Below are 57,671 nucleotides of genomic sequence, written 5' to 3'. Positions count from 1 at the left end.
GCTCACCTCCGCGACCCGGAGAACTTCATCGCGCTCAACTACAAGACCGGGGATGCCGCCTTCCTGGGCCGGGACAAGCTGGTCATCTCGCCCTTCCTCGATGACAGGCTGGTCGGCCGGCTTCAGGACCGCTGGACGGAGAACCTTTACGTCTACTCGCGGGGCGACCAGCTGGATCTCTTGGACGAGAAAACTGTGGCCGATACCCGGACATCCTTCAAGGCCTTTGACGAGCTCGGGATCCCCGGGTCGGCGGACTCAGGTCTGAGCGATAAGGACGAATCAGGAATCCAGCGCGTCGCCGACGACCTGACGGGCCTGCATGCCAAGGCCTACTTCTGCGACTACGACCACTTCACCTATGCCCTTCTCGGTTCCGCCAACGCCACCGATGCTGGGTTCACCAAGAATGTGGAGTTCCTGCTGGAAATGCGGGGAGCCAAAAAGCGCCTTGGGGTTCAGCGCATCAGGGAGAGTCTGAAGGACGTTCCCTTCGCGGTCTATGACGGCACCGGCGGCCAAACCCGAACCGAAGAGGACGAGGCTGCCTTCCGGCTGGAGAACGCCCTGCGGGACGCTGCAGCGCACGGGTTCCTCCTCGACGCCGTCCCCGATGACGGAGCCAAGAACACGTTCACGGTGACCGTCTCACACGACTGGTCACCGAAGCCCGAGTTCACCGCGAAGCTGCGGCTCCTCTCGCTCCCCCAGCCGAGCGCCGTCGTCGAACCTTCCGGCGGTCAGCACGAACATGCCTTTCATGGCATACCGCTCGCAGACGTGACCCCGTACCTGGTGCTGTCGCTGGAGGACCCGGAAGCCGGGCTGTCCAAGAGCACTGTGATCCAGGGCAGCCTGCGCACCGACCCTGCGGGGCGGCTGGACGAGATCATCGCCCGCCAGCTGGATGACCCGCAGAAGCTCCGCCAGTTCCTTCTGTTGTTCCTCACTCCGGAAGACGCGCTGCCGGGGTCCGGAACCGGCACTGGCTGGTTCGCCGGTTCCGGGTTCGGAGACGGGTCCGCCGCCGGACTGTTTGAAGCGATGGTGGGCGCCATGGCCGGTCCGGACGCTATGTCCGTGTTTCCGGACCTGAAGGTCGTGATGGACCGTCTGCTCGCCCTTCGCGGCGATGATCCGGAGATTCAGCAGCTGCACGCACTGTGGACGGCAGCCACCGAGGCATTAGACATGGGGGTACTTCATGGTGTTTGACGCAACGCCCGCGCTGGACGGGCTCCGGGGCTTTCAGCGCCGGACCGTGGAACACGTCTTCAAGCGCCTGTATCTGGATGACCAGCCGGCGGACCGCTTCCTGGTGGCGGATGAAACCGGCCTGGGCAAGAGCATGGTGGCCCGCGGCGTCATTTCCAAAGCGATTGAGCGGCTCGACCAGCGGGACTCCGGCGCGGACCGCATCGACGTCATCTATGTCTGCTCCAATGCCGACCTGGCCAAGCAGAACCTCGGCCGGCTGAACGTCACCGGCCAGAGGGACATCATCGAGTCCGGGCGGCTGACACTGCTGCCCACCGAGCTGGCGAAACTCAACGCACCGGCCGCGCCGGGGACCCGGAAGCGGGTCAACTTCATCTCACTGACTCCGGGCACGTCGTTCAACGTCGGCGGGGCCACGGGCCAGGCCAAGGAACGGGCCGTGCTCTTCCGGATCCTGACGCAGCTTTGCGTCATCGACGACGACCAGCATCCCACCGCCGTGGAGCTTCTCCGTGCGGGCGCCTCCGCCCAGCGTTTCGGGCGCCGCGTCCAGTACATGCATGAGCAGTTCCCAAACGGCTTCGCCGTCCCAGTGCGGAACCGCTTCCGCACGCTGGCCCACCAAAGCGGCAACCTGCCGGCGTTCCGCAAGGCTCTGCGCGAGGCGACGCGCGACGGGGCGGACACGGTCCGTCCGCGCATGAGCGAAATCATCGGCGGGCTCCGGGGCGACCTCGCCCAGGCCGGACTGGATTGCCTGGAACCTGACCTGATCATCCTGGATGAGTTCCAGCGCTTCCGCGACCTGCTCTACTCCCCCGGCACCGCCCCCGACGACGAGGATCCAGCGGCAGAGCTCGCCCGGCAGTTCCTGAACTACAAGGGCGCCAAGCTCATCCTGCTGTCGGCCACGCCGTACAAGGCGCACACGGGAGCGAACGAGGCCGACGGCGACGACCACGCCGCAGACTTCCGGCAGCTGTTGCGTTTCCTCAGCAGTGAGCGTCCGGGGTACATGGAAGGCCTTGAATCGGATCTGGATGACCGGCGGACACAGCTGCTAAAGCAGATTCCCGACGATGCGCTGACGCATCGCATCGAGGACGGCCTAAAGATGTTTATGTGCCGGACGGAGCGGCCGCAGCTCGGCAAGGACGACATGCTGTCCGTCATCGAGATGGCACCCACCGATGTTCGGGCCGGGGACCTCTCCAGCTACAAATCCCTGTCCGCGCTGTTCCGCGCGGCGCGCACCGGCAGCCCGATGGAGTACTGGAAGTCCGTGCCGATGTTCGCGCACTTCCTGACTGACTACAAGGTCGGCAGGATGCTGGACGGTCGGATCCACTGTGACCGCGAGGCTGTTGACCCGGTGCTGCCGGCCCTTGCCACGATCGATCCGGATACCTATCGCCGCTATGGCGCTGTGGAGACCGACAACGCCAAGTTCAGGGCCGTCCGCGACCACACCGTCGGCCAGGGCTGGTGGAAGCTGCTGTGGATGCCGCCGTCGCTCCCCTACGTTGAGCCTTCCGGCGCGTTCGCCGAAGTGGGGCCCGATGTCACCAAGCAGCTGGTCTTCTCCGCGTGGAACGCCGCCCCGACGGCGATCACTACGATGCTCTCCTACGAGGCCGAGCGGCAGATTCTTGAAGGCTCGCCGCGGCACGGGGAGAACACGGCCGAGGCTCGCCGTAAATTCGCAGGGCGTCTACGCTACAACGTCCGTGACGGCGAGCCTCAGACCATGTCAGCTCTTGCGCTTTTCATCCCTCATGCTTCACTGGCACTTGCGGGTGATCCACTGGAACGTGCTTCGATGAAGGGTTCCGCCGTGGAGGGCAACTCTGTGCGGGAAGCTGCCGCGGAAGCCGGTAAGTCCATGGTGGGCGGCGCCGTAGTCGACCCCGCCAGCCGCCTCGGTGTTTGGGCTTCCTACTTCTCCGTTCCCGGCACCCTGCCGGCAGAGTGGAAAAACGATGCCCGGCTGGCCACCAAAGAGCTGCGGAATCTGGACGAGTACACCCAGCAGCTCTCCAAAACGTCAGACGCAGGCGGCGCAGACCAAGACTCCGGCTCAGAAGCCGGACTGTATCTGGCCCACATTGACCGGATGGCGCAAACATCCGTCGGTGATCCGGCAGGATGGGACGACGGCGTCGAAGACCTGGCCGTCAACTCCCCCGCCAACTGCATATACCGCGCCCTGGGTCGAGTCGTTCCGGACGAATTCGACGGTGCTGAGCTGTGGAAGGCTGCCGTCTTCGCTGCCACCGGCCTGCGTGCACTCTTCAACCGCCTCGACGTCTCAGAGCTGCTGGACAAGCTTTACCCCGAAGCCGCCTACTGGCAAAAGGTCCTGCGCTACTGCGAGGCCGGAAACCTCCAGGCGGTGCTGGACGAGTACGTCTTCCAGCTCCGCAGTCAGCAGGCTCCCGGGGAGATCACCAACGAGCAACTGTGGGCGCTGGCCGATGACATCCGGCGTTCCCTGTCCCTCAAGCCGGCGCAGATGCTCGCCAAGTATCCCGATGGATCCCACGAAGATCTCCGCATGGGCGTCCGTTTCGCCGTCCGGTACAGCAACGCCAAAACGGACGACGGCGACAGCAACCGCATGCCCGACGTTCGGCGGGCCTTCAATAGCCCGTTCTGGCCTTTCGTTCTGGCGTCGACGTCCGTGGGCCAGGAAGGCATCGACTTCCACTGGTGGGCGCATTCCGTCATCCACTGGAACGTGCCTGGCAACCCCGTTGATTTCGAACAGCGCGAAGGCCGCGTGCACCGGTACCTGGGGCATGCAGTGCGGAAGAACGTTGCCAGCCGGCATGGTCGCGACATTCTGAAGCCGGGCGTCATTGATCCGTGGCAATCCCTCTTCACGGTGGCCACAGACTCGGTCGCCGCACTGACAGAGAATGACAACAATGAGTTCGCTCCACACTGGATTTACCGGGGAGAGCACAAGATCGAGCGGCGGCTGTTGGACCACCCTCTCAGCCGTGACGTGCCACGCACAAAGCACATGCTGGCCTGCCTCGCGAAGTACCGGCTGACGTTGGGCCAGGCCAGGCAGGATGATCTGCTGGGCCTGATCAAGGATGGTGCGGAGATCAAGCCGCTGAATTTGCGGCCGTAGGACGTCACAAAGCAGCCGATACGCGGCCGGCTGGACCGATGAAAGGTGTCATGCCGCCACCTTGACTGGACAAGAATTTAGCCCGCGCCGCGAAGAAACTTCGGGGCTAATGGGAAGGGCCGACAAGTTATGGCGGAGTGGGATGTAACCCCCGAAAACATTCGATGCAACTCCTCCATCTGGCTGACAGTCAAAGGACCGCAAGCGCCGAAACACGGCGGATTCCGAACTCGTTTAGCCCAAATTCAACTACGACCCGTCACGCGTCTGATCCTGTCCCGTATTTCTGGACCCGGAAGGACGGTTTCATCTGGCGCCACAGCCTAACTCTCGTGAAGGTCGAAACTGAGGCGAACGGACAAATATTGGTTATGACGACAGGACGCCAGCCGCTGCCGCCGTGGGGCTGTTCCTCGATGACAGCCGCGTGTGGGCAGACGGCTCGTGGGGGTCCGCTGGCCATGGCCGACGCGGGGCTCACGAACTCCGCCCCATGTAGTCTCGTTCCATTACCGTAATTCCAGGGAGGCATGTGTGGTTCGAGCGGAGAACGGGACACTTGCGGGTGTTCTGGAAGGCAAGAAGCAGTACCAGGTTCCGCTCTACCAACGCGTGTACTCGTGGGGCAAGAAGCAGCTCGGGCAACTGTGGTCGGACGTCGTCGAGTTGGAGCGCACTCTTGGTGACGACCCGAAGGCATCGCACTTCATCGGCTCTCTCGTGCTGGCGAGCAGTCCTGACTTCGGCGCCATCGGCGTCAACAAGTTCCTTGTTGTCGACGGCCAGCAGCGACTGACCACGCTGACTCTCCTTCTGGCTGCGCTCCGCGATCATTTGATCGAGACCGGGAAAACCGATAGGGCGAGCGGCATTGACGCCCAGTACCTAATCAACGTCTTTGACAGCGGCAAGCCGCTTAAAGTCATGCCGACCCAGACAGATCGGCCTGCCTACATGGCGGTGCTCAATCGTGCGCCGCACGCTGGCGGGGAGGACGCTGTCGGCGATGCGTACCGGTTCTTCCGCTCGAAGATCGCCGCGGCCGACGACCCGGATGATCCGCATGACCTGGAACTGCTCGAAGCCGCCGTCGTACGCGGTCTCGCGCTCGTCGTCGTCACGGCGGAGCCGTCAGACAACGCACACCGCATCTTTGAGTCGCTAAACAACACTGGCCTCCGGCTGACGCAAAGTGACCTGCTCAAGAACTATTTGTTCATGCGGCTCGGTGATCGCGCAGAGATGGTTTACGAGAACGTTTGGCTTCCGCTGGAAAGGAAACTCGACTCTGAGAATCTCGAGCTGTTGTTCTGGCTCGACCTCGCTCAGCGCGACGAACGAGCGAAGCAGTCGGACACCTACGTCGGACAGCAACATCGGCTCGAGAGACTAAAGACGATCGAGGAAGTCGAGGCCGAGGTGATCCGTATCGCCAAGCTGGGTGACGTGCTTGCGACGATTCTCGCGCCTACGGGGGAGAAGCACGCCGAGGTTCGCCGTCGCCTCACCAGGATCAGAGCTTGGGGCTCGACGACTGCATATCCGGTGGTTATGCAGATCCTCGCCCGACGTGCTGCCGGCACCGCGGCTGACGATGAAGTTGTGCGCGCGCTGACGTACCTGGAGTCGTATTTCGTACGGCGCATCGTGATTGGGCGCGCCACCGCAAATCTGAACCGAACGCTACTCCAGGCTGTCGGTGCGATCAGTGATGCGGACCAGATCGACGTCGCGCTGCGCGAATTCCTGTCCCGCGGCCGCAAACACTTCGCGACCGACCTCCAGGTTCGCGAGGCTGCCACGGCGATCGCGTTCTACTGGCAGGGCCGCGGAACGCAAAAAAAGCTCATCCTGCAGTGGCTCGAGGAGGCATACCGCCCGAAGGAGATCGTCGACCTCGACCCTAGGCATCTGACGATCGAGCATGTATTGCCACAGACGATGACTGATTCCGTGCGCGAGACGTTCGCGGCGGGTTTCAGCGCCGATGCGGACATCGACTACGAACACGAGCGGGTCGTGCATACGCTCGGCAACCTCACTCTGAGCGGGTACAACAGTGAACTCAGCAACAAGCCGTTCGAAGAGAAGCGCGAGATGCTGGCCAAGAGCGGCGTATCGATGAACCAGGCAATCGCTGTGCACGCCACGTGGGGCGTCGACGAGATCAGCGCCCGTAGCGCTGAATTAGCAGAGAAGATCATTGAGATGTGGCCTGGCCCGGACGAGAGCATCATCGCAGTCGGCGACGAGCCGTCTGCGCTGCGCAGCCAAGTTGCTGCGATCGTCGTCGAGATCCCGGCAGGGCGCTGGACTTCGTACGGCGACGTCGCGATCGTGGCCGGCACCTGGGCCCAGCCATTGGCTGCAATTATCGCGAACTTCCCAATTGCCAACGCTTGGCGAGTCTTGCAGAGCGGCGGGACGATCTCGCCCGGTTTCCGTTGGACGGAGCCCGACCGCGACGACGACCCCCGCGTGGCGCTTGAGGAGGAGGGGCTCCGGTTCGATGCACAAGGCCACGCGGATCCCGAGCAGTTCATGGGCGCAGAAGAACTCGCGGAAGCCGCCGGTCTCGACGTGGACGAGGAGGCGATCGCTGCACGCCGCAAGAAGAACAAGCCTCAAGCCAGGACCATAAGGGAGGTCTCCGTGAAGGACGCCCAGCTTGAATTCTTCGAGCGGGTTCGTGACCACGGCCTTATAAACGCGACGAACATCGATACTTGGCGCAAGCCCTTTCCGCAAAACTGGTACGACGTCAGCATCGGAGACTCCCGTGGGCAAATCTCGCTCCAAGTGAACTCCCAGAAGAAACTGGTCACCACGCTTTTCTGGATCAGCAACGACAAGGACCTCTATGCGAAGTTGCTGGACCAACGCGACGCCATCGAAGCAGACCTCGGTTTCGTCCTCGAGTGGGACGACAAGCCCGACCGCAAGGCATCCAAGCTCGTCATCAGCCGCCCCGGCGACTTCTTAGACCAGGCTCAGTCGCCACAACTCGTCGAGTGGCTTGTGACCACGGGAGACACGTTCGCGCGGGTCTTGCCGAAGTACTTGTGACGCTCCTGCTACTTCTTAATGCCACTTAATGCCACGGTTCCGTCCACAGTGACAAGAACCGCTCCGGAGGGAACTCTTGGCAGCCTTTCCTCAAAGTGCGCTGTCGACGGTTCCTCTCATCAAGTCGATCAGCCATGAATAAGTTACTCAGCAGTTGCTATCGCCCATATATGAACAGGTCCCCCGCCTAGTTATTGCGCCACTGCAGCCGCTGTCGCGTAGACATCAGCTGGCATCGGGCGGTGCAGCTTCCAGGTAATCGCGATCGGCTTCTCGCCGGCGTGCTGCACGTAGTCCACTTGCCCGAGACACGTGTAAGGAACCGTCAGGCCGGTGTCGTCGTCCGCAGTATCCCTGGTGAAGATCAGGATCGTCGAGCCGTGTGAAGCCCGGTCCAGGTACCGTTTACCGGTCGGGCTCCCGGGCGAGGTCGCGTTCTGCGACTCCCAGTGGAACAGCTCCGGGCTGATGGCATAGTCCTTGTACATCGTGGTGGCCGAGTGCTTTTTGTCGTCCTTGTTGAGCGTCACGAAGAAGGCGTCGGTGGAGGTCGCCGGGCACCAGGCAACGCCCTCGCGGTGCTGCACGTTCTTGCCCAGCTCCAACGAACCGTACTGCAGGGCCGCCAGGACCTCTTCGCGCCGGTAGGTCGCGTGCGAAAGCAGTGGAACGTGCTGCAGCCCCGCTCCGAGCCCCTTGGCGGCGTGCTTGGACGCTGCGACTCCGAGTCTCACGAGCTGGCGGATCTCGCTGCAAACAAACTGGTAGCCGCGCAGATAGTCGAGTCCGGCGTCGTACGTCTGAAAACCGCCGCCGTCGTCCCAAAGCGTGTAGAACAGCATCCGGGCGAACGTCTGCTCTCGCAATCCTAGCTCCGCGTAGCGCGGCGCATCGGGGCTGACCAGCATCGAGTAGGCCTCGGCACGTTCCGGATCGTCCACGTGGATGAGGGCGGCCATGCGGCCCAGGAGCCTCTTCTCATCGGCATCCGTGAGCTCCTGGATCCTCCCGCTGAGGACTGCCTCCAACCGCGAGAACCCCTCGATCAGCCCCGCCTGGCGGAGGTAGCCGGTCCACGAGTCCCTGGTCGAACGGTAGATCGACTTCACGTCGCTCCCGGACCGCTCCAGGTAGGCCTCCAGCTCGGTCTCCGCATACGAAGCAATATCCCGGACCAGCTGCGCCCGGTTGAACCGCAGCTGAGCCTTGATGTTGTCCAGCACTACTTTCTGCGCCACACGGTCCAGCACGATCTGCGAGCCCGACGGCAGATACGGGAACTCGTCCTCGACGGCCTTTTCCAGCTCCTTGCGCCCATACCCCGTCAAAGCCCGGTAGCGCAGATCAAAGCGGAACTCACGCCGTTGCTGTCCGATAAAGTCCATGACCGTCAGCACCGCCTTGCCTTCAGCACGGCGCAACCCCCGCCCCAGCTGCTGTAGGAAGATCGTGGCGCTCTGCGTGGGCCGGAGCATCAGGATGGTATCCACCTGCGGGAGGTCCAGGCCTTCGTTGAAAAGGTCGACGGCGAAGATGCAGTTGATCTCCCGTCGGCGGAGGCGTTCCAGCGCCGCTGCACGGTCGGCGTCGTCGGTGCTGCCGTCGACCGCAACGGAAGCGATTCCGGCACGGTTGAAAACCTCGGCCATATAGTGGGCGTGCTGGACCGAGACGCAGAAGCCGATGGCCCGCATCCGGTCCGTGCTGGTGACTTTGTCGCGGAGTTCGCGGATCACCTTCGCGGCACGGGCGTCGTTGCCGGTGTAGAGGTTGTTCAGCTGCGTGACGTCGTAATTGCCGCGCTTCCATTCCAGCTGGCTCAGGTCGACGTCGTCCGAGACGCCGAAGTAGTGGAACGGCACCAGCAGGTCAGCGTCCAGGGCATCCCACAGCCTTAGTTCGCTGGCGGTGCGGCCGTCGAAGAACTGTTTGGCGACGTCGACGCCGTCGCCGCGTTCCGGCGTCGCTGTCAGTCCGAGGAGCTGTTGCGGCTGGAGGTGGTCCAGCAGCCGGCGGTAGGTGGGCGCCATGGCGTGGTGAAATTCATCGATCACGACCACGTCGAAGAAGTCCGGTTCCAGCTGTTCGATGCCGAGGGACGACAGGGACTGCACCGACGCGAAGATCTGCTTCCAATCCTTCGGTTTATGGTCCCCCACGTAGAGCTCGCCGAACGCACCGTCCTGCATGACGTCCCGGCAGGTGCGCATGGCCTGTTTGAGGATTTCCTGCCGGTGGGCGACGAAGAGCAGCTTCAGATCACGGCCGGCCGCTTCGCACAGACGCTTGTAGTCCAGGGCCGCGATCACGGTTTTCCCGGTTCCGGTGGCCGCGACCACGAGGTTGTGGCTGAAGCCCTTGAGCCGCTCGGCTTCCAGGTCCTCGAGCATCTCCTCCTGGTGGAGGAACGGCTGGACTTCAAGGCCTGTGGCAGCATCAGGGGCTGCGGTTCGCCGACCGCCGTTGCGCTCCAGTGCGGCGTCGAGTTTTTCGCCGTCACGCTCAGGGTCATAGCTCTGGAAGGCCCGCTGCTCCCAGTAGCTGTCGAAGGTGACCTCGAACTTTTGAAGCAGCGTGGGCGTGCCGACGGAGCTGAGCCTGACGTTCCACTCGAGTCCGTCCAGGAGGGCTGCCTGGCTGAGGTTTGAGCTGCCGACGTAGGCCGTGTCGAAGCCGGAGTCCCTGCGGAACAGCCAGGCCTTGGCGTGCAGACGGGTGGCCTGGGTTTCGTAGTTGATCTTCACGTCGGCGCCGTAACGCGTGACTAGCTCGTCGATGGCGCGGCGTTCCGTGGCACCCATGTAGGTGGTTGTGATGACTCGGAGTTTGACGTCGCGCTCCTTGAGCTGCTCCAACGCCGGCTGGAGCAGGCGCAGTCCCGTCCAGCGAACGAAGGCACAGAGCAGGTCCACGGTGTTGGCGGACTCGATCTCGGTTCGGAGCTCGGCCGCGAGGTTCGGATCGTCCTTGCTGTTGGTCAGGAGGGCCGACTCGCTCAGCTTGGTGGTGGGACGGCGGAGTTGGCGGCGTTTGAGTGCATCCGGACGGTGGAGGGAGTGGAGTTGCGTGGGGCCCGCGGCGATGCGGTCTGAGGTGCTGAGTTCCTCAAGGATGCGGTTGGCCAGACCGACCCTGTCACTTGGCTTGGCTGCGGCGAGAGCCTGGCGGACGGCGTCGGCCACATGGCGGGAGAGGATGTCCGGGGTGTCTTCGTCCTCGACATTTGCGAAGACCGGATGGAGTTCTGGAGTGGTATTCAGCAAATTGCCGAGCGCATCCGTGTTGAGGAGTTCGTACAATCCTTCGTGCAGCTTCTCCGCCGCTCTTCCCCCGCTGAAATTAGTCACTGCGCCAGGCTACTAGCGATCACCGACAACAAGGGGGATTCCTCGTGTCAGCTCGCTCAGGAACTAGCTGGACAAGCCGACACAAGGAATCCACGGTGAGGCCATTCTCAGAGAGACACAGCCTCGCCCTCGATCGCGGAGACGAGCACCGAGAGCGCGCGCCGGTCAAACTCAAAATGATCGCTCATTGAAAGTCGGTACCCCGGCAACTCGTGTTTCGCTTCGGCAACGGCTTTTTCCCGCCGTATGTCTGTGCTCCCGGTTGCGCTTCTGAACCAAAGGGGATGGCCCACAACGACTCCGACTTTCTGATCTGGCATAAGCACGACCGGGACTCCCAAGGACCCTACCGCCACGACCTCACAGCCAGGATCGATAGACTGCGCTGCCGACTGAAGATCCTGCTTGCGATCGAACCATCTGGCGAGTTTCAGCGCGTCTCCCGCACACAAATCCAGCATGTCGAGCGCCAATCTCCAGTCGAGAACGCCATGGAGGCGTTGGTTGTCCCACGACCTCAGGCAGTCGGGGCAAGACGTAGAACACCCCACGTGGCCTTCTGCTTCGTACATGACCCGCAATGTCTCACGGGTGGAGCGCAGCAGGGCTTTGAAATTTTCCGGTTTGGCTATCTCCACGGCGTAGCCCGCCCCGTTATCCAGACTGTCGGCCAGGAACACTCTGGCTGTCGGCTCACCAGCAGAGGTCAGATGCTGCAGGCCTGCCTGCATCTCCTGCGGATCGATGTCTAGCTGCGCCTTCACCCCTGCGCGCATGACCTCTGCTAGCGACCAGAGAGCAGACATTCCTGCTGGCAGTACTCCTGCGGAGGTCGGGAGGCCACCTGTTGGCGTCTCCAGGCGTGTGAATGCTACCGTCACCGCGTCCGTGGTGCGGATTTCTCCGATTGCGCTCTTACCGATGTCGATCCCCGATGTGGGCATATCCTTCCAACCCCGCGTATAGATCGTCTTGTCGACGGCGACCACAGAACCGTCGCCCTGCCGCTTAAGATCAAAGAGATGTCCTTTGTTGTCGTTATACTGCAGCAACTTGCCCTGCTCATATAGACGGACATCGACACCCAGGACCTCTTCGAGCGACGTCTCCTTTTGGGCGGAAACGAATGTAGGCAGGCTTTTGGACTGTGCTCGCGAGCCGTCGATACGGTAGGGACGCGGCTTGTAAGTCGTTCTGAACCCTCGCGGTTCAAACATGGAGAACCGCACCACTTGAGAGCCACAGTTCTCGCAAGAGTCGTCGACTTTCCGGTCAATGAATGTCGTTGCGCAATCCGGACATGACACAACTTCGTGGGAAGCCCCCAGCGGGTCGGCCGGCGACCATGATCTGCCTGTCTTCTCGTAGTGGGCAAACCCTGCTGCCGTGTGAACGAGTCCGTCTCTGACAACTTCGGCGCCTGGGGCATAGTTCGTTACAGCCAGCGCAAGCGGACGGTCGGCAACAACGTTGTTGTCCAGCACTCTCCCCATGACTTCACCGTCGTAAAGATTGCGTACCCTTGTGGGAAATCCGAAGAGGGGGAGGAGACCGCCGAGCGCCAAGACCAGACTAAGCTCCTCGTCGCTTCGTTCTGGCAGCGCAATTATGCGGTCGATTTCAGCGACAAGCTCAATTCGCGCCCAACGCTCGATCTCCAGGACGTGCGTCTCTGTGAGCCTCGTGTAGCGGCTCAGCTGTCGAACGACGTGGCCTACGTCTGGATGCGTACTCAGCCAGTCAGCGACTCCGGACCGGTATTCGGGCCAGGATTCAACGTTTCCGAAAGATCCATGCAAGCTGTCGGGAGACCATCCTGGCCCCCCCGCCACCGATGAGAAGGCCCGTTTGAGGAGCTCAGATGCTGCGACGCGCTGAACGATGCGGGGACGCCCCAAGTCGAGGAACGGCTGGGGAGGAAGATCTCCTGTCATGCGGTAAGCATTGTTGAAGTAGTACTCATCGTGGGCCGAGTCGCGGCAGGATGTGATGGCGAATGAAAATGCCTGCCCGGCGCGGCCGGCGCGGCCGGCGCGGCCGACTCGCTGCTGGTAATTGAACCGCTGAGGCGGCATGTTGGCCATCAGAGTTGCGTTGAGCGCACCGATATCGACGCCGACTTCCATGGTCGTAGTCACACTGAGAACATCAAGCTGGCAGGTGCGTGGGTTCTCTTGAGGCGCCGGCAGCTGGATACCTTTAAACCAGCGCTGTCGCTTGCGCTGTTCGCTGGCAGGCTTGGTCTGTGCGGTCAGCTCGGCAACGGCGATTCTCCGCAGGTCCTGGCTCGCAAGCCACCCATAGTAATCACCACCGTTTGACGGTCGTTCGCGTTGCGTCAGTGTGGTGGAGTCGCAGCCCTTGTTGGCGCAGACTCCCGCAGAGCCTTGTAAATGGACAAAACCACAGCGGTCGCAAGTCCACACGTGGCCCGGTGGAGGGGCGAAGCGGATGTGGTTCGTCGATCCGTGAATCTTTAGGATCCATCCGTCATGGGACAGGCCCTGACTCTTGAGAACGCCGTATGCCCACGCCTCGAGCGTTGCGGCGTCGACACCGTGCCGGACCGAAACACGCTTGAGGTAGTCTTTCACCGCGGTCGGGGTCTTGATCCCGTCCGACCGGGCAGCAAAGGAACCTTCGTAGTTGAGGTCTAGGCCCAGCAGGCGCACGCAGCTTGCGACGACCTCGCTCGCAAGATCGTCGCTGAGACCGCTTCCGGACCCTGAAACGTCCGCTCGAATCCAGGCCAGCCCCGTCGATTCAACGTCGCGCCGGCCAGAGTCGAACACTTGTCGAGCCAACTCCATATCCAGCATGTTGCCGAGCTTCTCCTGCGCGACAGCTGAGGAGGCGGCATCCGCCTTTATCCAGAGTCCCTGTTCCGGCGGCGCGTAGAAGGAGTACCAAGGCTCCTTGTTGAATTTTTGCGCAAAGGGAGACGGGCCACCCGGGCTTATCCCCAAGTCGACCATCTGCGTTTCGATCCGAACTCGGAGGTCGGTCCATGCGATGGACTCGGATCCTGCTGAGCCCAGCTCTGACAACACCTCGTGGTCAGCAGGGGTGGCGACGCCGGCCGTTTCACGCATAATGGCCATGAGCGCCCCGGGATTGGTCTGCAATATGTGTTGTGCCTGAGCGAGTTCAGCAGGCTTCAGACCTGATGGGTCTGAGGTGAACCGTCGAAGGATGTCCGCAATGTCAGTGTCCGCTGCGTCAGAGAGGCCCTTCCGGAGCATTTGAACCAGGATGTCGCTGTACTGACGGGTGGCCAACGAAGCGGCCGTCCTCGCCGCGGAATCTCGATTGTCCGTGAACACTATGGTTCGGTAATCCTCCGGCCGCTCACCGAGTGTGCGGGGGAGCTGACGGAGGTACACAGAAGTCGTCTGAGCCGGCGACGTCGCGTGACCTTGCAGGGGAGAGGCAACTTGGCCCTGCACAAATTCAGCCGTCTGGCGCCCTTGTTGTCCGCATTGTGGACATTTGCCAGGGATGGCGGGGGTGGCACTTGCGTCGCCCTTGCCGCTGATTTGAAGCACCCAGCCATTTGCTCCCTCCGGAGCACCTACTTCGACGCGTCCGCTGGTTTCCAACCGTGCCCGGATCCATGCAACATCGAATGTCTGATTTGACCATTTGCTGCCGGCACCCACCGGTGCCTGGTCGCCGACCGTTGGCCAAAACCAACGATAAATTCCCCGGTTGCGCCGGGTAACCAATCCGGGTGCGTCCGACAAGATGCCGGCCGGCGTGGCACTCAGGCTCTCCGTTCCGTCGCTGAATGGCAAGACGTAGCCGCCCAGGCTGGTGTCGCCGCACTCGCCGCAGAGGATGAGTTCCAGGACTCGACTGCCGCAGGCGTCGCAAACTGACACGGGTTGTCCGAAGAGCTTGCCAACGTTTCGGTGCTTGTCTCGTCGATCGGACGATACCCCCGCACACAGGGCGCTGCTGCAGGCCCACAATCCGGACAATACGCGGGCAAAAATATGGCCACGGAGGGGGATGCCAACCTGTCCGCCGAGTGCGACAGCTTGGAAGACTGCTTCAAGTGCAGTCAGTTCGTGATCATTGCTGCCGAACAATCGCTGCGAAATTGTGTGGAGGGACTGTGCCCGATACCTGCCGTCCGACTCGTCGAAGCAAGCCGCCGCAATGGCTTCGGAGAGTTCGGCAGATCGACTCGCCAACGTGCCCGCCGCGTGTCCCGCCAGCACCTGATCCCGACTAATCGGTAGCTGGCTCACAATTGCGCGGGGCTGCCCGGCAGTGACGACAAAGCTGCTCTTGGACGCTCCGAAGAACTCCTCCAAAAAGTTCAAGCCCTGCTCGTCCGGACTTAGTGATGCGCTGGCGGCGATAATGCGCAGCTGGGGGCTATCCGGCTCGAGGCCAAGTCGACTCATTAGCCTTCTCAGAAGCAGGGCAACTTCACTACCTGCGGAACCTCGGTATGAGTGGAGTTCGTCCACTGCCAGTGTGAACACATGGTCCGGAGACTGAGCAAGCCATTCCCGTGACTGCCGAAACAGCGGCGCCTCGAAGTCTCGCATTAAGATCGCGTTGATCATCGCGAAGTTAGAAACCATGACGTCGGGAGGGTCCTGAACCATATCCCAACGGGTCACCATTTCGTGAACCCTTGGGTCGGTAAAGAGCGATAAATCACTCTCGTCGACCGTCCCAGCAGTGACAAGGCTTTCGTACTCTGCTGTCATCTCACGAAGTTCCTGAATTACCCGTGACACTGCCCCCGATTTTGCGGACGGTGTCGGCAGTACGTTGTTTCCGGGCGTAGCACCCGTGTACCGGCCAAACCAGAGCCGCGCCTCGGGACGGGTCTCGGAAATCCTCCGGAAAGCCAGGCGGAGACGCGTTAGTTGGTCTTCCACTAGCGCGTTCGTGGGGTACAAGATAATCGCTCGGACTGCCGCCTTGCGCTTCTCGTTCTTCCGCATGGCGCTGAATGCGTCCCCAGTCCACCACGTGTTGACTGGTCCCGGCGTGCTCCATCCCTCAGACTCCTCGACCAGCCGGAGCAGGATAGGCAACAGGATCGCTTCCGTCTTGCCGGATCCAGTGCCCGAGGTGAGGACGACATTTCTCTTGCCGGCCTCACCAGCACCTCTATTCGTCAGGATGCTCATGGCTTGATGCCGTCGAACCCCGATTGCCTCACCTGGCTTCACGAATTGCCGAAAAAAAGCGTCTCCAACAACACGCCCAACCGATTCCGAGTACCCGGCAGCAACGGCAATTTCAATGAGGCCATCTGTAGTCGGATAGGGAACGACCGGTTCGACCAAGGGTTCTTGAAAAACTTGTCCTGGTGCACCCAGAAGGTCATCCCGATCCGCGGCCAATCCAGGAGACCGCAGGCGATAGTTTGTCGAGAAATATCGCGAAAATGCCTCCTTCAAGTCGTTGCTGACACTGATCGGATTGGGGTGTTGGGTCATGAAGTTAGCTTTCCAATAAGCGCTTCGGCAGCGGCGGAGGGGACATTGAAGTACGTGGTCGACCGGTCCGACCGCTGAATGTGAGGCAAGCCGCCACCACCCATGACTGCTGCGCGTCCGTATATGCCTGGAAGTTCGGCTCCGACTGGCACTGACAAGGTAGCTTCCAGCGGGTCATAGGCAATAAGCGGGCGGTTCGTCTCCAGCGCCGCGAGGTGCTTTCCCAATTCGACGGTTACTATGGCCGCCACATCGCCAGCCACATCCTTGGCCGTTCGGAAGTAGTATCGGGAACTGAAACTCTGCGACACCCGGTAAAGTCCCGGCAGTTGCGCGGACTCGATGGCGGTCCAAGAGGCGGACTGCGTGTTGAAGTACTCGTACGATTCTGTGAATGGCATGCTGCCGCGATGCAGCCCTCCACCCACCGCGGACAAAGGTGGCAGCGCACTGGCGAGCGCGATGGAAGCATTCGGGACCAGGTCGACGCCAAAATCCTCTGCGATCGATGCGATCTGGTCGTTTGGGATATCAGCGATCACGTGCAGTGACTGGCGTTCAGGCGCATTGACTGAAATGGTGGCGCCTGCCGCCTCCAGCGCTTCAAGAACTTCACCTTTGAGCTGCCTGTTCCAATACCCAGTCAGCATCCAGGATTCGTCGGCTAATTGACCGAAACATGTTGCTGCGGACTCCCAGCGAACGACCTCAAGGTCAGCGTTCCGCTCTAGCTCGATAATGCCTAACGATTCCAAGTCGCGAAGAAGCTGGTTCTCAAAGATTGCGCTGTCTTCGAGTTGTCTCGCGAGAGTGGAAAATTCGCGACGGGATCCAGCGCCGAGGAAGAAGAGGGCATCAATGAGTGCGCTCCAACTTGGGCAGATGGGAGAAAGCTCAGGCAACGTATTTCTTGTGCGCCGGGCTGTGACTTCGCCGGAGGATGCGGATTTCCGTACCCAGGTAGGTTGTCGTTTACTCATGCCGCATTGCGTGCAGACTCCGTACATCCAACTCGACTTCGGACGCTTTCCGTCAAAGGTCGGAAACTCGAAGCGATGGCGTCCAGTCACAATGCAGGAGTTCTCCGGAGGCCCCGCCACGACTAGCAGCTTCCCGCGTGGACGTCTTTGGCCGCTGCCAGCCCAATTCGGGCGGGACTCCACGCTGTGACGGGAGTGTGGCACCGGGGGTGCCGATAACGCCAGACCATCGAGACCAGGGACCGCTGCATCGTCATTGGGAAGACATTGCATCGGCCAAAGAGGATCCTCCAGATCGTGACACAGCGACCTGAAGCGCAAGGCGAGGTCAGGGACTGGTTCCATTGAGCTCCTGAGTTTCACAGCCAAGTTCTGGAGCGTTGTCTTTCCTCGCCGCAGCGACAAAGTAAAGTCCGTACAATTTTGTGGAAGGTCATCCAGACGGACTACTGCGGGAACTGTCAGCCGTCGGCGTACAAAATGCTCCTCAGCTTGGAGTGTCTCCTCATTTCGAGTCAGCAACAACAGATCCACGGGTTCGTCAGTCTCTGAGGCGATCATGACTTGGATCGGGCTGAGGGAACTCCAACGAGGCATATGCCCTGGGAGCTTCAGTCCGCCTGTGATCGTCATTTGCGTCGAAAGCCGCGGCTGAAATGCAGAGAGATCAGTAGCTGTCACCAGCGCGGACGCGGGTGGGCGTAAGAGGACCACATCCGTATATACGGCCCAGCCCTGGGGGACACCGCTCGTCCCCCCAGGAATCCTTGAATATCCTGGCTGGGCAGCGTCGGCTAGGATATTCTCCACCGCCGACGTGAGTTGAGGTTCATCTTTGACCAAAACGCGCGACTGTGCTGCCGCATTTATGCGATCGGATTCGATATAGCCGGCGGAGAATGCGTCACGCGTCAGGATGACCACATTTTTCGGAAAGCGACGCCGTTCGGTCCCTGCGCCCACGGCGACCCGTAGATCACCGGCAATAGCGGACCCTGCGTCGATGCCGACAGCACGAAAATCAAATCCGGACGAACCGACTCCTAGGGCCTCCAATCTGAACTGCTTCGCCATGTCCTGGAGCCCGTCGATGCGGCATGTTTCGCCGGGCGAGGCACCTGCGAGAATCAATCCAAATCTCATTTCAGACCGAAGCATGACACGCCCGTCCCTGAGCGTCAGAAGACAACGTCCGGGCCCCGTTCCCACCTTCCCCTCTGCGGATGACGGTGCGCCTTCCCACGTGGCGAATTCGGCAAGGGCAATTTCAACGATGCGGCTCTTCAGCTCGGATGAAGCCCACATCTTGACAAGGGCTTTGTTGGCCGATGTCCGGGCCGAGTTGATCCAAACGTCAATAGCGCCGTACATGTCGGTAAGGGAGACTGTCTGACCCGCGACGAAGCCCTGTTCCTCGAACATTTTCTTCAAGTTTCGGCGCTCGCGGGCGCGCACCAACGCTTGCGAAATTGGCAGCCCAACATATCGATGCATCAGCGCATAGGCGCTCGGCATACCCCTGTGACCGTCTTGGTCTTCGAGCCAGAGGCTCAGAGATTCCCAGTAAGCCTCACTGGATTTCATGAAGGACGTCCGGAACCTTCCCGACTCGGCGCGAGGTACAGCCAAGAGTCCCTCGAGGTTTGAGTAGTATCCAGATTCGACAGCCCCCGTATCGCTGTTGGCGCCACCGATGCGTTCTGCGGCCAATGAAAATAGCGTCAACAGCGCAATGTGCGGCGGTGGCGGGACCTCTATGGAACTTGCCAGCGCCTTTCGCCTCCTGGACAGCCACAATGTTGTTATGCGGTCGAACTCAGCAAACGCGGCCCGGCCTGAGTCCTTCCAGCAAAGCCTCGACCGGACGGCATTCGCCAACGAATCGTCTGCATCATCGATGTTCACTCCGATGTCCTCACAAACTTTGGCAAAGGCGTCATCGTCTTTGTCCAAGTAGACGAGCTCCCCCGCCCTGTCGTCACCGAAGAATCTGTGAGCCAAAGCCGTGTTCCAGGCCTCGTAATCAGAGCCAACTACCGCTGCGACGTCATTTGCCGCCAATTCAACCATTTCCTCGCGCCCCCCACCTACAAAATAACTCTTTTACGCAAGGTTAGTTAGCACCCCTGACAGTTATCGTTTGGACGCGCAGAATGGACGATTACAAAGACCCCGACGTTGCCTCCTGCCCACCGATAGGATTTCTCAGCTGCTCCCAAGCGCTTTGCCAGCGCAGAATCCAGCTGATATACCGTCCCAATGACTAAAGGCCACGTTTTTGTCACGATGGGCGACTTGCTCAACTTCAAGTCCGATGCTTGGCTGCTGCCTGTCGACCGCCGCGCTTCGCCTGGTGATCACTGGAAAGTGGCGTTGCCCTGGCTCGAGGAGGCCTTGGAAATCCACAATCTTCAATCGATAAGAGACGAATCGGTTTTCGCATTTCCGCTTCATATCTGGAATCGCGATTCATCCATTCCGGTCCTCACAGCTGTCCCGATGTCGGGCGTCACCGACGCAGAGCAGCTCCTGCCTCGTTTCCGTTCATTTCTCGAAGTCGCGACCGCCGCCACCACTGAGCGTCGTAAATCAACCGCAGAATCCGCGGTACGCCCGGTGTTGGCAGTGCCATTCTTTGGTACCGGTCGAGGCGGTGGAAACATCTATCGAGGCGAGATTCTGCGGGTGCTGCTCAAGGAGGCTTACCGCCACACAGGCGAGGCGGGCGTGGACGTCGTCTTTGTCTTTCAGGATGCTGCCGCCTTTGCTCTCGCGCAACAGCAGCGACGGGAACGCAGTGATGCGTGGTCCGCCCTTGCGCCATCCCTCCTGACCAAGGCCAAAGATTTGGCTAAGGTTGCACGGGACGGCAGATTAGTTCCATTCATGGGCGCCGGCGTCAGCATCAGTGCGGGGGCTCCAAATTGGAGCCAGCTTTTGCAGCGTCTTGCCGGTGCAGCGGGTCTCGAATCATCTGAAAAAGCTGCACTCGCCAAACTCAGCAATTTGGATCAGGCCGACGTCCTTCGATCGTTCTTCTCCGACAAATTTCCCCTTGACAGCGACGCCAGGTTTGGCCGGGCCGTAGCCGACTCCGTCGATGTGAAGAAATACGGCCTGGCTCCGAGTCTTCTCGCCTGTCTTCCATCCAACGGGGCGATCACTCTCAATTACGACACTCTCTTCGAGACAGCTTCTGAGGACGCAGGAAGTCCTCGTACGGTTATTCCCGGCGATCAGCCGGACGACCGGACGGCCGCAAGCCAGAAATGGCTGCTGAAACTCCATGGGTCGGTCGATAAGCCCGAGACCATAGTCCTGACTAGGGACGACTACCTCGGCTACAGCGCCACGCGGGAAGCGCTCTCGGCCTTGGTGAAGGCTCATCTCATTACTCATCACTTACTCTTCGTGGGCTTCGGACTCGCCGACGACCACTTCCACGAGATCGTTCATGATGTTCGCCGGGCATTACCAGCCAAGCAGGGAGGGAATCGATTTGGATCAGCCCTCATGCTGGAAAATGACGTGATGCAGGAGAAGCTCTGGGGAAAACACCTAAATCTGATTGAAATGAAGAATCCAGATCCTTCGGAATCCGGGATCGCTGCAGCAGCAAGGCGGCTCGAGATCTTCCTTGACGCACTCGTCGCGCATGCTTCGGACAGCCACTCGTTCCTCTTGGCCCCGCACTATGGAGAGGGCCTCACGGACGAGGAGGCCAGGCTCAGAGATGCGTTACTTGAGGTCGCCAGGGTCTCTTCTACAGGCAACACCAGCAGCGCCGCGCCAGTCGTCCACCGGGTGCTTCGGGAGCTTGGCTGGGACGGCACGACTCCGAACACGAAGGCACACGCGCAGGGAGTCACGTTTTCGCCCGGCTCCCCCACCGACGCGGACGTTGGCAAGGATTCCACTAGATAATCCGCATCCATCCGATCGCACTCGCGTTGAAGCTGGTCGACACCTTGCATTAAGACTGATCTCGCGGACGGCTCGGTTGGATCCCGAGAAGGGCCGATCTGGCACCAGGTCCGGGCATGGCGCCGAGCCTCCTCGGCGACTGATGACAAGGCTGCCGCAAGAGCTTACTCTTCGCGGCCCGCCCGCATCCACAACCGCGACGGCCTCCCCCGCGTCCCGTCCGACATCTGCCCGGTTCCGGCCAGCTGCGGCTCCATGAACCGCCGGAACGTATCGCGCATCAGCGACGTGCCGGCCACCACTTCGTGCAGGTCCCGCAACTCCTTCAGCGTGAAAGGCTCGTCGAGCAGCACCCCAGGATCCGGCGCTTCAGCGTAGGCGGTCCGCAGCCACTCCACGGCCTTCGCCACGATCTCCGCGTGCCCGTACGGCAGCCCGGCGATCAGCTCCGGTTCCGTAGTGACGGAAGCCAGCCGGACGCCGTCGGACTTCAACGCCTCCTCCAGCGCCGCCGGCTGCACCACATCCACGTGCGCCACAGACAGCACCCAGCCCCGGTTGTCCCGGGCCGGATCGTCGAAGACGTGCAGCTGCCGGGGCACGCGCCCGGAGATCCCGGCCTTCTCCCGCAGGGACCGCAGCACTGCATCGGCCAGTCGCTCCCGCTCACGCAGGAAACTGCCCGGCAGCGCCCACCTGCCGTGCTGGTGGTCCTCGCCGCGCCGCACCAGGAGCACACAAAGGCTTCCGTCCGCGACCGTCAGCACCGCCGTGTCCACCGCCACCGACGGCCGCTGGTAGTCCAGCAGGGAAGCACTCGGGGCACCTTTAGTGGTCTTCACAGGATCATTTATCTCAGTATTGCGCTAAAGATTCAAGCCGTGCATACTGGAGTCAATTAGCTCAGATTTGAGCTAAAGATTCCGGAGGTCATCATGAAGGTTCAACAGCTGCACGTCGGGGCAGGCACCGCGCTCGGCCCGCTCAGCATTTTTCCCGTGTGGACGGCGGGCGCCGGCGAACTTGGCATCAGCACCGGCACCCACGCCGACGTCGCCGTCACCGAGCTGGCCGGCGGCCCGCAGGTCGACCGCCTCACCGTCACCAACAACGGCCCGCGCCCGGCCCTCCTGCTCGAAGGCGAGCTGCTCGAGGGCGGCCAGCAGCACCGGACGTGCGCCCGGGACGTTCTGCTCGGCGCCGGCGAAACCCGCGACATCGACACCTACTGCGTGGAGGCCGGCCGCTGGGAAGGCACCTCCAGCCACCGGAGGCAGGCCCGCCGCGCCCCGCTGAACGTCTGGGCCGAGCTCGCCACCGGTCCGGCCGATCCGCGGGGCGCCGACCGCCAGGGCCGCATCTGGAACAGGGTCAGCCGGTTCGACACCGCCCGGGGCCGGTCCGTGACCAGCTCCCTGCTGGAGCACATGGACCGGTTCACCGCCGAACCACGGGAGGCGAACCGCCTCGACGCCTCCGACGCCCCGGCCACGATCGAGGGCCAGCGCGGCGTAGTGATCGGGCTCGGCAAGCAGCCGCTCCTGCTGGAGGTCTTCGGCACCCACACACTGTTCCGCCGGCACTACCGCCAGCTGGTCGAATCCGCGCTGCTCGATCTGGAGCTCCTTCCGCCGCATGTGATGGCCTCCGGGCCGATGCCCGGCCAGCGCGCACGGGACTTCGCCGCCGCGGTCCAGGCCCTGGACTTCGGACCGTTCGACGGCGGCCTGCCGGCGCTGGAGGTCCGGAACCACGGCGCGCTGCGCAGCCGCCACATCACGCGCGTGGCGGGGCACGTCGCAGCGGCGGGCATCGCCGTTGCCCTCCCCCGCCGCGAACCCGAGTTGGCCCACCTGACCGGCTGGAACACCAAACACCCCCTGATGGAGATCGCATGAAACTGAACCCACTGCAGAACGACCGCGCCGCCGGCGTCCTCGTCACCCTTGCCGTGGGCGACGCCCTCGGCGCCGGCTACGAATTCGGCGCCCCGTTGCCCGACGGAACTCCGGTGAGCATGAAGGGCGGCGGCCCGTTCGGCTTCGCCCCCGCCGAGTGGACCGACGACACGTCCATGGCCATCGCGATCGCCGAGGCCTTCCTTGAATCCCTCTCGGCACGCGGCGCCCCTTCCGCGCTCGACGGGACCGTCCGGGCTTGGACGGCGTGGGCCGCGGACGCCCAGGACGTGGGGGCGCAGACCAGCGCCGTCATGGCCGGAGCCCGCCGGGATGCCGTTGCTGCGGGCCGGAGCGACGCGGACGCCGCGGACTTCTTCACGGCGGCCGCCGAGTTCCACTCCCGCACCGGCCGGAGCGCCGGCAACGGCTCGCTCATGCGCACCGCTCCCCTGGCCCTGGCCTACCTGGACCGCAGCCCCGAGGAGCTCATGGCCCAGGCCGCGGCCGTCAGCGCCCTCACCCACGCCGACCCCAACGCGCAGGAGGCCTGCGGCCTGTGGTGCGTCGCCATCCGGCAGGCGGTGCTCACCGGCGAACTGGATGTCCGGGCGGGGCTTGCTTTTCTACCGGCCGGGCGGGCGGCCCTGTGGCTGGAGCGGATCGAGGCGGCTGAGCGGTCCCGGCCGCGGGACTTCACCCACAACGGTTGGGTGGTGGAGGCATTCCAGGGAGCGTGGAGCGCCATCCACTCCACTTCCGATTCCGCTGCTGGCCCCGCGCATCTCCGGGCTGCACTGGAGGAAGCCGTGCTGGGCGGCCGCGACACGGACACGGTCGCCGCCATCGCCGGCGGCCTGCTCGGCGCCGCCTACGGCTTCTCGGCCGTCCCGTTCGAGTGGCGCCGGCACCTGCACGGCTGGCCGGGGCTGCGCGCCCGCGACCTGATGATGCTGGGCATGGAGCTCGCCGCTGGTGTTGGCCGCCTCGTAAGTGAGTGGCCACGGGCGGTCACGCAGGACTACAGCATGTGGGGACGCACCGATGTGCTCGTCCAGCACCCGCACGACGACGGCGTCTGGCTGGGCGGGGTCCGTTCCGTCGCCCGGGTGGCGGAGTTGGGGATCGACGCTGTGGTGTCGTTGTGCCGGCTTGGCACCGAGGATGTTCCCAACGTCGCCGCGGCGGACCATGCCACGTTCTGGGTGGTCGATTCCTTTGATGCCGGGGACAACGCGCATCCGGCCTTCGTGCTCCGAGAGGCGGCGGCCGCCGTCGAACGCTACCGGGCGGAGGGCAAGACGGTCCTTCTGCACTGCGTGCGGGCGGAGTCCCGGACGCCAACGGTGGCGGCGCTGTACGGGGCGAAGGTGGCGGGTGTGACTCCACAGCGAGCGCTGGAGGACATCCGGCGGGTGCTGCCTGGGGCGCAGCCCAATGCTTTGTTCATAAAATTGCTCGGCGTTGCCGACGCGCATGCAGAAGGCCCCGGTTTGCAGCCGTTGTAATTCCGACGGGCAACCTAAGATGTTCACAAATGCGCGGCATGGTCGCCGTTACAGGGCATGGGGGCAGCAGTGAGATGTATTCCGGAAAAACCCGAGTTCGGCGACGGCCAGCTGGCCGAGAAGGCCGTGTGGGAAGCGCTAAGGCGCAGCCTGCCGGATGACTGTGTGCTGGCCCATTCCGTCCAGGTCCGGGATGGCCGACGCGAGCATGAGATCGACCTGCTGGTGCTGTGGCCGGGCGTCGGCATGGCCGCGATCGAAGTCAAGGGCGGTAAGGTCGGCGTCGAGAACGGGCAGTGGTATCAGTCCGACAGGGCCGGCAAGCACGACATCAAGAGCCCTGTCGCGCAGTCCCAGGGTTCGTTGCACGCCTTCAAGACGTGGCTCGAAGACCGGCTCGGCTCCCGGCTCAGCAGCCGCTTCGCTTATCTGGTCAGCCTTCCCTACACGGATGTCCGACGGGACTGGACGATGGCCGGATGCCCCCGCTCGCTGATACTCGACCAGACCGACATAAAGTCACCGGCCGGGTTGATCAGGCACGCAATTGAGCACGAAGGTGGCGGGGTCACGACCCTGGCACCGACGTTCCTGGAGCGCATCCTCCCCCACCTCTGTGGGGACCTAAATACGCGGTCCGATGCGTCGCTGGATCCGCAGGAAGCTGAGGACGCACAGGATCACCTCACCGAGCGTCAAGCCGTGCTTTTGCAGGCCACCAGGTCGATCAAGCGGGTGAGGTTCACCGGCGGTGCGGGCAGCGGCAAGACCTGGCTCGCCTTGGAAAAGGCCCGGCTGCTGTGCCGGGAAGGCAAGCGGGTGGGGCTCTTCTGCTACAACAAGGGCCTCGGCCAGTACCTGCAGCAGCAGGTTTCCGGCTGGCGGCAGAACAAACCCGTCTTTACCGGCGAGTTCCACGAGTACGTGCGCAGATTGGGCGTCCCCGACGGTTCCGACCTGCAATACTTCGAGGAGGAAATGCCCCGCCTCCTCAAGGACCTTGCGGCCGGCATGGACCCGCACGACCGGCTGGACGCCGTCGTCGTCGATGAAGCGCAAGACTTTGCGCCGCTGTGGTGGGAATCGCTGTTGGCCTGCACCACAAATCCCGGCAGTGGTGAAGTGTACGCATTCATGGACGACCGCCAGGACGTCTACCGGCGGTGGGGCGGAGCGGCTTCCGGCACTAACCATCCGACGGCGGACCTGGTGCCGATCCACATCGACGAAAACCTGCGGAACACCCGGAAGATCGCCGAGACGTTCAAATCCTTCGCCGGCGAGCACTTCACGCCGCGCGGCGGTACCGGCCTGCCCGTCCGGAGGGTCGAGTGCGTTACCGATGACGCCCTCGATGCCGCCGATAACTGCGTCGAAGCGCTCATGGACGAAGGCTGGGCCAACAACCAGATTGCTCTCCTGACCACCAAGTCGCGGCACCCGGCGCACTTGGAGCACGTCAATGCCGGCACCATCGCCGAGTACTGGCTCGACTTCCATGCGAACAACGGTGTCTTCTACGGCCACGTGCTGGGCTTCAAGGGCCTCGAGCGCTCCGTCGTGGTGCTGTGCGTCAACGGCTTCAAGGACATGGAACGCGCGGCGGAGCAGCTTTATGTCGGGCTGTCCCGTGCGAGGAGCTTACTCGTGGTGGTGGGCGACAGCGCCCTGCTGGAGGAGGCCGGTGGCCGGGAGTTGAAGATGGCGCTGTCGAAGGCGGAGGCGTGGGGGCCGCCTCCGGTCTGACGCCGCTGGCCGCGGTTTGGGCGAGCACGACGGCGGGCAGTTCAGTTTTTGTCAGACCTGCCCCCTAGTCTTCACTCACTAAGTTCCAAACCGTCCAATGGGGGATGAAATGCCAGAACTTGCCGACGACGCGACGCTCCCTGTCACGACGCTGACGCGGGTGTCCGAAACGGGTGCTGTTGCGTCTGTCCCGACCGAGTACGACTACGCCTTCCTCTACGCGTGGCAGCAGGAGGCGCTGAAGGCGTGGCACGCAAATGCCCGGCGCGGAGTGATCGAGGCTGTGACCGGTGCCGGTAAGACGCGCGTTGGGATCGCTGCCGCCTTCGAGGCAGTCAGGCAGGGCATCAAGGTCCTTATCCTCGTGCCAACGGCAGAGCTCCAGGGACAATGGCTTTCCTCCCTTCAGCGCGACCTGCCCAAGGCCCGGCGCGGGGCGCTCGGCAACGGCCGCTCGGACTCCCTTGACCATGTCGACATTCTCGTGGCGATTGTGCACTCTGCATCCAACCGGGAGACTCTGCGCAGCCACAAGGCCGGGCTGATCATCGCCGACGAGTGCCACCGCTATGCCGCGCCGATGTTTACCGGCGCGCTCCAGGAAGGCTACTCTTGGCGGCTTGGGCTGACGGCCACCTATGAGCGGTCCGACGGCGGGCATGAAGACATGCTGACACCGTATTTCGGCGGGGTCGTCTATAACCTCTGGTACGACAGGGCACTGCGGGACGAGGTTCTTGCTCCCTTCGATATCGCGCTTGTCGGGGTTGACCTGACCCCTTCGGAACAGATCAGCTACGACGAGTTCTCCGACACGATGCTTGAAACGGCACGTCACCTGGAGTCCTATGCCGGTATCCCCCGGCGGCCTTTCCACCAGTTCATCGCGGCCGTGGCTACGTTGGCAGTCTCCGAGTCCCCAAGCCGGGATGCAACGCTCGCCCGTAGGTACATGCGGGCCATGTCATCCCGACTCACGCTGCTGGCAGAGGCACGGACGAAGTACCTTGCGCTGGCCTCGTTGAAGGATTCCGTGGATCAGTCACGGGGCACGCTTGTCTTCACGCAGACCCAGGAGTCCGCGCGCCGAGCCCAAGAACTGTTCACCTCGATGGGCACCAAGGCGTCGGCGCTGTTCAGCGGGATGGCAAAGGACGACCGGAAGCAGGGCATGGCGGACTTCCGCAGCGGCGCCTCCCAGATTCTCGCGGCCCCGCGGCTGCTCGACGAAGGCATTGACGTCCCGGAGGCCGACCTTGGCATCATCGTCGCCGCCAACCGGAGCCAGCGCCAGATGGTGCAGCGCCTGGGACGTGTCATCCGCAAGAAGGCGGACGGACGTGTGGGCCGACTGGTGGTTCTCTACTCCAAGGGAACCGTCGAGGACCCGGAGGTGCAGGGCGAGGAGTTTCTGGGCCGCGTTCTGCCGCATGCCCGCGAGGTCGACTTCTTTGACATGAAGGCGGACCTCGACCGGCTGCAGGAGTTTCTCCGCCGGACGGAGGAGCAGCCGCCTGCCCCCGGTTCCGAAATCGTCCCGCCGGTGGGCGGGAGCGGCACCCCGGTCGGGGAACTATCCCCAGGTGGCACGGAGAGTGAGCCAAGGGAGGATTTCCTTGGTGTCCAAGAGCCGGAAGAGGCCACCTTGGAACTCCTCGAGGGCGAGGCGGACGAAGCCGAGCCCACCTCATTCGATCTCGAAGACCAGGACTGGCCCGAGGAACTTGCCGGACTCGAGGGTTTCAGCGACGATGCCGTATCCGACTACCTGCGGCGAGCCGGACGGGCTGACCTCCTGACTGCCGAACAGGAAGTGGAGCTTGCGCAGGAGATCGAGGCCGGGCTTTTCGCCAGGCGCCTCTTGGGGGACGGCACTCCCCGCGGCCGCAGGGAAGCGCGGGAGCTATTTGCGGTTGCTCAGCTCGGTGAACGCGCCGCCGACGCCCTGCTGGAGGCGAATCTTCGACTCGTCGTGTATATCACCAAGCGCCACGTTGGCCACGGCCTGGAGTTGTTGGACCTGATCCAGGAGGGGAATATCGGACTTCACCGAGCAGTCTGCAAGTTCGACTACACCAAGGGCTTCAGGTTTTCGACGTACGCGACGTGGTGGATCCGCCAAGCCGTAACCCGGGCTTTGGCCGATCAGGGACGGCTGATCCGGCTCCCTGTTCATATGGTGGAGCAAATCCACAAGGTCCAGGCGGTTCAGCGCGAAGGGGCAACCAAAGGAGTAGCCCACAGCTGCGAGGAGCTGGGCCGCCTCACAGGCCACACCGCGGACAAGGTCGAGTACCTGCTTGGCCTTGACAAGCCGATCTACTCCCTGGACCTCCCCGTCCCAGATGGCCGTGGAGGGGCGGAGCCGTTGGCGGAACAGATGGCCGATTCCTCGGAACCGGACGTCGTAGACCGCATCGCAGGCGAAGAGCTGAAGGCGCAGATCCACTCAGTTCTCGACACTCTGAGCGAGCGTGAGGCGGGCGTGATTGCACTGCGCTTCGGACTCACAGACGGCGAGGAAAAAACCTTGGATGCAATCGGCAAGGTGTATGGAGTTACGAGGGAACGTATCCGCCAGATCGAATCCAAGACGATGAAGAAGCTGCGCCATCCCTCGCGGTCACAGGTCCTGAAGGAATACCTGTATGACTGCAACGGGGCAGCCTCTGGTCCAGGCGTTGCCGGCTCGAGTGAAGGCGCATCCGAAGTTGTTGACGCACCATCACCGGCCGCGTGAGGTCCTCCGCACAGAGGCTGCTGCGCACGGATGCCAGGGTCAGCGTCTGCGGCGAGACACATTTGTCGGACCCTGCCGCTAGCGTGATAGAAACGACCACCAGCCAATGCATGGGGGATAAATGAAGATTGAGTTCGGGTGGCACCTCGACCGGGCACCGTGGGCCTACACCCAGCCAGGTCTGAACCACATCCGTGTGGGCCGAAAAAACTTCACGGCACTGCTGCAGACACGTTTGGGAATCACCCGCCCTGACACCGGGCACGCAGAGCGTGTCAGCCAGTACCTGGAGCGGCTTCGGTCCGTTGACTCCCCGGATGCGTGGTTCCACGCATCGTTCGAGGTTGACCCGTGGTCCACGGCTCAGGAGCTACTCGCCGCGCGTGACGACGCAGTCGCTAACGGTTGGGATGGGTCACTCCCCGAGTGGAAGCCAGGCACGGCAGAACCGTCGCCGTTGCTGCAGACACTGGCAGAATCGGAAAGCGCGCCTGGGCATCTCGCGCCCTCATTGGCCGACGACATCGCCGAGCTGGTGACGGCGCTCGACTCGCCCCTGCCGCTCGGCATCGACGAGCTTGTACTTCAGCACGCTGAGAGCACGTTCCCACACGTCTGGCGGTGCATCATCGGCAAGCTGCGGGACCGTGGAGTCCAGCTCAGTGAAGCCGTGCCCGCAGGCCGCCAGCCGCGGCTGACGATTTTCACCGCTGAAACAGAGTGGGAGGCCGCGGAACACAGCGCGCGGTGGCTCGCGGCCGGAGATAATCAACGAACCGCCGTCGTATCCTCCGACAACACTGCCGTCCTGGACGCTTATCTCGCAGGCCACGGCCTGCCGGCTGTCGGCGCAGGCGCTCCATCCGTCTGGCGTCCCCAGGACCAGCTCATTCCGCTCTTTTTCGAAGTCATCTGGGCTCCGGCGAACGTCCAGCTTCTCGCCGAGCTCCTTACCCTGCCGGGCTCACCCGTGCGACGGGCTGCCGCCCGCTACGTTCTGGATGCTCTGAAGGCAGAGCCCGGAACCGGAGGCGAAGCCTGGACTGCTGCCATCTCCGCCATCGCCGCCGACGAGCAGCTCGGCCCCGACCTCGCAGCTGCGCTGGACCTACTCTTTTGCACCGGTCTTCTCGTCGAGGAGAACGGCGTGAGCGGCACTGAGCTTGCTGAAAGAGCAGAATGGCTAGCCGGCCGATTGCGCGCCCGTGCTTCCATAGACGACTCCGCCAAGGCAACCGCATCCCTGCTGCAACGGATCCTGGCACTCGTGACGCCGCTCCCCCGCGTCTCGCGCCGGGATCTGCGCCGCATCATTGCAGCCGTCATCACCCCTTCATCGAGTGCGCTCAAGCCAGCAGAAGCTGCACCCTGGTTGCGCCTCGGTCATCTTGCCGAGCTGACAGACGACGTCGATCACGTGATCTGGTGGGGTTTCCAAAACAGCCACACGCCATCTGTCCGGCGGTGGGACGCACATGACATCGAGGCCCTGTCCCGGGTGGGTGTGTTCCTGCCAACCCCAGAAGAAATCAGTTCCCTGGAGATCGGCCAGACACTCGCTGCCGCCAGCCGGGCCGGAGACCTGGTCCTCGTTCAGATCGAACTGCGCGACGGCGAGCGGGAGCAAGGCAATCCGCTGCTGGAGGCTTTCGCCGCCGCGCAGCCGAGTCTGGCCGAGGAGTCCCTCTCTGACCGTCTCGCCCGGCTCACGCGCAGGCCCGGAGCACTCACTGACGCCACCGGCCGCTGGTCCCTCGCCGGCCGTCAGATGCAGCTCGCTCCGGTCGCCCAGCACCGCCCCGTCGCACCACCGGCCGTGCACGACGTCGGACCTAACCCTGCGTTCGTCCCGGAAAGTCTCTCCTCGACGCAGTTGTCCACGCTGCTCGGCTGCTCGCTGGCATGGGTGCTCAAGCACAAATCTCGCCTCCGCGTCCCTGCCGCTGCCAGCGTTCCGACCGACAACCAGATGCTCGGAATCTTCGCCCATAAGGTTGTCGAGGTGCTACAGGTCGAACTCCGGGCCGAACACCGGGCGGTTCCGGAACAGGACGAGGTAAGGGCCGCCGTCGACCGTCTCTTGCCGCAGCTTGCCTCAGAGCTGCTGCTGCCCGGCCAAAAGAGCCGTCTGGCCGGTGTGCGGGCCACCGTCGAAACCACCGTCATGGCCTTCTTTGAACAGCTGCAGCGCGGCGGCGTGGTGCTGCAGGAAATGGAGAGGGGCTTCGAAAAGGACCTGCACTTCACCGCACGGGGCAACAACTATACGGTCCCCGTCACAGGCCGGGCGGACGCTGTTGGCATCGACACTGCGGGCCGGACCGTCGTCGTTGACCTCAAGTGGACCAACGGCGAGAAGTACCGTCGCGAGGAAATCCTGCGCGGCGAGGCCCTTCAGCTCGCGCTGTACCAGTGGGCGTTCGATCCTGGCGATTTGCCACCGGACTCACCCACGGCTTATTTCATGCTGAAGCAGGGCAGGTTCGCATCGGCCTACCCGGAATTCGGATCCACGATCCAGCCTCGCCAGGACCCCTCACAGCTATGGCGGCAGACCATGCGGGCGATCGAGTTCACCGTTGAAGAAGTGCTCGCAGGACGGGTAACGGCAACGGCGCCAGCAGCCAACTCAGTGGCTGAAGGCGAACCCGATGCCGCCGCAAGCGCCGCAGACAGCGGCCGCCTGTATGTGAAGCCGAACTGCAGGTACTGCCACTTCGGAAGCCTCTGCGGACTTAAAGGGGATTACTCATGAACCTGCTGGACAACGTCACCATGGTTTCGGCGAGTGCCGGCACCGGGAAGACATTCACACTCACAGGCAAGATTGTCGACCAGATCTCCGCCGGGCTGCCGGCGGGAGCCGTCATGGCCACCACGTTCACCAAGAAGGCAGCCGGAGAGCTGCGCGAACGGATCGCGGCCCGTCTCCTTGAGCAGGCAGACGCAACGGACGACACCGGGGCCGCCGCCGCGCTGCGGCTCGCCTCCCAGCAGCTGCCCGCGAGCCTTATCGGCACGGTCAACAGCGTGTGTGGCCAGCTGCTGCAGGAACACGCCATCGACGCCGGACTGTCCCCTGCCCTTGAAGTCATCGGCGAGGAGCAACTCGCCAGTATCTTCCGCCTGGCCACGGATGAAGTCCTGGCCGAACACACCCCCAGCATCCTGCCCATCGCGCGGCGCATGGGGACCGACGGCAGCGGAGCACGGGACGCGACAACATGGCAGGAGACTGTGCGGGCCATCGTGGATGCCGCCCGGACCAACCTGCTCGGAGCGGAGGAACTGGCGGCCTGCGCGGAACGGTCCTGGACCGGACTCCGCGAACTGCTGGACGCTCCCGGCGCAGACGAACGCGACGAGTGGCTGCGGTCCCTGCGCGGCACCGTGCCTGATCTTGAGGCCATGGTCCGCGATGGCAAGACGCCTGCCGGGAAGAAGGTGACCACGACGTCGGCCATCTTTACCGAACACGTGCCCAAGATCCTCCACAAGATTGCCTCCATGGGCCCCGTGGAGGACATCTCCTGGGAGACCTGGCGAGGGGTTGTGGGGTCCGCTGCGCCGACCGCGGTCAAAGCACTCTTTGCCCCTGTCACCGGCGCCATCAAGGAAGGCCTCCTCGCCAACCCCGCCTTCCACGATGACCTGGAGCAGTACATTCGGCGGATGTTTGCCTGCGCTGAAGAATGCCTCACCGCCTACTCAGACTTCAAACGGCTGCACGGGCTCATGGACTTCGTAGACCAGGAGACCCTGGTCCTGAACCTTGCCCGGGAAAACGAGGCCTTCCGGCGCTCCTTCCCGTCGCGCATCCGCTTCCTCGTGGTGGACGAGTTCCAGGACACCAGCCCTCTTCAGCTGGAGCTCTTCCTTCAGCTCAGCCGGCTCGTAGAGGAGGCCGTCTGGGTGGGTGACCCCAAGCAGGCCATTTACGAGTTCCGGGGCACGGACCCCGAGCTCATGGAGGCTGTGGTCAAGGAAGTGAGCCGCCGGGAGCAGCTGTCCCATACGTGGCGTTCCCACCAGGCCGTCGTTGACCTGAGCAACGCCGTGTTCGAGCCGGTGTTCGAACTGCACGGCATGCCGGCCGCGACCGTCCACCTCGAGCTCCCGGACGCACACTCTGACTGGTCGCCCGGCACGCTGGAGGCCTGGACGCGGCCGCAAACGAACGACGGCGAACGGCTGAGGGCAACAGCGGCCGGTGTGGCGGCCATGTTGGCGCGCCAGCCAGAGCTGAACCCGGGCCAAGTTGCGGTGCTGGCCCGATCAAACGCCGACGTCGTGGCACTTTCGGCAGCACTGCATGAGTTGGGCATCCGCGCCAGCCGCAATCCGCGCATGTTGTCCGACTCCCGGGAAGTGCAACTGGCCCGTGCTGGCCTGGCGTACGTAGCTGACGGGTACGACACCGTCGCCCTCGCCGAGGTCGTCGCCCTGCACCCGGGGCACTCCGCCAACGCAACTTGGCAGCAGGAGTTGTTGTCGACCGCCGATCCTGCGCCCGTACTCGAAGCGTGGAATGCGGACCCCATTTTCAAATCCCTGGATGTTCTCCGGGAACGGGCAGCAACAGCCACGCCCACAGAGGTCTTCGAGGCTGTGGTCGGTGCACTCGGGCTGCCCCGCTTGATCGCGGGATGGTCCTCCCCCGCCACCCGACTGAGAAACCTGGATGCCGTCCGCGGTGTCATTAAGACGTACTACGAGCGTTGCCTCGCACTGCGCTCACCGGCAACCCTGCGCGGCTTCCTCACATTCTTCGGCTCCGAGGAACAGCGGTCGGCTGACAACGCCGGAAGTGACGTTGTCAACGTCTTCACGTATCACCAAGCCAAGGGACTCGAATGGCCTGTCGTCATTCTGGAGGGGCTTGATAAGGATCTGCGGTTCGCGGCGTTTGGCGCGGCAGTAGAGCAGGACGGCGCCTTCGACCTGGCGCAACCTCTGGCGGGCCGCTGGATCCGCTTCTGGCCCAGTCCTTTCCCCTATGGAGGCTCGCCGCTTGATGCCCGCGGAGACTCGAGCGATGTGGCCCGTGCTGCAGAGGAACGCGACCGCCGGAACATGGCCAGGCTCATGTATGTGGGCATGACCCGCGCCGTTGAAACCACAGTGCTTACCGGCAAGAAGGCCGCTCCGGGGCTCCTCAATAACCTGGGTGCGCCCTCGCTCGTGTCGTGGACGCCTGGCGATGAGGACAGCTCGGACGGTGCCATCCTGGTTGCAGAAGGGACGATCCTTGCAGCACGCGTAGAAGAACTCGACCCCGTAGACGCGTCACTTGCGGCTGTGGACTGGATGCCCCAGTTCTACGATGTGCCCGTTGATCTGCCGACCATGGTGCCACGACTGGCACGCTTCGCAGCGTCCTCCCTGGATTCCGTCGGGCACGAAGCTTGGGTCAATGCTGTGGCAGAACTCGGTCCCCGGCTTGCGGAGCACGGATCGGACGACTGGGGTGCCGTCGGCAGTGCCGTGCACGCCTATCTCGGGACGCAGTTCTCGGTGCTCGACCCGATTGAGCAGCGGGACCTCGCCGAGCGGATAGTCAAACGCTGGCAGGTGGAGGGAACGATCGACCCGTCACTGTTGCTCACTGCAGGGCTGAGGTTCGAGTCGTATCTGGACGCGGAGTTCCCCGGCTGGGTCAGGCACCGCGAAGCAGCGATCGGCTGGCGTCCCGAGAACCAGGTCATGGAGGGCTGGATTGACCTGCTGTTGGAAGGACCCGACGGATTCGTGCTCGTTGATCACAAGTCGTACCCGGGCAACGACCCAGACGGACATGTGCGCGACAAGTACCTTGGCCAGATGGCCGCATACCGCGATGCCGTCCTCGCTGCGACAGGGAAACCGGTACTGCGGACACTGATCCATTTCCCGGCTCTGGGACGGGTTTACGAGATCAGACCGCGGTAGAAGCGGACTGCCGGAGGGATCATGTCTTGGGGGTTTGGGGCCTGAGCATTGGCTACAACCCTACCGATGCGCGGGCGCGGTTGGCGTTGCGCGATCGGCTGTAGCGCATCCAGACAGCGGCGTCGAGTAGTCGCAGGGTGGTAATCAGTGAAGAAAGATTTGCTGGTCGAAGCGACTCAATGGCTTCCCGCCGCGACTCGACAGCCAATGCTGCACGTAGTTCTTTGGCAGGGTTGGAGCCTAGCGGTAGTCCCCGCCGAACAACACTGTCAATTACAGGAATAAGACGTGGCCGCTTTCGAGCGAGCAGTTTGCTGGCCTTCGTTTCCCCGACGCCGGCATAGCTATCCAGAGCTTCGTGAAGGGCAAGCGCCGCCTCAAGGTCTCTGTCTTCCGCTTCCCATAAATCCACTTCAGCCGGTACTTCTGACAACATTTCCGACAGCTCTACGGCGTCCCGCTCCAAGATTGCGCGGACGGCACGCGGTTCGTATCTGACGTCAAGCAGGCTAACTGCAACCAAGTCAGATGGCCCGATTTCGTAACGGGCGTTATCGCCGAGCTCATCGAATGTCGCCCCGGCGAAAGGCCCATCTCTATCAAAAAAGTGACGCAAAAGTCCGTCTGAGGGGTTGGTTATTACATCATCGATTCGCTCACCCAGCGTCATGATGCCAAGCCTAATGGGGGCGTGTCTTTAACAGGAGAGGCTCCCCACGAGAGGGCCGTATTGTCCTAAAGCCGAGGTGATTCATCAGAGGCCCCCGATGTCGGTGACTTCAGCAATAGCGTGTAATTCATTTATAAACGTGGAGTGCCGCCCCGTATCCAAGCGGCAGACCGTGGCCGTTCAACCAGGACACCATAACCTCCGAGGTTCCGGCCAGAGTCAGATTCTGCGAAGCACAGACCCCTCCTAAGGGCCTGTTGCCGGCCTCATCTGACGCCGAACCCAGACCCACACGCCAGTTGCGTGTGGTACCGCGGCATATCTGGGCAACCTCCACCTGGTAGCCGCTGCCAGTGTTCATGGCCTGGGCATAGCGCCCGATCGGCTGGCCATCCAGGCCTTTCGTTTGCACGACGAGCCAATCGCCGTCACGGGAAATGCCCAGAATGAGTGCGACCAGGTGGGTCGCCGACTCCACGTCCTGCCAATCCGTGTACTGCTGATTCAATTGAGCTTTCCACTCCAGCGCTTCCTCCGGCTGAAGATCCAGAATCAGCTCCAGAGTGGTCTCCAGACGTGTGATCGTATGCACCATGTCGGCTCCTTTCATTGCTTACCGATGCGCTCATTGTCATCGGCCGCACTGACATTTTTCCGGCCCCTGGTAGCCCGCTACTGTCAGTGGGCGTTGATAGTCTGCCTTGTCGTTGAAGGCGGGCCGATGGCCCGGAAAAGGGGTCCCCTCGGGAAATCACGAAGCCAACCCGCAAGATGCTGCAGCGAAGGCGATCGCGACCATCGCCCACCGGTTCCAAACGGACAAGATCGGCGTGCCGTACATCGAGCACCTCGAGCCGTGTGGCCGCCCGCCTGAACGCCCCTGAGCAGGTCGCCGCCGCCTGGCTGCATGACGTCGAGGACTGCGGCATTACTGCAGATGACTTGGTCAAGGCGGGCATCAGCCAGAAGGTGGTGGACGCCGTCGTTCTGCTCACCCGGGCGAAAGAAAACGCAGGCGACGGGTACTACGGGGCCATTCGAAACAACACCATTGCCTTGGCTGTAAAAGTGGCCGACATCGAAGGCAACACCGATCCTAAGCGGACGGCGCGGCTGAATCCGGAGAAGCGGGCGGAGCTGGCCGATAAGTACGAGAAGGCCAGGAGGATGCTCGGCGTCTACGTCGAGCAGCATCTGCCGTCATAACTGTGGGCGCGGTTCCCCGTGCCGCTGCGTCACCACCACCGGTATCGGCAGCCGGCGTTTTGGCAGGCCCACTTCGGCCTTCCACTCGTCACCTTGCCCGTTAGCGGATCGGCTCTCCGCTCCACCACCACGACGCACCCCGCGAATTCAGTCTTGGGGTTCTGTTCCCTTGCCCGCGAGTTGACCATGCCGTAAACAATTGGCCAGGCTTCATGCCCACACACCGGGCAAGTTAGGACCAATGTGCGCTCCTTCGCGGACATCTTGACCCGTCCTGTAAGACGGCGGTCTGTCACCACCACCGGTGCCGGCACTCACGGTTCTGGCATGCCCACTCGGGTATGCCCATCTCCACGTTGCCCGTGGCGGGATAGACCCTCTGCTCGTAGTCGATGCAACACCCGGCGAACTCGGTCTTGGGGTTCTCATCCCTGGCGTCCGGCATCACCATGCCGTACATGATCGGCCAGGCTTCGTGTCCGCACACCGGGCACTCCATGGTCTGTGCCCGCTTCTTTGCGGGCTTCGTGTTCGTCATGGCTGCACTGTAAGACCCGGCACCGACAACCAGAAGGCCGCAAGCACTTACAAAAATTTCTATACTCGCTAAGCGCTTTTTGTAACTCTGTCAGGGCCTTGCAGCATCACTGATGTCACTTGTTAGCTTCCCGCCCACCGCGCGGTTGCGGCAGCCCCATCGCAGGCTAAAGCCGCCGCTGCCGGAACATCGGGAACTGCTCCTGACCCGCGCAACCGTCGCTGAGCCGGCCGAAGACCGCCTTCGGCAGGACCGAGTCCCGGCCCGTCGCGTACAGCAGGCGTGATGGGCATCGGCAAGAGAATCAGCATCGGAGCGTTCCTGCTGTGGGTTGGCGTCCTCTCTGCCGCGCTGTGGCCCCACACGGCGTTTTGCCGCTGCTACAACGGATGCTGCCAGAACTCCGAGGATGCTGGTGGACTCCAGTGTCATAGCCGACCGCGATGTCGATGAGAAACGGCCACCCGCTGCCCAGTCTTCCGGGACCGAGTCAGCACCGGCATCGCATAGGGAAGGGCGCGCCCGGCCAAAGCCGGACGCGCCCTTCGCGTGTAGTGAACCCACGAAGTGGTTCGCTACACCTGATTTAGTCGATGAGCACCGGTGCCTTGGCGCGCTCCGAAGCTTCCACGCGGCCCGGAACATTGCCCGAACGGTGGTGCAGCCAGTTCGCCAGCGCCAGAAGCGCCACGAGTGCGAAAGTGCTCAGGAGCTGGGGACGGGAATCCTCGCCGATGAAGCCCACCGTGAAGATCGCCGCGAGGATGAGGAGGCCAAAGCACGTGAGCCACGGGAATCCGGGCATCCGCAGGGGAAGCTCCGTCCCCTCGCGGTCGGCCCGGAGCCGCAGCGCCAGCTGGGCCAGGAGCGCGGACGTCCACACCAGCAGGCATGTCGAACCCACGATGTTGAGCAGGACGGGAAGGACCTTTTCGGGGAAGGCCAGCTCCAGCACCACCGTGACAAGGCCGAAGGCGACGCTGGCAAGGACCGCGACCACCGGAACCCGGGCCTTCGACACGGAAGCGAGCAGACGCGGCGCTTCACCCCGTTCGGCGAGGGAGTATGCCATCCGTGAGGCGCCGTAGAGGTTGGCATTGAGGGCAGAGAGCAGTGCTGCCACGGCCACCAGGGTGATGGCGGTGGCTGCGCCGGGCATGCCTGCGGCCTCCAGCACGGCAGCAAACGGACTCTTCAAACCTGCAGAACCCACGGGAACCACCGCGGCGATAACGAAGATCGCACCGATGTAGAACACCAGGATGCGCCACAGCACCGTCCGGACTGCCTTCTTCACACTGCGGGCCGGCTCCGCCGTTTCAGCTGCCGCCACGGAGACGATTTCGGTGCCGCCGAACGCGAATGCCACCACGAACAGTGCCGTGGCAATCCCGGCAAAACCGCTGGGTGCGAAGCCGGCTCCGGTGAAATTGGCCAGGCCCGGCGACTGCACGCCCGGCAGCCAGCCGAAGAGTAGGGCAGCGCCCACCAGGAGGAACCCGACGATGGCCGCCACCTTGAGCAGAGCGAACCAGAACTCGAACTCGCCGAAGTTCTTCACGCTGGTGAGGTTCACCGCGGTGAGCACCACGATGAACACGAAGGCCATCAGCCACACCGGCAGGGCCGGGAAGATGGTGGACAGCAGGCCTGCCGCACCCAGCGCTTCGGCCGCGATGACCACCACCAACTGCAGCCACCACAGCCAGCCCACCGTGGCGCCGGCCACCGGCCCGTAGGCCTTGGCGGTGTAGACGGAGAAGGCGCCGCTGTCCGGGTTGGCGGCGGCCATCTCGCCGAGGGCCCACATCACCAGGATGATGAGGGTGCCGGCCACGAGGTAGGAGATCAGCACGGCCGGGCCGGCAGCCTGGATGCCGGCGCCGGAGCCGATGAACAGGCCCGCGCCGATGGCGCTACCGAGGCCCATCATGGTGAGCTGGCGGGGTTTGAGGGCCGCGCCAAGTGGGCGGGCAGACGTCATTGTCTGTTGTTCCATGGGGATTCCTCTGGTTGTCGGTGGAACGGATAGGGTTTCAGGTCAGTCGGTTATCAGGCTGCGTGGGCTTCCAAAACCCGGAGCACGCGATCGTTGGAGGCGGGGCTGGCAACGGTGATCCGCATGCCGTCGCCCTGGTACGCGCGGATCATGACGCCGGCGGCGTCGAACGCGCCCACCAGCCACGCCAGGAGGTGGTCATCCGCACGGATCCAGAGGAAGTTGCCCTGGCTCGGCTGCAGTTTCCAGCCCTGGGCCTCCAGCTGCGCGGCCATCCGTGTGCGCTCCTGCCTGACGGCCGCGACCCGGACTTCCATCTCCTCCCCGGCATCCAGCGAGGCGATGGCCGCCTTCTGGGCCAGCGCGCTCACGGAGAAGGGAAGGGCGGTCCGGCGCAGCCCCTCGGCGATGTCCGGCGCGGCCACGGCGTATCCCACCCGCAGGCCGGCGAGTCCGTAGGCCTTCGAGAAGGTGCGCAGGATGCAGACGTTCGGGTACTGGCGGTAGAGCGCCAGGGAATCGGGGCCGCTGCCCGCTTCGGCGTATTCCACGTAGGCCTCGTCGATCACCACGAGGATGTCGGAGCGGACGGATTGCAGGAAGGCCTCGATGCGTTCGTGGCTGATCGGCACGCCGGTGGGATTGTTGGGGGTGCAGAGCAGGATGACCTTGGTGCGGGCAGTGACGGCCGCGGCCATGGCATCGAGGTCGTGGCCCTCATGGTCGTCCAGCGGAATGCGGACCGGCCTGGCGCCTGCCAGCTCAACCAGGATGGGATAGGCCTCGAATGAACGCCACGCGAAGATCACTTCATCCCCGGCATCGCAAAGGCCGGTAATGATCTGCTGGAGCACGCCGACGCTGCCGGGTCCCACCGCCACCTCTCCGGCCGTAACGCCGAGGTGGCGGCCAATCCGTTCGCGGAGTTCGACGGCGGCACTGTCCGGGTAGCGGTTCATCGTACCGGCCGCTGCGGCCACCGCAGCGGCTGCAGCTGGCAGTGGCTCGTAGTGGCTTTCGTTGCTGGCGAGGGCTGCGATGTCCACGCCGGCGCCGCGCCGGCCGGGAACGTAGGACGGAAGTCCGGCCACAGCGCCGCGAAGGGCGGGGAGCGCGGTGTTCTGCAGTGCAGAGGCAGAGGCGGTCAGGAGCTGATCGGGGGTCATGAGGACCGATCATGGTTGTGACCCGGCCCACAATGCAAGATACCCTCAACCCATTGGGACTTCTGCTCAACTTCTAGTGACTGTGGTGAAAATATGACCATCGCGAACCCTCGCACTCTGGATTCCCTCGACGGCAGGATCATCCTGGCCCTCGACAAGGATCCCGAAGCCAGCGCCCTGGCACTCTCCCGGACGCTCGGCGTCGCACGCAACACCGTCCATGCCCGGCTGGCACGGCTGGAGCGCAGCGGCGCCCTCCGCTCCTTCAGTCGCAGGCTGGATCCCGCCGCACTTGGCTATGACCTGATGGCCTTCCTCTCACTGTCCATCAGCCAGACCCGGACAGGTGCGGTGGAGGACGGGCTGGCCGCGATCCCGGAGGTCATCGAGGTGCACGCCACCACCGGGGACGCGGACCTCATGGCCAAGGTGGTGGCACGCAGTACGGCCGATCTCTACCGCATCACCAACGAGATCCTGGAAATCGAGGGAATCCAACGCACCAGCACGGCCATATCCGTGCTGGAACTCATGCCGCCCCGTTACGACGGCCTCCTGAGCCGGCTGTCGGAGCAGGAATCCCGCCCGCGCACTGAGCTCGGGTGATTCACGCCACAAGTGGGCAAATTTTCACTCTGAAGCAGAGTTGGTTGCCAAATATCCCAACCAAAACACTCTCTCTTGCCGATCCGTGACCCAGCACACAAGATTCCTGCATGACTACACTCACCGTCTCCGGCCGCGTGGCACAGGTTCTCAGCAGCTACCTCAGCGACGTGTTCGGCGTCATGGGCAACGGAAATGTCTACTTCCTGGACGCCGCGGAAAAGCTGGGCCTCCGCTTCTCCGCCGTCCGGCATGAGGGCGCCGCCATCGCCGCGGCCGACGCCTACTACCGGACGTCGGGACGCCTCGCAGCAGGCACCACCACCTACGGCCCGGGCTACACCAACGCGCTCACGGCCCTGGCCGAGGCCGTCCAGGCGCAGATCCCGGTCGTCCTGGTCACCGGGGACGCACCGAGCAGCGGCGCCCGGCCCCAGGACGTGGACCAGGCGGCCATCGCCGCAGGCCTCGGCGCGGCCACCTTCACCGTCACACGCGACGCCGCGGGCGCCATCACCCGGCAGGCGGTGGAGTACGCACTCACCAGGCGGACCGCCGTCGTCATTGCCATTCCCTACGACCTCGCGGCACTCGAGGCTGCAGATGAAGAGCTTCCGGCGCCGCTGGCAGCGGGGGTGAGTGACGACGTCGTCGGCGGTCTCGTCCAGGTAGCCCGGCTGCTCGCCGGGGCGAAGCGGCCGCTGATCCTCGCCGGCCGCGGTGCGCACCTCGCCGGCGCCGGCCCGGAGCTCCGGGAGCTCGCCGACCGGCTGGGCGCGCTGACCGCCGGAACCGCCCTGGCGCTCAACCTGCTCCGGGGCGAGGGGTATCTCGGCGTCGCGGGCGGCTTCGGCACGGACACCGCGGCCGGGCTCATGGGTGAGGCCGACGTGGTCCTCGTGGCCGGGGCGAGCCTGAGCCCCTTCACCATGCGGTTCGGGCACCTGCTCGGCCCGGACAGCACCGTCATCCAGATCGACACCGCCCTGCAGCCGACCAACCCCCGGGTGGATACGTTCGTCAGCGCGGACGTGAAGTCTGCGGCGGGGCGCCTCCTCCAGCTGCTGGATGACCCGGACTCGCCGGACGCCAGCCGCGCAGAAGCGTGGCGGGCGGAAGCCCGCAAGCGTCTGGCCGAAGGACCGGCCCACCACGCAGGCTCCGTCGAGACGCCGGACGGCCGGCTGGACCCGCGCTCCCTTGCCACGGCACTGGACGCCGTGCTGCCGGAGCGACGCACCGTAGTCCAGGACGGCGGGCACTTCCTCGGCTGGGCCCCCATGTACTGGAACATCCCGCGGCCGCAGGACCTGGTCATGGTGGGCACGGCCTTCCAGACCATCGGGCTCGGCCTTGCCAGCGCCGTCGGGGCAGCCCGCGCAGTGGAGGACGGCCGCACCCTGGTGCTGGCCTCCGGCGACGGCGGTTTCCTGATGGGCCTGTCCGACCTCGAATCGCTCATTGGGGCGGCCAGCAGCGCCGTCGTCGTGATCTACAACGATGCCGCCTACGGGGCCGAGATCCACCAGTACGGCTCCCAGGGCCTGACCGAAAAGCCCATGTTGATCCCCGAAGTGGACTTCAGCGGCATCGCCCGCGCGCTCGGCGCCGAGTCGGCGATCATCCGTTCACTGGCGGACCTTGAGGCGCTCACGGAGTGGATCGACGCCGGCTCAAGGGGAACCTTCGTGGCCGACTGCCGGATCACGTCAAGCGTCCGGGCGCCGTGGATGAGCGAGTGGATGCAGGCCAAGCAGGAGGCGAAGGCTGCGGTGGCGGGCTAACTGCGAACAAGCCGCCACAGCGACGTGACCTCGGCTGTGCGCGCCTCGAACAGGGGATCGTCGCGGTCCGATGCCTTCGGATGCGTTGGCTTGGTGTCTAGCCGTTCCACCACCTTCAGCCCAGCCGCCGTGATGGCGGTCAGCAGATCGTCACGCGTCCGCAGGCCAAGGTGCTCGGCCAGGTCGGAGAGGACAAGCCAGGCCTCACCGCCCGGTTCCAGATGGTCGGAGAGTCCGTTCAGGAAGCGGAACAGCATCCTGCTCCCGGGGTCGTAAACGGCGTTGTCCAGGGAGGAATGCGGCGTGGCCGGAATCCAGGGAGGGTTGCACACAATGAGGGGTGCCCGCCCGGGCGGGAACATGTCGGTCAGGACGGCCTCAGCATGGTCCTGGACACCGAGGTTCCGGAAATTCTCAGCGGCGCAGGCGATGGCACGCGGTTCATTGTCCGTCGCCACCACACGGTGGACACCACGGCGCGCGAGGACGGCAGCGAGCACGCCCGTGCCGGTTCCGACGTCGAACGCCAGCGTGTCAGAGGGCAGCGCAGCGGCGGCCACGAGATCCACATACTCGCTCCGGGTGGGGAAGAACGTGCCGTAGTGCGGGTGGATGCGGCCCTGCAGGGCATCGACGTGGACGCCATTCCGTCGCCACTCGTGGGCGCCAATGGCCCCGACAAGCTCATGCAGGGACACAACGGAAGGTTCGCCGATATCACCGTACGCTTCAGCGGCGGCCTGCCGGATGTCCGGTGCGCGGCGCAGCGGCACCACCGGGCCCGGATCAAGAGGAATCAGCAGCAGGCCGAGAACGCGTGCACGGTGCGAGCGGGACTGGCGGTGCCGATAGAACCTATCGGCCGGAGTTGCTGCGGTCTCTTTCTTTCCGGCGCCCATCCGCCGGTCCATGGCGTTGAGGATCTGCCGTGCGTTGTGGAAGTCACCGTGCCAGAGCATCGCGATCCCCTGTGACGCCATCCGGTTCGCATCATCGGCCGTGAGAGAGTCGGAGACCACCTCGACGCGCGTCGGCGCCGGCCTGCCGTTCGCCGAACGCCATCGCGCGGTCATGCTGCCACCGGCCTCGGCCCAGGTCACGACGGCGGGATCATCCACCGCAGCTGTGCGCGAGGGATTGGGGACCGGCGTCGGGATTCCCACGGGAGCTGGCGTGTCAGTAGTGATAAAGATCCATTCCAAGTGTCCGGGGGCGGATCGGAGACTGACGATTGCGGGCGGCGATTCCACGACGTGCATTGTCAGGATACAGGGGTGCCGTGGTCGCCACCCGACGGGGCACCGCCGTCGTACTCCCTTACTCCGAGGTGTGTGGTGCGTTCAGTTCGCCTGCAATCTCCACTTCAAGCGCCGCTATGGTGGCCTCGGGCAGGACGATGAGGCCGTCCAGCCACCGCCGGTTCACGGCGGCGTGCGCCGCCATGAGGGCGGCGACCTGGGCCTGGCTGGCTTGTTCCGCCTGCACCGCCTGGTTTCTGATTTTGTACAGCTCAATGCGACGACGGTGCGGGCGTTCGCTGGCCTTGGACCACGACCTTGCCCACCCTCCGGCGATTCCGCTGAGAGGCCACTGCCCCCGTCGCACCCCAAGGGGAGGCCCTAAGCCCGGCTCAACCCGTCAGTTCGTTCAGCCGGGTCCGGAGGTAGCGCCGTTCGGCGTCGTTCTCACTGAGGATCAACGCCTCCTCGAAGGCGACCCGCGCCTCGCCGAGACGGCCCACCCGGGTCAGGAAGTCGGCGCGTGCGGCGGCCAAATAGGGGTAGCGGGCCAGCTGGGGCACGGCACCTAGCGCATCCAGCTCCGCCAAACCTTCCCCCGGGCCCACCGCAAAGCCGAGGGCTATGGCCCGGTTGAGTTGGACAACGGGAGATGGCCACGTCTCCATGAGCACGTCGTAGAGCCCCAGGATCTCCTGCCAGTCAGTGTCGGACCACGACGCGCTCTCGTCATGGACGGCCGCGATCGCCGCCATGACGGCGAAGCGGCCCGGGGGCCGCGAGTTCAACGCCTCGCCCAGGAGCGCCACCCCTTCTTCGATGGCCGGCCGGTCCCATTTCGACCGGTCCTGGTCCTCCATCAGCACGAGGTCCCGGTGTTCATCGAGCCGGGCGCCCCTGCGAGCGTCGGTGAGCACAACGAGTGCCAGGAGCCCGGCGACGTCGCGGTCGTGGGGAAGCAGGAGCCGGAGCATTCTCGCGAGCTCAAGGCCGCGTTCCGCGAGATCACGGCGCATCAGGTCTGCTCCTGACGGGGCCGTGTGCCCGGTGGTGTACACCAGGTAGACGACGGACAGCACGCCGTCGACGCGCTCGTGCAGCTCGGACGCCGCCGGCACACGGTAGGGGATGTGCGCGGCCGCGATCTTCTTCTTGGCCCGGGTGATCCGAGCCGCCATCGTGGCCTCGGGCAGCAGAAACGCCCGCGCCACATCAGCCGTGGAAAGGCCACAGAGGAGCCGCAGCGTCAGGGCGACCTGGGCGTCAATCGCCAGCGCCGGGTGGCAGCAGGTGAAGATCAACTGCAGCCGGTCATCGGCAATGTCTTCCGAGTCCCGGCCCGGCTCGTCCTCTGTGTACTCCTCCGGATCGAACAGCTTGGGGAGCGCCCGCTGCGCCGTCGCGGCACGGCGATGCATGTCCAGGGCCCGACGGCGGGCGGTCACCGTGAGCCACGCGCCAGGGTTCTTCGGGATGCCGCGCGGACCCCACGTGGACAGTGCGCTGGCATACGCGTCCTGGACGGCTTCTTCAGCGGTATCGATATCACCGCTAACACGTACGGTGGCCGCCAGCACGAAGGCCCACTCCCTGCGGTGCGCATCGGCAACCGCGGCAGCAACCTCCGTGCTGGCGGCCTGCGCCATCAGCTGACCATTCGCACGGGCCGGACCTCTACCCCGATGCCGGCGGGAACCTCCTTGGCGATCTCCAGCGCCTCGTCAAGGTCGTCTGCCTCGATCAGGTAGTAGCCGCCCAGCGTTTCCTTCGACTCGGCGAAAGGACCATCCGTGACCGAGAATCCACCCGCTCCGTCGCGCCGGATGGACGTCGCCGTCGAAGGTGGCTGCAGTGCGGCCCCGTTGAGCAGGGACGTGCCGCGGCGCTGCTGGAACTCCTGGTAAGGCGCGCTCATGTCCTCGCCGTCGGATTGTTTCGCCGCTTCGTCCTGGAAGATCAGGACCAGATACTTTGACATTTTCGTGCTCCCTTCGTCGTAACTCTGGTTTGCGCTTTCACTGCAACGACGTCGAAGACCTCGTTGTGAGAAGGGCCTTCCAATCGAGCCCTTACTCATACGACGCCCGCCGGAAGCGTAGATCGACAACTACTGCCAGAATTCCAAAAGAAGCCACAAAATGCCAAGGATTTTATCTTTGTGGCCGCGCTATTGAAGCGGACAGTTAGCTGCCCTCGCCGCCACCCGGCCGGCCCGAACCTCAAGGACCTCATCGTAGGATGGCTTTGCCGTTTGAAACACCGACATGTCCAGGCCGTCCGTTTCGTACTCAACATTTGGCTCCCCTATCGGGTGGTACGGCTGCTCCAGCCCCATAGCCGCCCCACCCAGCAACTTATCGGTGGCCATCACCAGATGCCGCAGCGTCTGCGCAAGCGACCACTCGCCGTCGACCGTTACATCCTCGGTGCCTGGCGGCAGCGCAGCCGCCCGCCGCAAAATGGCGGCCCATGTATCCTCGAGCCGGGTCCAGGCCTTCCCCAGGCTGTCCGGATCGCCGGCGTGCCGCAGCTCCCGGCCAGGAAAGCGCCGGTTGAGTTCCGCGTCAACGAGCGGAGCCACGTCCACGCCGTTGACCAGCATCAATCCCTGGTCCTCGAGGAGCCAGGGAGCGTCGATGTCCAGGCGCTCAACATAAACACCGCGCATCACCGCACCGGACAGGTCGGAGCGGACGAACCTGGACCCGCTCAGGTTGACATCGGAAAACTGCGCGCCCCACAGGTCATCGGACTCGGTAAAGGTTGCCATGCGCGCCATCTTTCCCGGTGAACCGCCCATCCATCAAGGACTGCGCGACGTATTGGACCCGCGATTTTCGAAGGGGTGGCCCCGTCCGTTGACTCGCGATTCGCCGCGGAGGTGCAATTAGACTGGCTCCCGCAACTGCAGAAGCCAGTCCACGAAGCGGCCCCCGCTTCCGTGAGGCCGCCCTACGCCGGCGTCTACGCCCACACCCCGGAACTGTTCCCCACGTGGATGCGCGCCACCGGCGTCGGACTGGCCAGTGCCGTAGGACGCATCGGCAGCATCCTGGGGCAACGTTGATCCAGTCTTGAGCCAACCTTGAGGATCCGTGTCACACTGCGCATTCAATGCGTGACTGCCACGCATCTTGGGCGTGAGACGCGCCCACCCGTTGCCATGGCCAAGGCGGCCCCTACCCTGCAGTCCCCGATGACCCAGACGCCGGCCTCAGCCAGATCGCGTCGGGCCCCTTTGCCAGCTTCTCCCATGCGTTGGCTTCTCACGATTAACCCGCGGAGCTTCACGGGCCCTGTCCGGCATTGCCAGGACGGAGGCCATGGTGTACCTGTCTCTTCAGGGGGTGGGCGGCGGCACCCATCTGAAGGACGAGTACGACGTGCCTGTCGGCCAGAACGTCTACGTTCAGATGGATCCCCTGAGCACCGCCGGGAAAACCCTCGCGGAGGCGGAACGGATCATCAAGGAGAAGTTCGACGAGATCAAGAAGAACCTCCGGGATCGGGAACAGAAACCGGATTCCGAGTAACCGGCATCCGGCAGCAAGGAACCCCGCAGTGCCCAGCACTGCGGGGTTCCTCTGTTTGTCACTGTGCCCAAACGCGCGCCCATATGATGAGGCATGGACTTCGAGGACACGCTCTGGACGGTTTTGGGTGCGGGGTTGGTTCTGCTGATGCTCGTCGACGTCTTTCGTACGCTCCTTTATCCGCATGGTTCCGGTCCTGTAGGCCGGGCGATCATGCGCGGATTCTGGCTGTTGTCGAGAAAACTGCGGGGCCGGAGCTCCTTCATCGCAGCACCCTTGGCGATGGCCGCTGTCATTGGCGCCTGGGCAGCCCTGGCAGCCATCGGCTGGGCCCTGCTCTACCTGCCGCATCTGACGGACGGTTTTGTTTACGGAGCCGGGGTTCCTCTGCGGGCCGACTTTGCCGAAGCCCTCTACATCTCCCTGGTCACTCTTTCCACCGTGGGGTTTGGCGATATCGTGGCAGCGCATCCGCTGCTCAGGCTGGTTGTCGCCCTCCAGTCCGTCACCGGTTTCGGGTTGCTGACAGCAACGGTCACCTGGATCCTGCAGACGTACCCTGCCCTGAACCGCCGCCGGGCCCTTGCCCACCAGCTGAACCTGTTCAGGGAGGCTGCAGGTCCGGCGGGTGCATTGTCGCTGGATCCCCGGCATGCTGCCGGGCTGTTGGAGTCAATGGCCGGAAACGTGGCTTCGGTAAGCATAGATCTGCTTGCCTTCCATGAAACCTATTACTTCCGTGAAGCCGAGCAGCGCGGCTCCTTGCCGGCCACGGTCGCCTACGCCCAGGAGCTGGCATCCCAGGCCCAGCTCAGCGAGAGCCCTGAACTCCAGTTCGCCGGACGGATGCTCCACGCGGCGCTGGACGGACTTGCGGAGGTCCTTCGCGGCAAATTCGGCCACTCTGGAACAACATCGTCCGATGTGTTCGACAGCTACGAGCTGCACCACAGACACCGGCGGCGGGGGGAACCGGACACGAACTAGCGGCATGGTGTGCCATGAGGCCCGGGGAAGATCACGGGCCAGAAAGCGGCCCGATCCAACGGCCTCCGCGAAAGGCTGTTACCCGGCGGCAGACCGCGGTGTGGCGTAGTCCACTTCGGGAACCCAGGGTTGCCTTTACGGACGGGGAATTCAGGTATCCACGGCACATGTCAGCGAAGGAACGAAGGAGCGTCTACTCGCAGGCAATCCCGTCGGAATCGCGGTCAAGCGCTGCACGGTAGCCTGCTGAACCGGGCGATCATCGACGAGTTCAGCGGGTTCAGCGACGTGCCCAGGCCCAGGCCGGCCACCGCGAGTCCGGCGCGGGAAGTGTTGCTCACGGCAACAGTCTTCCGCACACGGTGCGTCTGGAGCGAACTCGGGACACTTCGGCTCTCCCAACTGCGGACCCCAATAAAGCCTGAACAAATCCTGCGCAAATCTGGCCTGTTGCATGACGGATTCTTGAGCCCTGCCCGGCATAGTCGCTTATAGCAAAGCCAATGCTCAGGGCGCAGGGAAGGACAGGGCCATGAACGCTAGGACTGTACTCACCAGTCAGCATACCGACAGCCGTTGGACCGCTGATGACGTTAGAGAAAAGCTCGGACGGGAGTTGGAATCTGATCCAGGCCTGGCCGAATTCCTTGCCGCTGCCCCTAACATGGCGCGCGCCCTCAAAGCCGTCCTGAACCTGGACCTTGGCGAACTGGCCGAGCGGCTGGTCAGAGCTGAGATCAGCGCTATTTTGTACTAGTGAGGATGCGGAGCGGCAGGGAAGCCTGCTTCAACCGGACATTTTCCTACTCCGCAGGGCTCACCGATGATCGGTGCTGGTGCAGAGTTTCCTGATAGTTCTCCTCGGACCTTTCATCCCGGGGTTCATCGTAAGGATAGCCACCGGGAAGCGACCCTTTGGCAAGACCGCGCAGGACCAAGTGATGCAGCGAGATTTGACCGTCAGCCATGACAGCGGACACCGTGCCCGATGTCGGACTGTGAATTTTGACGTTTGCCATCTGGTCAATGCCGGACGCGGTGGCCCCGCTCAGGAAAATGACTGCCAAAGCTGCTATTCCAGGCACAAAGGCCCTCCTCCAAAGCCCCATTGATTGATCATTGCCCACGAACATGAAGGCAGCGATGGAACGCCCTTTGAAGAGGCTGTGAGAGCGCCACACGCCCAACAGTGGCGTCCGCGCTACGACAGCCTCCGCTGCCGGAACATCGGGAACAGCTCCCGGACCCTTGCCACTGTCTCAAGCGAGACATCCACCGCCCGCACGCCGGGTTCCAGCCCGAGGTCAGCTTCAACGACCCCCATAGGATCAACCAGAACGCTCCTGCCCACGGAGACCGGCGGTGCCTGGCACACCCCTGCCACGTACACGCTGTTCTCGATGGCGCGCGCCGCGTTCAAGGCCAGCCACTGTTCCGTTTTGTGCGTGCCCGGCACCCAAGACGAACAGACCAGCAGCACCTGGGCGCCGGCGTCGGCGATTGACCTGGCCAGTTCCGGGAACCGCAGGTCGTAGCACGTCATCAGGCCGAACCGCGCTCCCCCGGCCTCAAACACCACCGGGTCCGTGGAGGCACCCGGCTTGATGAACGTCGACTCCCCGAAGCCCTGCGCGTCGAACAGGTGGATCTTCCGGTAGAAAGCCAGCCGACCGCCGTCCGGCCCGAACGCCACCAGCGTGTTGTACGCCTTGCCCGGCTCGTCCGAGGTTTCCACCACGCCGGCCACCAGCGCGATGCGGTGGCGGCGGGCTATGCTGGCGAGTTCCTGGCCGACGGGGCCGTCCAGCGGCTCGGCCACCTCGGGGAACGACGCGTCCACCTTCTTCTTCTCATAGGTGGCGTACTCCGGGAAGGCGACCAGCGCGGCGCCGTCGCGGGCGGCCCCGGCGGCGAACCGGTCGATCGCGGCAAGGTTGGCCCGGATGTCGGTGCCCGACTCCAGCTGCCCGAGCGCTATCCTCACGGTTGTTCCTTCCCTTCGGTCAGCCCGCCCGGAACCAGACGTCCGGTTCAGGCGGCCGCCTCGACAGTCGCCTTTTCCGTGGCCGTCATTTCCGGCGGTGCCGCCTTGAAGCCGCGCGTGATCAGGCCCAGGACCACGATGCCCAGCACCAGCCAGGACAGTCCCAGCGTAATCGCGTTGCTGTCCAGCTGGGAGAGCAGGTAGGCGCAGACGATCGCTCCGATCACCGGGACCACCACGTAGGACACAACGTTCAGCTGGTGCCCGGCCCGGCGCTGGCGCACGTAGTGGAACACCACCGAGGCGTTGACCAGCGTGAACGCGGTGAACGCACCGAAGTTGATGAACGACGTCGAGGTGGCCACGTCCAGGAAGATCGCGATCAGGCCGATGATGCCGGTGACGATCAGGTTGACCACGGGGGTGTGGAACTTGGCGCTGAGCCGGCCGAAGACCGCCTTGGGCAGGACCGAGTCCCGGCCCATCGCGTACAGCAGGCGCGAGGCGCTGGCCTGCGCGGCGAGGCCGGAGGCGAACTGCGCCACCACCAGACCGGCCAGGAACACCGCGCCGAACAGCTGCCCGCCGATCTGCAGGGCGATGGAGCTGGCCGCGGAGGCCGAGTCCTCGAACACGCCGCCGGGGTGGACCAGCTGGGTCACGTAGGAGACGGTCACGAAGATGCCGCCGCCGATCAGGGCGATGAGCATGATGGCCCGGGGCATGTTCTTGCGCGGGTTGATGGTCTCCTCGGTGAGGGTGGTGACGGCGTCGAATCCCAGGAACGAGTACGCGGCGATGGCGGCTCCGGCGGAGATGGTGGCGACGCTGGAGGTGTCGTTGAAGAACGGCTGGGTGCTGGCCAGGCCGCCGGCGCCGGAGGTGGCCACCACGTTGCCGACGGACAGCGCCACGAAGAACACGATGACCAGCAGCTGGAACGCCATCAGCACGTAGTTGGCCTTGTCCGCCACCTTGATGCCCAGGATGTTCAGCACAGTGGTGATCAGGATGAAGCCCACGATCCAGACTCCGATGGGGATGCCGGGGAACTGCGCGGTCAGGTAGGAGCCGCCGATCAGCCAGATGACCATGGGCAGGAAGAGGTAGTCCAGCAGGATGGCCCAGCCCACCAGGAACCCGACCCGCGGATCGATGGACCGGCGGACGTAGGTGTAGGCGGAACCGGCCACGGGGTACGCGATGGCCATCCGGCCGTAGCTGTGCGCCGTGAACAGCATGGCGACCATGGCCACCAGGTAGGCCGCCGGCGATGCCCCGCCTGTGGTTTCGGCGATGATGCCGAAGATTCCCAGGACGATCAGCGGGGTCAGGTACGCCAGGCCGAACAGGACCAGCGAGGGCAGCTTCAGCGTGCGGGTCAGGGTGGGTGTTGTTGTCACGGGTTTTCCTTAGGCGTTGAAGGTCTGGGGAGCCCAGGTGGCGGGGTTGATCCGGCCCTGGTAGACGGGCAGTTCGACGGCGTCTTCGCCGTCGCGGAACTGGGACCAGGGGCGGTTGAGGTTTTCGGTGCCGTGCGTTCTGACATGCTCGACGGCGGCCAGGTCCAGTTCCGCGGTGAGCAGCACCGGGGCGTCGCCCTCGGCCTCGGCGAGCGTGTTGCCCTCCGGGTCGACGATGATGCTCAGGCCCTTGCCGGTGGGGCCGGCGCAGTTGACGCTGACCACGAAGACCTGGTTCACGATGGCGTTGGCCTTGGCGAGCACCAGCTCCTGTCGGCGGTCCGGCGTCGTGGTTTTCACGACGTTGAGGATTACCTCGGCGCCCATCCAGGCGAGCTGGCGGGACACCTCCGGGAACCACGCGTCGTAGCAGATGTTCAGGCCCACCCTGCCGACGCCGGCCAGGTCCACGGTGGTGAACCGGTCGCCGGGGTCGTAGGGCTCGAACGGGCGCCAGGGGAAGACCTTCCGGTAGTAGCCGGCGAGCTCCCCCGCCGGGGACAGGACCAGCTGGGTGTTGAACAGCTGCCCTTCCGGGCCTCGCTCGCACACGCTGCCCGGGACCAGCCAGATGCCCAGGTCCGCGGCAAGCTGCCGGAGCTCCTTGACCCGGGGTCCGTCCAGCGGCTCGGCGGAGGCCTGGAGCATTTCCGTGCGCTGCTGGTCGGGGTCGGAATCGCCGAACAGGTGCAGCTCGGGAAAGACCGCCAGCGTGCTGTGCGGCTGGACGGCGAGGGCGGCAGTGACCTCGTCCGCGAAGGCCGAGACGGGTTCGCCGATGAGCCGGGGCCGGGCCTGGGCCGCGATGAGGGGAAGGATGCGTTGCATGGTGTTCTCCGCGTTGGGGATGTGATCTGGACTATATTAGATCAGAATGATCCAATTATGGGAAGAGGCGGGATTGGGCCGTAAAGTAGCGGATATGACCCGTCAGTTGGAGGACACCGCCGACGCTTCGCCCATCGCCGCCGGCAGGCTTGCCGGCATCGACCGGCGCAGTGCCATCGATGCCGTCCGGCTGCGGATCGGCATGGCGATTTCGCTGGGGCTGCTGAAACCCGGCGAGCGACTGCCCGATCAGGAGGACGTGGCCCTGGGCCTGTCCGTCAGCCCGATCACCGCCCGCCGTGCGCTCGCAAGCCTGGCGGAGCAGGGCGTGGTGGTCCGCCGCCGCGGCCGGGGCGGCGGAACGTTTGTGGCCGATGATCCCCCGCGGAACGTGCTGGCCGAACTCTCGGCATCACCCGCCGAATCCCAGGCAGTGAACCGGCTGGTGGACCGGAGGCTGCTGTTCGAATGCGCCGTGACGCACTACGCGGCCATCAACGCCACGGCTGAACAGCTGGATGAGCTGGACCGGCTGACCCGCGACATGGCCCAGTCCTCGGACTGGTCCGACTACCACCAGGCAGACGAGCAGTTCCACCAGCTGGTGGGCACGGCGTCTGGGCTGGGGACCGCCGTCGAGGCTTATCACGAGACGCTGGCGGAGCTCTACGCCTACTTCATCCCCTACCCGATCGAGCTGCTGCACAAATCGAACTGCGACCACGTCGCGCTCGTGGCAGCCCTGCGCGCCGGCCACGGCGACGAAGCCGTGGAGATCGCCCGCAAGCACGTCGACATCCTGCACCGGACGATGTTCATGGGGCTGACCGACGGCGGGACTCACTCCGCCTCTGAGTGATGAGCGGTGTCCGGCGCATGACGGCGTCGACGGACCATAGGTGCCGCTCTTAGCCGGAGAAATGCAGATCAGAGCTGTGGTCCCTGACGCGCCAGCGCACTGGGGCTCGACGCTGCGCAAAACATTTGTCAGTCCGTCATTACTGGGCAAAGCCTTCCACAGTCCTGTGGCAATACTGCCTGAATCCAAGCCTGCGCCGAGGCATGCTTAAAGCCGGGCGGCTACACCGTAGACGCACTTCTGGGGGAAGCGATAGACACATGTGCATGCCATGGCGCCAAGCCATCCTTCCGCACCGTCCGCCGGCGAATCACCGGCGAACCTCTTCCAGCAGACCGCACATCCTCGCACCCACGACGCATTCCGGGGGCCCTGCATCGGGGCGCCCACTGAAAGGAACCCAATGAGCTCAACCGACCCCTACGCAAAGCGGCAGCAGCCGCAGGTCCCCTACGGGCAGACGCCCTCCTGCGGGCAGGCGCCAGTGACCACACAGCCTTACCCTGGTGCTCCTGGACTCCACCCGGGTGCCCCGGCACCCTACGCGGGAGTCCCGTCACCCTATCCAGGAGGCGCCGCACTGGGCGGATACGGCGTCAGCAATAAGTCTTTCCTCGTTACCTGGCTCCTCTCCCTGCTCGTCGGCGTGTTCGGCGTGGATCGTTTCTATCTGGGCAAAGTAGGCACCGGACTGCTCAAGCTGTTCACCTTCGGCGGCTTTGGTATCTGGGCCCTCATTGACCTAATCCTCGTTCTTACGAACAACCAGCGGGACAAGCATGGCCTCCCCCTGGAGGGCTACGACAAGCACAAGAAAGTCGCCCTCATCGTGACCGGCGTGGTCATTCTCCTCAGCATCATCTTCAACTCCACACGAGGTGCTTCAGCTCCCGCCTCCGCACCCCCCGCTGGGGCGCCTGCAGTACAAGCTCCGGCAGCGCCAGCCGCTCCGGCGGCCGCGCCTGCAGCTAAAGCTCCGGCTGCATCCTCGGGAAAGAAGGTCGGCGAGGCGTTCACTGCTGACATGGGCAACGGAAACACCGCCAAGATCACCATCCTGTCCGCCACCTACGGCGCCGCGATCACCACCGGCCCGTACGCCAGCCCGGCGAAGAACGGCGGCTACCTGACCCTCGATGTGCTCTGGGAGAGGGAGAAGGGCACGACCAGCAGCAACCCGCTGTACTTCAAGGCAAAGGACGCTGACGGCCGCTCCGCCAACGTTGAGCTCTTCGCGGATGACGTGATCGGATCCGGCGAGATCCCTGCCGGCGACAAGGCCCGCGGCAAAGTTGCCTTCGACATCAAGCCGGGCACTTCTACCGTCATCATCACAAATCCGATCCTGCAGGAAGTCGGACGCATCAGCGTGACCCCGTAGCGACGGACATTCCCAAAGCGTGGCCCCGATTGTGAACCGCACCCCGAAAGTTGGACACCTAATTAGGTTTCTGATTTTCGGAGGTGCGGTTCATTGTTGCGGGGACCGCCTTGTCGATTGGGGTTTGAATATCGTCAAAGCGAACAAGGCTCAGATCCTTGGGGATGCTCAGTCCCGTGCTATGCGCCGCATTGACTGGTCCGACTACCACCAGGCGGACTAGCAGTGCACAGGACGATGTTCGTAAGCCTCACGGAAGGCGGACCTCACTCCCCTTCTGAGTGATGAACGCCAGCCGGCGCATCCGCTGCAGCCGATGCGCCGAGAAGAGCTCGACTTGTGGACCGGGGAGGGCTTGAACCTCCCGCGCACCCTGCGGTCCTGCCTCCTGCGGGGGCTTTACTTGATGAGGCCCTTGCTGCGGACTTCCTTGAGCCAGTCCGGAAATTCCTCCAGCATCTTCTTGAACAGGACGGCATCGCTAATCGCGTCCACATCGCCGACGGGCTCGTAGTTGGCGTTGTCTACGAAGCGCTGCGTGAGCGTGTCCAGCTGCTCGAGAAATGCCATCGATTGCTGCCCGATGGAGAGAAATTTCCAGAAGATCGGGGCGGTGGACACTTCGGTCAACGCCCTAACGGCAGCGTCTTTGTTGTCGGGGGCTCCGTCGGTGAGGAACAGAACATACACCGGAATGTCTGCGGGCGCGGTCACTGCGGGGTCGGTCACACTGGGTTGTGCCTTGCCGAGTCCGAAGAACCCCCTTTTGGGTGGGGCTGGCGGCGCGAACCCGAAGTGATCCCTGATGGTAAGGAACGCATCGGCGTAGTTGGTGGTGCCCATACGCCGCCCCTTGGTCAGGCGGCCCACGGAGCCCGCAAAGTCGTCGATGCTGATCTCGCCCAAGTATGCGGCTTTGGAGTCGAAGACGAAGAAATCGATGGCTCCGTCGTCGTCAAACTGGGTTGCCAGGGCCAGTGCCTTTTCGACCAGGCGCTGCATAGCCCCTGAACCATAGACGTTGGTCATGGAGCCCGAGTAGTCCAGGCAGACGGCGACTTTCGCCGTCTGGCCGTTCAAACCGGAGAGATCGACGGCCTTAGAAGCGGTCTTGGCCAATGAGAGAAGACCCGGCGCCTTTGCGCTGATCTTGTCGAGGGAAAGTGCCATTGTTGTCCTATTCGTTGAGTGTTGCCTGCAAACCGATGAGCCGTGACCTGTTTAGTTTTGGCTGGTTAGCCGCATGTGCACGGCCACGAGAGCGGCTGCCTCGCCATCCGCTCGTGCATAGCGGACAATCGCCCGAATACATCCATAGAGGCCGAACACGATCGCTCCCCAGAAGACAACGTAGGTACCGCCTGATTTCGTCGCGGACGACAGTGTCCCCAGAGTCACGACCAGCCCTGCAGCAAAAATGGCGCCGTTAATCAGAGCAGAGTTTCGTGCTTTCCGGCGGATCGTGAAGGCCACCTCTTGAATCGTCCGACTGATTTCCGACATCTACTACCCCCATGAATTTACGAGCTCTCAGGCTGCCCCTCCGGGTAGCTCAAGAAATAACGTCCTGAGGCCAAAAGAGGAAGCAGTTACGAGTTAATGGTTCTTTCCTCAAGATTCGGGCAGGATCAGGAAAGGTTTTCCCAAGGGTGACATCCAAGGACCTCCGCAACCGTGTTCAAGGGCCGACTTGTGGCTAAGATGATCATCAAGTCAGGGGGGACTTACTCCTGGTAACACGTCGATGTCATGCCGCTGGCTCACGTGCGGACCCGGTTTACAGGAGTTGGATTCACAGTGTTTCTCAAAACTTTCGGGTGGTCGTTCGCGGTCACCCTCATCGCGTTGGTGGTCGCTTTTCTTTATGGCGGACCTCAGGCCCTGATCCTCTGCCTCATCTTGGGCATCCTTGAAATCAGCCTGAGTTTCGATAACGCTGTGGTTAACGCCCGCATCCTCGAGCGGATGAACCCGTTCTGGCAGAAGATGTTCCTGAGCGTAGGCATCATTATCGCCGTGTTCGGTATGCGCGTCCTTTTCCCCTTGCTCATCGTGGGAATCACCGCTGGCCTGAATCCGGTCGAAGCCGTCAGTTTGGCCATGGAAAAGGGTGACCCTCACACCCCGGGCAGCTACGGATACCTGCTGCACGAAGCCCACCCGCAGATCGCGGCCTTCGGAGGAATGTTCCTTCTGATGCTGTTCTTGGACTTCATCCTGGCCCACCGTGATATCAAGTGGATCAAATTCCTCGAGGTCCCGCTCGCGCGACTGGGCAAACTGGAAGGCGCATCCTTGATCATCGGAATGGCTGCGCTGGCCATCGCCGGGGCCGTAGCCGGTGAGAAGCAGGGCATCGTCCTGCTCGCGGGCCTGTTGGGCATGATTACCTACTTCCTCGTGAACGGCCTTGGAAACCTATTCGACGTCGATGAGGACGGCGACGTTGATGCCGCGGATGCGGACCTCG

General features: G+C 63.7%; 40 protein-coding genes (2 of these 40 only partly in view). 20 read left to right on the top strand and 20 right to left on the bottom strand.

Annotated features, from left to right (window positions below; translation table 11 throughout):
- The 3 genes from ABFP37_RS10490 to ABFP37_RS10480 all read left to right on the top strand — a co-directional run.
- Positions 1-1,215, top strand: partial view of a phospholipase D family protein gene (locus tag ABFP37_RS10490; RefSeq protein ID WP_347033532.1) — the 3' portion only. The gene continues 666 nt to the left of window position 1, outside the view; only the last 1,215 of its 1,881 coding nucleotides appear in the window; the start codon falls outside the window, past its left edge; it ends in the stop codon at positions 1,213-1,215.
- Positions 1,205-4,357, top strand: coding sequence for a DEAD/DEAH box helicase (locus ABFP37_RS10485; protein WP_347033531.1), 3,153 nt, complete (start codon positions 1,205-1,207; stop codon positions 4,355-4,357). Before ABFP37_RS10490 ends, ABFP37_RS10485 begins: the two co-directional genes overlap by 11 nt.
- A gap of 534 nt (positions 4,358-4,891) precedes the next feature.
- Positions 4,892-7,423, top strand: a complete 2,532-nt coding sequence (locus ABFP37_RS10480) for a DUF4268 domain-containing protein (RefSeq protein WP_347033530.1) — start codon at positions 4,892-4,894, stop codon at positions 7,421-7,423.
- 191 nt (positions 7,424-7,614) lie between these two features.
- Here the strand turns inward: ABFP37_RS10480 and ABFP37_RS10475 are convergent, their stop codons facing one another.
- From ABFP37_RS10475 to ABFP37_RS10465, 3 genes are all read right to left on the bottom strand, one after another.
- The gene (locus ABFP37_RS10475; RefSeq protein WP_347033529.1) at positions 7,615-10,770 is read right to left on the bottom strand and encodes a DUF3427 domain-containing protein; all 3,156 of its coding nucleotides are present in this window, start codon (positions 10,768-10,770) and stop codon (positions 7,615-7,617) included.
- 107 nt (positions 10,771-10,877) lie between these two features.
- Entirely contained in the window at positions 10,878-16,235 is a 5,358-nt protein-coding gene (locus ABFP37_RS10470; RefSeq protein ID WP_347033528.1) for a DEAD/DEAH box helicase, read from the bottom strand.
- Positions 16,232-19,285: a hypothetical protein gene (locus tag ABFP37_RS10465; protein ID WP_347033527.1), complete on the bottom strand. Its 3,054-nt coding sequence runs from the start codon at positions 19,283-19,285 to the stop codon at positions 16,232-16,234. The genes ABFP37_RS10470 and ABFP37_RS10465 overlap by 4 nt, the downstream gene beginning before the upstream one ends.
- A gap of 189 nt (positions 19,286-19,474) precedes the next feature.
- On the opposite strand from ABFP37_RS10465, the gene ABFP37_RS10460 reads away from it, so the two are divergent.
- Positions 19,475-21,139, top strand: coding sequence for an SIR2 family protein (locus tag ABFP37_RS10460; protein WP_347033526.1), 1,665 nt, complete (start codon positions 19,475-19,477; stop codon positions 21,137-21,139).
- Positions 21,140-21,303: 164 nt separating this feature from the next.
- Here the strand turns inward: ABFP37_RS10460 and ABFP37_RS10455 are convergent, their stop codons facing one another.
- Positions 21,304-21,981, bottom strand: coding sequence for an NUDIX domain-containing protein (locus ABFP37_RS10455; RefSeq protein ID WP_347033525.1), 678 nt, complete (start codon positions 21,979-21,981; stop codon positions 21,304-21,306).
- A gap of 93 nt (positions 21,982-22,074) precedes the next feature.
- On the opposite strand from ABFP37_RS10455, the gene ABFP37_RS10450 reads away from it, so the two are divergent.
- The 6 genes from ABFP37_RS10450 (at position 22,075) to ABFP37_RS10425 (ending at position 34,959) form a co-directional block, all read left to right on the top strand.
- On the top strand, positions 22,075-23,037 hold the full coding sequence (locus ABFP37_RS10450; RefSeq protein ID WP_347033523.1) for a DUF6569 family protein: 963 nt from the start codon (positions 22,075-22,077) through the stop codon (positions 23,035-23,037).
- Positions 23,034-24,545, top strand: coding sequence for an ADP-ribosylglycohydrolase family protein (locus ABFP37_RS10445; RefSeq protein WP_347033522.1), 1,512 nt, complete (start codon positions 23,034-23,036; stop codon positions 24,543-24,545). Before ABFP37_RS10450 ends, ABFP37_RS10445 begins: the two co-directional genes overlap by 4 nt.
- Before the next feature lie 57 nt (positions 24,546-24,602).
- Positions 24,603-26,291: an NERD domain-containing protein gene (locus ABFP37_RS10440; RefSeq protein WP_347033521.1), complete on the top strand. Its 1,689-nt coding sequence runs from the start codon at positions 24,603-24,605 to the stop codon at positions 26,289-26,291.
- Positions 26,292-26,400: 109 nt separating this feature from the next.
- Positions 26,401-29,031, top strand: coding sequence for a sigma-70 family RNA polymerase sigma factor (locus ABFP37_RS10435; RefSeq protein WP_347033520.1), 2,631 nt, complete (start codon positions 26,401-26,403; stop codon positions 29,029-29,031).
- A 121-nt stretch (positions 29,032-29,152) separates the two neighbouring features.
- Entirely contained in the window at positions 29,153-31,786 is a 2,634-nt protein-coding gene (locus ABFP37_RS10430; protein WP_347033519.1) for a PD-(D/E)XK nuclease family protein, read from the top strand.
- Positions 31,783-34,959, top strand: a complete 3,177-nt coding sequence (locus ABFP37_RS10425) for a UvrD-helicase domain-containing protein (protein WP_347033518.1) — start codon at positions 31,783-31,785, stop codon at positions 34,957-34,959. The genes ABFP37_RS10430 and ABFP37_RS10425 overlap by 4 nt, the downstream gene beginning before the upstream one ends.
- A gap of 52 nt (positions 34,960-35,011) precedes the next feature.
- On the opposite strand, the gene ABFP37_RS10420 is transcribed toward ABFP37_RS10425, so the two are convergent.
- Both ABFP37_RS10420 and ABFP37_RS10415 read right to left on the bottom strand, forming a co-directional pair.
- The gene (locus tag ABFP37_RS10420) at positions 35,012-35,629 is read right to left on the bottom strand and encodes a DUF6308 family protein (protein WP_347033517.1); all 618 of its coding nucleotides are present in this window, start codon (positions 35,627-35,629) and stop codon (positions 35,012-35,014) included.
- A 127-nt stretch (positions 35,630-35,756) separates the two neighbouring features.
- A complete protein-coding gene (locus ABFP37_RS10415) occupies positions 35,757-36,224 on the bottom strand; it encodes a hypothetical protein (protein WP_347033516.1) in 468 nt (155 codons plus the stop codon).
- A gap of 263 nt (positions 36,225-36,487) precedes the next feature.
- On the opposite strand from ABFP37_RS10415, the gene ABFP37_RS10410 reads away from it, so the two are divergent.
- Entirely contained in the window at positions 36,488-36,835 is a 348-nt protein-coding gene (locus ABFP37_RS10410) for a hypothetical protein (RefSeq protein WP_347033515.1), read from the top strand.
- Positions 36,836-37,127: 292 nt separating this feature from the next.
- Here ABFP37_RS10410 and ABFP37_RS10405 read toward each other — a convergent pair whose 3' ends face one another.
- From ABFP37_RS10405 to hisC, 3 genes are all read right to left on the bottom strand, one after another.
- Entirely contained in the window at positions 37,128-37,373 is a 246-nt protein-coding gene (locus tag ABFP37_RS10405; protein WP_347033514.1) for a hypothetical protein, read from the bottom strand.
- A gap of 586 nt (positions 37,374-37,959) precedes the next feature.
- Entirely contained in the window at positions 37,960-39,372 is a 1,413-nt protein-coding gene (locus ABFP37_RS10400) for an amino acid permease (protein ID WP_347033513.1), read from the bottom strand.
- A gap of 53 nt (positions 39,373-39,425) precedes the next feature.
- On the bottom strand, positions 39,426-40,538 hold the full coding sequence (gene hisC / locus ABFP37_RS10395) for a histidinol-phosphate transaminase (protein WP_347033512.1): 1,113 nt from the start codon (positions 40,536-40,538) through the stop codon (positions 39,426-39,428).
- Between the two features lie 93 nt (positions 40,539-40,631).
- On the opposite strand from hisC, the gene ABFP37_RS10390 reads away from it, so the two are divergent.
- Positions 40,632-41,144, top strand: coding sequence for an Lrp/AsnC family transcriptional regulator (locus tag ABFP37_RS10390; protein ID WP_347033511.1), 513 nt, complete (start codon positions 40,632-40,634; stop codon positions 41,142-41,144).
- A 110-nt stretch (positions 41,145-41,254) separates the two neighbouring features.
- Complete coding sequence (locus ABFP37_RS10385; protein ID WP_347033510.1) at positions 41,255-42,928, top strand: thiamine pyrophosphate-binding protein; 1,674 nt, start codon at positions 41,255-41,257, stop codon at positions 42,926-42,928.
- Here the strand turns inward: ABFP37_RS10385 and ABFP37_RS10380 are convergent.
- From ABFP37_RS10380 to ABFP37_RS10360, 5 genes are all read right to left on the bottom strand, one after another.
- Positions 42,925-44,046 carry a class I SAM-dependent methyltransferase gene (locus tag ABFP37_RS10380; protein WP_347033578.1) on the bottom strand — a complete coding sequence of 374 codons (1,122 nt, stop codon included), beginning with the start codon at positions 44,044-44,046 and terminating at the stop codon, positions 42,925-42,927. The two genes, ABFP37_RS10385 and ABFP37_RS10380, sit on opposite strands and share 4 nt — an antisense overlap.
- Positions 44,047-44,245: 199 nt before the next feature.
- Entirely contained in the window at positions 44,246-44,413 is a 168-nt protein-coding gene (locus ABFP37_RS10375; protein ID WP_347033509.1) for a hypothetical protein, read from the bottom strand.
- 145 nt (positions 44,414-44,558) lie between these two features.
- Entirely contained in the window at positions 44,559-45,812 is a 1,254-nt protein-coding gene (locus ABFP37_RS10370; protein ID WP_347033508.1) for a DUF6596 domain-containing protein, read from the bottom strand.
- The gene (locus ABFP37_RS10365; protein WP_078027687.1) at positions 45,812-46,144 is read right to left on the bottom strand and encodes a YciI family protein; all 333 of its coding nucleotides are present in this window, start codon (positions 46,142-46,144) and stop codon (positions 45,812-45,814) included. The genes ABFP37_RS10370 and ABFP37_RS10365 overlap by 1 nt, the downstream gene beginning before the upstream one ends.
- A 189-nt stretch (positions 46,145-46,333) precedes the next feature.
- The gene (locus ABFP37_RS10360; protein WP_347033507.1) at positions 46,334-46,936 is read right to left on the bottom strand and encodes a pentapeptide repeat-containing protein; all 603 of its coding nucleotides are present in this window, start codon (positions 46,934-46,936) and stop codon (positions 46,334-46,336) included.
- Between the two features lie 171 nt (positions 46,937-47,107).
- Between ABFP37_RS10360 and ABFP37_RS10355 the strand changes: the two genes are divergently transcribed.
- From ABFP37_RS10355 to ABFP37_RS10340, 4 genes are all read left to right on the top strand, one after another.
- Positions 47,108-47,233: a hypothetical protein gene (locus ABFP37_RS10355; RefSeq protein WP_347033581.1), complete on the top strand. Its 126-nt coding sequence runs from the start codon at positions 47,108-47,110 to the stop codon at positions 47,231-47,233.
- A 256-nt stretch (positions 47,234-47,489) separates the two neighbouring features.
- Positions 47,490-47,699, top strand: a complete 210-nt coding sequence (locus ABFP37_RS10350; protein WP_347033506.1) for a hypothetical protein — start codon at positions 47,490-47,492, stop codon at positions 47,697-47,699.
- Positions 47,700-47,792: 93 nt separating this feature from the next.
- A complete protein-coding gene (locus ABFP37_RS10345; protein WP_347033505.1) occupies positions 47,793-48,686 on the top strand; it encodes an ion channel in 894 nt (297 codons plus the stop codon).
- A 616-nt stretch (positions 48,687-49,302) separates the two neighbouring features.
- Positions 49,303-49,443 carry a hypothetical protein gene (locus ABFP37_RS10340; protein ID WP_347033504.1) on the top strand — a complete coding sequence of 47 codons (141 nt, stop codon included), beginning with the start codon at positions 49,303-49,305 and terminating at the stop codon, positions 49,441-49,443.
- Between the two features lie 46 nt (positions 49,444-49,489).
- On the opposite strand, the gene ABFP37_RS10335 is transcribed toward ABFP37_RS10340, so the two are convergent.
- The 4 genes from ABFP37_RS10335 to ABFP37_RS10320 all read right to left on the bottom strand — a co-directional run bounded on the left by ABFP37_RS10335 (position 49,490) and on the right by ABFP37_RS10320 (position 52,982).
- Positions 49,490-49,753 (bottom strand): hypothetical protein, encoded by a 264-nt coding sequence (locus ABFP37_RS10335; protein ID WP_078027690.1) that lies wholly within the window; start codon positions 49,751-49,753, stop codon positions 49,490-49,492.
- A 134-nt stretch (positions 49,754-49,887) separates the two neighbouring features.
- A complete protein-coding gene (locus tag ABFP37_RS10330) occupies positions 49,888-50,670 on the bottom strand; it encodes a carbon-nitrogen hydrolase family protein (RefSeq protein WP_078027691.1) in 783 nt (260 codons plus the stop codon).
- A 47-nt stretch (positions 50,671-50,717) separates the two neighbouring features.
- A complete protein-coding gene (locus tag ABFP37_RS10325; RefSeq protein ID WP_347033503.1) occupies positions 50,718-52,073 on the bottom strand; it encodes an APC family permease in 1,356 nt (451 codons plus the stop codon).
- A gap of 9 nt (positions 52,074-52,082) precedes the next feature.
- Positions 52,083-52,982: a carbon-nitrogen hydrolase family protein gene (locus tag ABFP37_RS10320; protein WP_313902506.1), complete on the bottom strand. Its 900-nt coding sequence runs from the start codon at positions 52,980-52,982 to the stop codon at positions 52,083-52,085.
- Positions 52,983-53,055: 73 nt separating this feature from the next.
- Between ABFP37_RS10320 and ABFP37_RS10315 the strand changes: the two genes are divergently transcribed.
- Both ABFP37_RS10315 and ABFP37_RS10310 read left to right on the top strand, forming a co-directional pair.
- On the top strand, positions 53,056-53,820 hold the full coding sequence (locus ABFP37_RS10315; RefSeq protein ID WP_347033502.1) for an FCD domain-containing protein: 765 nt from the start codon (positions 53,056-53,058) through the stop codon (positions 53,818-53,820).
- A 403-nt stretch (positions 53,821-54,223) separates the two neighbouring features.
- A complete protein-coding gene (locus tag ABFP37_RS10310) occupies positions 54,224-55,201 on the top strand; it encodes a TM2 domain-containing protein (RefSeq protein ID WP_347033501.1) in 978 nt (325 codons plus the stop codon).
- A gap of 399 nt (positions 55,202-55,600) precedes the next feature.
- Here ABFP37_RS10310 and ABFP37_RS10305 read toward each other — a convergent pair whose 3' ends face one another.
- Together ABFP37_RS10305 and ABFP37_RS10300 are read right to left on the bottom strand one after the other, a co-directional pair.
- Entirely contained in the window at positions 55,601-56,371 is a 771-nt protein-coding gene (locus ABFP37_RS10305) for a VWA domain-containing protein (RefSeq protein ID WP_347033500.1), read from the bottom strand.
- 51 nt (positions 56,372-56,422) lie between these two features.
- Positions 56,423-56,704, bottom strand: coding sequence for a hypothetical protein (locus tag ABFP37_RS10300; protein ID WP_347033499.1), 282 nt, complete (start codon positions 56,702-56,704; stop codon positions 56,423-56,425).
- Between the two features lie 294 nt (positions 56,705-56,998).
- Between ABFP37_RS10300 and ABFP37_RS10295 the strand changes: the two genes are divergently transcribed.
- Positions 56,999-57,671 carry the 5' portion of a DUF475 domain-containing protein gene (locus ABFP37_RS10295; RefSeq protein WP_347033498.1) on the top strand. Its footprint extends 434 nt past the window's final position, so only the first 673 of its 1,107 coding nucleotides appear in the window; it begins with the start codon at positions 56,999-57,001; the stop codon falls past the right edge of the window.

This window comes from Burkholderia sp. RS01, assembly GCF_039748055.1.
Classification (GTDB): domain Bacteria; phylum Actinomycetota; class Actinomycetes; order Actinomycetales; family Micrococcaceae; genus Arthrobacter.
This window is presented reverse-complemented; position numbering and strand designations above follow the sequence as displayed.

Coding starts and splice junctions, on each gene's coding strand:
- ABFP37_RS10485 (WP_347033531.1), top strand. CDS start 1,205: ATGGTGTTTGACGCAACGCCCGCGCTGGACGGGCTCCGGGGCTTTCAG.
- ABFP37_RS10470 (WP_347033528.1), bottom strand. CDS start 16,235: ATGACCCAACACCCCAATCCGATCAGTGTCAGCAACGACTTGAAGGAG.
- ABFP37_RS10465 (WP_347033527.1), bottom strand. CDS start 19,285: ATGGTTGAATTGGCGGCAAATGACGTCGCAGCGGTAGTTGGCTCTGAT.
- ABFP37_RS10460 (WP_347033526.1), top strand. CDS start 19,475: ATGACTAAAGGCCACGTTTTTGTCACGATGGGCGACTTGCTCAACTTC.
- ABFP37_RS10450 (WP_347033523.1), top strand. CDS start 22,075: ATGAAGGTTCAACAGCTGCACGTCGGGGCAGGCACCGCGCTCGGCCCG.
- ABFP37_RS10445 (WP_347033522.1), top strand. CDS start 23,034: ATGAAACTGAACCCACTGCAGAACGACCGCGCCGCCGGCGTCCTCGTC.
- ABFP37_RS10440 (WP_347033521.1), top strand. CDS start 24,603: ATGGGGGCAGCAGTGAGATGTATTCCGGAAAAACCCGAGTTCGGCGAC.
- ABFP37_RS10435 (WP_347033520.1), top strand. CDS start 26,401: ATGCCAGAACTTGCCGACGACGCGACGCTCCCTGTCACGACGCTGACG.
- ABFP37_RS10430 (WP_347033519.1), top strand. CDS start 29,153: ATGAAGATTGAGTTCGGGTGGCACCTCGACCGGGCACCGTGGGCCTAC.
- ABFP37_RS10425 (WP_347033518.1), top strand. CDS start 31,783: ATGAACCTGCTGGACAACGTCACCATGGTTTCGGCGAGTGCCGGCACC.
- ABFP37_RS10420 (WP_347033517.1), bottom strand. CDS start 35,629: ATGACGCTGGGTGAGCGAATCGATGATGTAATAACCAACCCCTCAGAC.
- ABFP37_RS10415 (WP_347033516.1), bottom strand. CDS start 36,224: ATGGTGCATACGATCACACGTCTGGAGACCACTCTGGAGCTGATTCTG.
- ABFP37_RS10405 (WP_347033514.1), bottom strand. CDS start 37,373: ATGACGAACACGAAGCCCGCAAAGAAGCGGGCACAGACCATGGAGTGC.
- ABFP37_RS10400 (WP_347033513.1), bottom strand. CDS start 39,372: ATGGAACAACAGACAATGACGTCTGCCCGCCCACTTGGCGCGGCCCTC.
- hisC (WP_347033512.1), bottom strand. CDS start 40,538: ATGACCCCCGATCAGCTCCTGACCGCCTCTGCCTCTGCACTGCAGAAC.
- ABFP37_RS10390 (WP_347033511.1), top strand. CDS start 40,632: ATGACCATCGCGAACCCTCGCACTCTGGATTCCCTCGACGGCAGGATC.
- ABFP37_RS10385 (WP_347033510.1), top strand. CDS start 41,255: ATGACTACACTCACCGTCTCCGGCCGCGTGGCACAGGTTCTCAGCAGC.
- ABFP37_RS10370 (WP_347033508.1), bottom strand. CDS start 45,812: ATGGCGCAGGCCGCCAGCACGGAGGTTGCTGCCGCGGTTGCCGATGCG.
- ABFP37_RS10365 (WP_078027687.1), bottom strand. CDS start 46,144: ATGTCAAAGTATCTGGTCCTGATCTTCCAGGACGAAGCGGCGAAACAA.
- ABFP37_RS10360 (WP_347033507.1), bottom strand. CDS start 46,936: ATGGCAACCTTTACCGAGTCCGATGACCTGTGGGGCGCGCAGTTTTCC.
- ABFP37_RS10350 (WP_347033506.1), top strand. CDS start 47,490: ATGGTGTACCTGTCTCTTCAGGGGGTGGGCGGCGGCACCCATCTGAAG.
- ABFP37_RS10345 (WP_347033505.1), top strand. CDS start 47,793: ATGGACTTCGAGGACACGCTCTGGACGGTTTTGGGTGCGGGGTTGGTT.
- ABFP37_RS10315 (WP_347033502.1), top strand. CDS start 53,056: ATGACCCGTCAGTTGGAGGACACCGCCGACGCTTCGCCCATCGCCGCC.
- ABFP37_RS10310 (WP_347033501.1), top strand. CDS start 54,224: ATGAGCTCAACCGACCCCTACGCAAAGCGGCAGCAGCCGCAGGTCCCC.
- ABFP37_RS10305 (WP_347033500.1), bottom strand. CDS start 56,371: ATGGCACTTTCCCTCGACAAGATCAGCGCAAAGGCGCCGGGTCTTCTC.
- ABFP37_RS10300 (WP_347033499.1), bottom strand. CDS start 56,704: ATGTCGGAAATCAGTCGGACGATTCAAGAGGTGGCCTTCACGATCCGC.